Origin of the sequence: Amycolatopsis coloradensis (genome assembly GCF_001953865.1) — a bacterium.
GTDB lineage: Bacteria > Actinomycetota > Actinomycetes > Mycobacteriales > Pseudonocardiaceae > Amycolatopsis > Amycolatopsis coloradensis.
Window position 1 is genome coordinate 110,340 of sequence record NZ_MQUQ01000010.1, and the last position, 54,795, is coordinate 165,134.

Sequence of the window (54,795 nt, forward strand, 5' to 3'; positions counted from 1 at the left end):
ACGACATCGAGTCCCGCCACGGCGGCCTCAAGGCCCGTCTGGTCAAGGAAGAGAAGCTGCACCGCTTCGTCAACGTCTACGTCAACGACGAGGACGTCCGCTTCTCCGGTGGTCTCGAGGCCGAGGTCAAGGACGGCGACACGCTGACCATCCTGCCCGCCGTGGCCGGAGGCTGATCCATGGCTCGCTTCGAGTCGCTGCTCGACACGCTCGGCGGGACCCCGCTGGTCGGCCTGCCCCGGCTTTCGCCCACGCACGACGTGCGGTTGTGGGCGAAGCTGGAGGATCGCAACCCGACCGGTTCGATCAAGGATCGCCCGGCGCTGGCGATGATCGAGGCCGCCGAGCGTGAGGGCACCCTCCGGCGCGGCTCCACGATCCTGGAGCCGACGTCGGGCAACACCGGGATTTCGCTCGCCATGGCCGCGAAGCTCAAGGGCTACGGCCTGGTGTGCGTCATGCCGGAGAACACCTCCACCGAACGTAAGCAGCTGCTCCAGGCGTACGGCGCGCGGATCGTCTTCTCGCCGGCGGCGGGCGGGTCCAACGAGGCGGTGCGCCGGGCGAAGGAGCTGGCCGAGGCGAACCCGGACTGGGTGATGCTCTACCAGTACGGCAACCCGGCCAACGCCGAAGCGCACTACCGCGGCACCGGGCCCGAACTGCTCAAGGACCTGCCGACGCTGACGCATTTCGTCGGCGGCCTCGGCACCACCGGCACGCTGGTCGGGGTCGGGCGCTACCTGCACGAGGTGAAGCCGGACGTGCAGATCATCGCGGCCGAGCCGCGCTACGGCGAGCTGGTGTACGGCCTGCGGAACCTGGACGAGGGCTTCGTCCCGGAGCTTTACGACGCGAGTGTGCTCAACGGCCGCTTCTCCGTCGGGGCGTACGACGCGCTTCGCCGGACACGTGAGCTGCTGGAGCACGAAGGCATCTTCGCGGGGATCTCGACCGGTGCGGTGCTGCACGCGGCGCTGGCCGTCGCCGAGAAGGCCGCCGCTACGGGTAAGCCCGCCGACGTGGCCTTCGTGGTCGCGGACGCTGGGTGGAAGTACCTCTCTACGGGCGCTTACTCCGGCTCGCTCGACGAAGCGGCCGAAAGGCTCGATGGGCAGCTCTGGGCCTGACCTACGTGTTATGAACGGACCTTTCATAACAGAATTTGTTATGAAAGGTCCGTTCATAACAAGGGCGCTGGCATGATGGCGGGCGTGAAGACCATCGGGTTGCTGGGCGGGATGAGCTGGGAATCGTCGGCCGAGTACTACCGGCTGGTCAACGAGCGCGTCCGTGAGCTGCGCGGCGGGTACCACTCCGCGCGTACCGTGCTCTACTCCGTGGACTTCGCCGACTTCGAAGCGATGCAGGCCGAAGGCCGCTGGGACGACGCGGGCCGGGAACTGAACCGTGCTGCTCGCGGCCTCGAAGCGGCCGGAGCGGACGTCGTCGTCTTGTGCACCAACACGATGCACAAGGTCGCCGATCAGCTCACCGACGGCCTCGGCATTCCGTTGCTGCACATCGCCGACACCACGGCCGCCGCGATCAAGGCCGGGCACCTCGAACGCGTCGGGCTCCTGGGCACCGGCTTCACCATGACCCAGCCGTTCTACCGCGAACGCCTCGCCGCGCACGGGCTCGACGTGCTCGTGCCGGACGAAGCCGATCGCGAGACGGTGCACCGGGTCATCTACGACGAACTCATCCACGGCGTCGTCACCGAGGACTCCCGTGCGCGGTACCGCGAAGTCATCGCGCGGCTCGTAGAGGCGGGTGCCAACGGCGTGATCTACGGTTGCACCGAGATCGGACTGCTCGTCGGCCCCGAAGACAGCCCCGTGCCGACCTTCCCCACCGCCAGGCTGCACGCCGAAGCGGCCGTGAACTACGCGCTCGGCGAGATCTCACTCCCTCCAGCCACGTGACGCTCGTGCTGGGAGACGGCCTGCCGCCACAGCCTGTCCTGTTCTTCACCGGTGAAACCGCCGCGCGGCACGCCGAAAACGTCCTCGATCGCCGTCCACCACAGGGCGGGTGACTCCAGCACCGTCTTGTCGCCCGGCAGCCTGCTCAAAGTCAGCGCGCGCAGTGAGTCGACGCCCTCGGCGTCCCGGCGTTGCAGCACGAGCGTGCGGACGAACCCGGAGTCCGCGGCCGTGGACAGCTCGACGTGCTTGTCGGCGAAGTCCGCCATCACGGCCGTCTCCGGCGCGAAGTCCATCCCGACGAAGCTGCCCTGCGGATCGTGGTCAAACCGCCAGCCACCCGGCGTGACCTCCGAGGCCCGCATGCCGAACACCAGCGGCCCCTGTTTGTACTCGCCTTCGAGCAGCGGGAGCGGCTCGTGGATGCCGTCGCCGAGCCCCACGTCGGCGAACCAGCTCATTTCCGGTGTCTCCGCCAGGCCGGACACGGTCAGCGGCAGGTGGTTGAGGTGGATCCCGGCCGGGTCGCCGGGCAGCTGCGCCCCACCCGGATGCCTCGTGACCCGGTAGCCGAGTGCGCCCAGCAGCGCGGAGAACGCGCCGTTGAGGTGATAGCAGTAGCCGCCGCGACCGGCGGCGATCCGGCCGAACGACACCGCCGGATCCAGCGAGGTCACCCGGCCCAGCTGAACTTCGAAGTCTTCGTACGGCACCCGTTCCACGTGTGCCGCGTGCAGCCGGAAGAGCGCGCCGAGGGACGGCGGCTCGTGCTCGAGGCCGAGTCGCGCGAGGTAGGCAGGCACGTCGACGTGCTCGGAAGAAGAAGTCCCCATGCCGACGACCGTAGCGCCGCCCACCGACAATTCAGGGTTCTCACGGAGGCGATCCCGCCGTTCCCCGTCGTAGCCTGGGGAGGTGACCACCATGCCTTCCCAGCCGGTCCCGGCGAGCGAGTCGTCCGGTACGGATCCGGCCAAACGCGTCCTGCCGCCGAACCCGAAGGCCGCCGTGCTCGTGGCGCTGGCCTTCACCGTGCTGCTCTACCTGGTCGAGCTGGTCGACGTGGTGCTGCCCGCCGACCTCGACCAGGGCGGCATCCTCGCCCGCGATGTCTCTGGCCTCGACGGCGTGCTCTGGGCGCCGTTGCTGCACGCGGGCTGGGGGCATCTGTTCTCCAACACCGTCCCGGTCCTGGTGTTCGCCTTCCTCGCGATGGCCGCGGGTATCGGCCGGTGGGTGCTGGTCACCGCCATCATCTGGGTGCTCTCCGGGCTCGGTGTCTGGCTGATCGCGCCAGACAACACGGTGACCGTCGGCGCATCCGGCGTCGCCTTCGGCTGGCTCGCGTTCCTGCTGGTCAGGGGTATTTTCAACCGGGCCGTCGGGCAGATCCTGGTGGCCGTGGTGCTGCTGGGCATCTGGAGCGGGATGCTCTGGGGACTGCTTCCGGGTGATCCGGGCGTCTCGTGGCAGGGCCATCTGTTCGGCGCGCTGTCCGGGGTCTTCGCGGCCTGGGTGGTGGCGCGGATGGGCAAGACCCAAGCCCGGAAAGTGACCTCCGCCGGTCCGGGTAGCCTCGCCGGGTGACCAAGCCGAGCGCCGACGCCCCCATCGGCGTCTTCGATTCCGGAGTGGGCGGACTCACCGTCGCCAGGGCGATCCTGGAGCAGCTGCCCGGTGAGCAGCTGCGCTACGTCGGCGACACCGCCCGTAACCCGTACGGTCCGCTGCCCATCGCGACGGCGCGCGAGTACGCGCTCGCGGCGTTGGACGACATCGTCGAGGGTGGGGTGAAGGCGCTGGTCATCGCCTGCAACACCGCCTCCGCCGCTTGTCTTCGCGACGCGAGGGAGCGCTACGACGTCCCCGTGGTCGAGGTGGTGCTCCCGGCCGCGCGCCGGGCCGTCTCGGCCACGCGCTCCGGCCGGATCGGCGTGATCGGCACCGAGGGCACCGTCCGGTCCCGCGCTTACGACGACGCCTTCAACGCCGCCACGGACGTCGAGATCACCAGTGTCGCGTGCCCGCGGTTCGTGGACTTCGTCGAACGCGGGATCACCACCGGCCGCCAGGTGCTCGGCCTCGCACAGGGATATCTGGAGCCCTTGCTGGACGCGCAGGTCGACACGCTGGTCATGGGCTGCACGCATTACCCGTTGCTGTCCGGCGTGCTGCAGATCGTCATGGGCCAGGACGTCACGCTGGTGTCCAGCGCCGAGGAAACCGCGCGTGACCTCGTGCGAGTCCTCACCGAGAACGATCTCCTCGCCGAACGCGACACCCCGCCGCGGCACGAGTTCGTCGCCACTGGATCCGCCGAGCCGTTCACCCGGCTCGCACAGCGGTTCATGGGTTTCGCTCCGGGTGTGCTGGCTCCCACCCGAGCGTAAATCGCCGATTCCACGCTTAAGGTGTCACAGTGCGTCTCACGATCCTCGGCTGCTGCGGCAGCATTCCCGGGCCCAACGCCGCCGCGTCCGGCTACCTGATCGAGGCGGACGGGTTCGTCCTGGGGCTCGAGCTCGGCAACGGGACGCTCGCCGGATTGCAGGCCCTGCGCGACCCGTTCGATCTGGACGCGCTGATCCTTTCGCACCTCCACCCGGATCACTGTGCCGACGTCAGCGCGCTGACCGTGCTGCGGCGCTACCACCCCGCGCTGCCGTATCCGGCGAGGCCGCGGCGGCTGCCGGTGTACGGGCCGTCGGACGTGCACGAGCGGCTCGCCTACGCCTACGCGGCGAACGAGGAGGAGCGGGCGACCACCGATCTCTCCGACGTCTTCGCCTTCGACGTCCTGCGGGCGGAGCCCATGGAGATCGGGCCGTTCGGGATCACCGCGGTCCCTGTCGACCATCCGACCCCGGCGTTCGGCCTGCGGATCGCCCACGGCGGCAAGACACTCGCCTACACCGGCGACACCGGCGTCTGCGACACCTTGACCGACCTCGCCGCGGGCGCCGACGTCCTGCTGTCGGAGGCGTCGTGGACCGACTCGCCCGAGCGGCCCGCCGGCGTCCACTTGTCCGGCAAGGAAGCGGGCGAACTGGGGCGCAAGGCCGGGGTGGGGCGGCTGCTGCTCACCCACGTCGCGCCCTGGACCGACCGCGACGCCGTGCTCGCCGAGGCGGCCGTCGCGTTCCCCGCCGCCGAGCTGGTCGAGCAGGGCGCTGTCTACGACCTCTGACGCGGGGTTCTAGAGTGACGGCCGTGGCGAGAAAAGACGGCAGGAACGACGACCAGCTTCGCGACATCAAGATCACCCGCGGCTTCCAGCGGTGGCCGGCGGGCTCGGTGTTGATCGAGTTCGGCGACACCCGGGTGCTGTGCGCGGCGAGCGTCACCGAAGGCGTCCCCCGCTGGCGGGCCGGTTCCGGTCTCGGCTGGGTCACCGCCGAGTACGCGATGCTGCCGTCGTCGACCAACACCCGCAGCGACCGCGAATCCATCAAAGGCCGCGTCGGCGGCCGCACGCACGAGATCTCCCGGCTGATCGGCCGGTCCCTGCGCGCCTGCATCGACCTGGCGGCGCTGGGGGAGAACACGATCGTCATCGACTGCGACGTCATCCAGGCCGACGGCGGCACCCGCACGGCCGCGGTGACCGGCGGCTACGTCGCGCTCGCCGACGCCGTCACCTGGCTCGGCGCGGCGGGCCGCCTCGCCGACCCGCAGCCGCTTTCGTCCTCGGTGGCGGCGGTGAGCGTGGGCGTCGTCGACGGCCGCGTGCGGCTCGACCTGCCCTACGAGGAGGACTCGCGCGCGGAGGTCGACATGAACGTCGTCGCCACCGACGCGGGCACCATGATCGAGGTCCAGGGCACCGGCGAAGGCGCCACCTTCGCCCGGTCCACTTTGGACACCATGCTGGACATGGCGCTCGAGGGCTGCGCGGAGCTGACCCGCTTGCAGACCGAGGCGCTCGCGCTGCCGTACCCCGGCGAACTGCCCGAGCCGCGCACGGACAAGAAGAAGGGCGCGAAGTGACCAAGCTGCTCCTTGCCACCCGCAACGCGAAGAAGCTCGGCGAACTCCGGCGCATCCTGGTGGCGGAAGGGATCGAAGGCGTCGAGGTCATCGGCCTCGCCGACGTCTCCGAGTTCCCCGAAGCACCCGAAACCGCTCCGGACTTCGAGGGCAACGCGCTCGCGAAGGCGCGGGACGCGGCCGCCGCGACCGGCCTCCCGTCCATCGCGGACGACTCCGGTATCGCCGTCGACGCGCTCAACGGCATGCCGGGCGTGCTCTCGGCCCGCTGGTCGGGCAAGCACGGCGACGACGAGGCGAACCTCGACCTCGTGCTGGCGCAGCTGTCCGACACTCCCGACGAGCGGATGGGCGCGGCCTTCGTCTGCGCGGCGGCGCTGGTCGTCCCCGGCGGCGACGAGACCGTGGTGCGCGGCGAATGGCGAGGCTCGCTGATCCGGGAACGCCGTGGCGCCAACGGATTCGGCTACGACCCGATCTTCGTGCCCGAAGGTGGGACGCGGTCGTCCGCTGAGCTGGAACCGTCCGAAAAGGACGCTTCTTCGCACCGAGGGCTGGCGTTGCGGGCGTTGGTGGGAGAACTCCGGAAACTGGCGGGCTGAGTCTCGTGACCCACCGCGTTTCGTCCTCTAGTTGTGGTCGTTGCGTGTGCAACTACCGCAACTAGAGGACGAAACGCTCAGGACGCCAGCGAGAGGTCCCGCAGCAGCTTCGCGACGTGCCCGGTGGCGCGCACGTTGTACTGTGCCACCGCGATCTTGCCGTCCGCGTCGACGACGAAAGTCGAGCGGATGACGCCTTCGTAGACCTTGCCGTAGTTCTTCTTCTCGCCGAAGGCGCTGTACGCCTTGAGAACGGTCTTCTCCGTGTCGGACAGCAGCGGAAAGGTCAGCCCCTCCGCCTCGGCGAACTTCGCGAGCTTCGCGGGCTTGTCCGGGGAGATGCCGAGCACCTGGTAGCCGGCGTCGTTGAGTTGCGCGAGGCTGTCCCGGAAGTCGCAGGCCTGTTTCGTGCAGCCCGGCGTGCCGGCGCTCGGGTAGAAGTAGACGACGACCGACTTGCCGCGGAAGTCGCTGAGCTTGACGTCGTTGCCCTCGCTGTCGGGGAGGGTGAAGTCGGGTGCTTTGTCGCCGGGGGAGAGTCGCTGCTCGGTCATGACGCACACGGTAGCGAAACCGGCGGCGTCAGACCTTCCCGCAGTACTTCGCGGCGACGGGTTCCGCGGGGCTCGGCCGCACCTGGAGGCGCAGCTTCACCGGCTTGTCCGGAACGGCGAACGCCAGGTTCAGGTGGACGGACCGGCCGGGCGCCACGTCCTTGCCCGCGTCCGCGATGCCGTTGTAGCCCTGCACGGCGTCGACGACCTGTTTGACGGAGGAGCTTTCGCCGTCGACCTCGCCCGTCACAGACAGGCCGGAGAGCCGGTAGGTCCCGTCGCCCGCGTTGGTCACCTCGATGCCGAAGGCCACCGCGCGCGGGCTCTGCGGGTACGCCGACGTGCTGGGGCGGAACGACTTCGGCGCGGACACGGAGATCGTGACGCCGGTCGCGAACCGGTGCGGGGCGCCGAACGCGAGGTCGCCTTCCGCGTGGGTGGCGGCCAGCCCTTGCGCCGGGGCGTCCGCGGCGAGGGCGGCGGCCCCCTTCTCCGGTGCCTGGACCCCGCACGCGGCCGCCAGCATCAGTGAGCAGGCGGTGAGCAAGAGCTTCGGGGTGCGCGGGGGCGCCATGTGCGGTTACTCCAGTCGGCGGTGCGGGTGGGCCGTTCGAGGTAGTCATTACTGCCGAAGAGTCCAGAGTGACGGTCTTCTGCTGCTGAGAGGAGCGGCGCGGCCGGGTTGAGGCGCACCTGGTGTACAGCCGTGGCCGATCCGTGATCGGAAGGGTACGGCTAGTGACAGTCGTCACCTCGGTGGCACACCGATCAGGGTCAGACGGCGATGGCGAAGAACAGGATGAAGATCGCCAGACCGGACACCCAGGCCACGATCAGCCAGCCGAAATCACGCATCGGGTCGACCGCGCGGCTCTCCTCGCCCGGGACGTAGACGCCGCGCTCTTCGAACCAGTCCACCCACCGTGTCATCCAGCGAAAGGGGCTCCGAGACGCCATGGTCGTCACAGTACGGGCACGGGTGAGCCGGGTCAGTCAGGGAGGGGCCGCCCGAAAGGGCGAACTGGATGTCCTATTAATCGCCCACTAGGCCCTTTTGTCCAACTCGTTCGGCCGTCAGGCTGTAATGATGGCGCTGGGAATAGATGTCTACAGCCGCTTCCAATCCGTTACCAACTGGCAATCCGTGAAGAACCACGGCGTTTCCTACGTTTTCGTGAAACTCACCGACGGTGGGGGCCTGCCGAACGGCGGCCGCAACACCGGAGACGCTTTGGTGGCCGGAGCGAGATCCGTGGGAATCCCGGTGGGGGGCTACCACTTCGCTCAGGCGAGTCCTTCACCTGAGGCACAGGCGGATGTGTTCATCGCCGAGGTCCGACGGCTCGGGGCGACCGGCTGCGCCCCGATGCTCGACCTCGAGGACAACCCGCAGGGTTCGGGGGCACCCAACATCCCCGACGGGCGTAAGCGGGACTTCTCGATCAGGTTCTGCAACCGCGTGGCGGGACACGGGTTCCGGCCGGGCGTGTACATGAACAACTCACTCGCGAAGATGCTGCGCCCCGACCGGTTCGGCGTGCCGGACCTGGTGATCTGGATCGCGCGTTACGGCGCCAAACCCGACGCCGCCGCGGGCCGCTACGACGTGCACCAGTACTCGGACGCCGGTCAGGTCCCCGGTATCCGCGCGAGCAGTGTCGACCTCAACGAGTCCTACACGAACGCCCACTTGACCGGCGGCGGCGCCGCCCCGAAGCGGAAGGCGACGACAGAACTCATGGAACGCAGGACCATTTCGGCCAGCCCGTCCACCACGTCCGTGCGGCTGCTGCTCTCCGGCAGTGAGACGGCCGCGATCATCGTCCGTCCGCGGGTCGACGGCGACGGCATCACCGACGCGCCCGTATGGCAGGGAAACATCTACGCCTGGGGCAGCGACAAGGTCGGCGTCGGCGGGAATCCCTTGCAGACGCCCGGATTCAACCCGAAGACGGTTTCGCACCGGCGGTACGCCCTGCCGGGCGCGGTGTGGGCCGACTTCGAATACAGCTCGAACGTGGAGTTCGAGATCGACATCGTCGGTTGACCCCGGACCCGACCCGGCACAGGGGCTTCAGGTACTTCACCGGCCCGGCGCCGCGTCCCGGATGGCGTCCACGATGAACTGGTAACCCGTGCACCGGCACAGGTTTCCCGAGATCCCCTGCCGGATCTCGGCGTCCGTCGGAGCGGGGTTCTCCTTCAGCAACTCGAGCGCCGTCGCCAGCATCCCGGGCGTGCAGAAACCGCATTGCAGGCCGTGGTGCTTCCGGAACGATTCCTGGAGCGGATGCAACTCGCCGCCCGAGGCGAGGCCCTCGACGGTGACGATTTCCGCGCCGTCCACCTGCGCCGCCAGCAGACAGCATGAACGAGCGCTCGCGCCGTCGAGGGTGATCGTGCACGAGCCGCAGACGCCGTGTTCGCAGCCGACGTGCACCCCGGTGAAACCCAGGTCGTGGCGCAGGAAGTCGGCCAGCGTCCGGCGCGGTTCGCAGTCGGCGCGGTAGGTCCGTCCGTTCACCGTCAGGGTGACCGTGATCATGCGCCCTCCTTCGCTCGCGTGATCGCCCGCCTGGTGAGGACCGCGGCCATCTCGCGCCGGTAGCCGGACGGGGCGTGGAGGTCGCCGGGCGGGTCGGTCGCGGCGGCGGCGAGATCGGCCGCGGCGGCGATCACACCGTCCGTCAGGGGCCGGCCGGTGAGCGACGCTTCGGCGGCGATGGCCCGGATCGGCGTGGGGCCCGCGCCCGCGACGGCGATCCGCGCGGTTTCGCAGACGCCGCCGGACATCGTCACGGTGGCGAAGACGGCGACCAGCGCGAGGTCACGGCTGCGACGGCTCAGTTCCTCGACGGCGCAGCCGCCGGGAAGCACCGGCACCGAAATCCGGGTCAGGAGTTCACCGGCCCCCAACGCGGTCCGATACGGGCCGAGGAAGAAGTCCCGTGCGGCGATCGTCCGTTCGCCGTCCGGCCCGTGGACGGCGAATTCGGCGTCGAGCGCGACCATCACCGCGGGCAGCTCCGCGGCCGGGTCGGCGTGCGCGAGGCTGCCGCCGATCGTGCCCCGGTTCCGGATCGCCACATGCCCCACGTGACCGAGCGCTTCGGCGAGCAGTGGAACGTCCGACCGGACGACGTCGGACGTCTCGGCGACCCGGTGCCGGGTGAGCGCGCCGATTTCCAGGCGCCCGTTCTCCTTGCGCAGAAAGGAAAGCTCGTCGACACGGTTGATGTCGACCACCAGCGACGGCCGAGCGTGGCGCAGGTTCAGCAACGGCACCAGACTCTGCCCGCCTGCCAGTGCCAGCGAGTCCGGTGTGCCCAGAGCCCGGACGGCCTCCTCGACCGACGACGCCCGGAGATAGTCGAACGGCGCGGCCTTCATCGGTGGGTCCCCCGCTTCATCGCGGCCAGCAGCCGGGGCGGCGTGATCGGCAGCGAAGTGATTTCGACGCCGTAGTCGCGCAGCGCGTCCTCGACAGCGTGCGCGATCGCCGCGCCACCGCCGATCACCCCCGCTTCCCCCATCCCCTTGAACCCGCCGGGGACATGCTCGGCCGGCGTCGCCATATGGGACACGGAAAACGGCGGGATCTCGGTCGCGGTCGGCAGCAGGTAGCCGGTGAACGAAGTGGTCTCCATCCGCCCGTCGGCACCGTAGACCAGCTCCTCGTACAGCGCGCCGCCGATCGCTTGCGCCGCACCGCCGTGCAACTGCCCGTCCACGATCGTCGGGTTGATCACCGTGCCGCAGTCGTGCGCGATCAGGTAGTCCAGCAGCGTCACCACGCCGGTCTCACGGTCGACTTGGGCGAGCACGGCGGTGCAGCCGAACGCCGTCGCGACGTTGATCGGGTCGTAGACTTCCCGCTCCTCCAGGGTCGGCGTTTCGTCTTCCGGCCAGACACCGTTCAGCCGCCGGTATGCCGCGTCGCCGATCGCGGCCAGCGTGACCTCCTTGCCCGGCACGCCTTTCACCGACACGACACCGTCCTCAAGGGACAGATCGTCGGGGGAGGCCTCCAGGATGTGCCCGGCCACCCGCAGGATTTTCGCCCGCAGCCGGGTCGACGCGTTCAGCACGGCGGCGCCACCGACGGCCGCTCCTCGGCTCGCCGCCGTGCCGTAGCCGGTGTACGGGCAGCTGTCGGTGTCCCCGGACAGCACGGTGACGTGGTCGAGCGGGACGCCGAGCGTGTGCGCGGCCACCTGCGCCAGCGTCGTGTGGATGCCCTGGCCGATCGCGGACAGTCCGGTGTAGACGGTGACGTGGCCGGTCGAGTCGACTCGCACGACCTCCTCGTCGAAACCGGAATGCCCCAGGCCGGAAAGGTTGATGATCCGGCTCGGCCCGAAGCCGGTCAGTTCGTTGTGGAACGAATACCCGATGCCGACACCGTTTCCGCGGCGTTCCGCCCAGCCCGCGTCTTCGACCGCCTTCAGACAGAGATCCAGGCACTCTTCGTAGCGGCCGCTGTCGTAGACGAACACCGGACTCTGGTAGGGAAAGGCTTCCGGCGGAATGAAGTTCTTGCGCCGCACCGCGTGCGCGTTGAGGCCGAGGCGTTTCGCCAGTTGTTCCACCAGATGTTCGTGCACGAAGTTCGCCTTCGGCAGCCCGTACCCGCGGAACGACCCGTACGGCGAGCGGTTCGTCATCACGGCGACGAGGCTCAGTTCCACGTTCGGGATGGCGTACGGCCCGGTCAGCAGCGCGGTCGTCGTCCAGCACGGGCTGGGGCCGACCGTCCCGAGCACGCCACCGAGGACGCCGTACACCGTGGCGCGCAGACCGGTGATCGTGCCGTCGTTCTTGGCCGCGAGTTCGACGTCGATCTTCTGCTCGCGCGAGTGCGCGTTGGCGACGAAGCTTTCCGCCCGGTCCTCGATGAGCTTGACCGGCTTCTCAGTGCGTCGCGAGAGGATCGCCGCGAGGACCTCTTCGGCGTAGAAGTCGAACTTGTTCCCGAAGCCGCCGCCGACGTCGGGAGTGCGCACGCGGATCCGGTCCATCGAGAGCCCGAAGACCTCACCGAACAGTTCCCGCGCCAGATTGGGTGCCTGCGTCGCGAGCCAGACGTCGAGCCGGTCGGTGAACGGATCCCAGGTCGCCACCACGCCGCGTGTTTCGATCGGCGTGCCCATCTGGCGTGCGAAGCGGAACGATTCGGTGAGCACGACGTCGGCCTCGGCGAACGCGGCGCGCACGTCACCCATCGGGATGGTGCCGGTGCCGGCGATGTTGTCCGGCCAGTCTTCGTAAAGCTTCGGCGCGCCGTCCGCCAGCGCTTGTTCGAGCGTGCTGACGGCCGGGAGTTCCTCGTACTCGACCTCGATCAGCTCCAGCGCGTCTTCTGCGGTCGCCCGGTCCTTCGCCGCGACAGCCGCGACGCCCTGCCCGGGATACCGCACCTTGCCGACGGCCAGCGCGTGGCTCTCGGACACCCGCATGTCCGGCAGGTTCGCCCAGATCACCGGCTGCGGTGCCTTGGTGCTCGCCAGCACGTCCTCGCCGGTGATCACGGCGAACACGCCGGGATGGGCGTTCGCGGCGGTGACGTCGACGCGCACGATCCGCGCGTGCGGCAGGGGACTGCGGAGGATCGCGGCCTCGAGCATCCCCGGCAAGCGGACGTCGTCGATGTACCGCGCCCGGCCGGTGAGCAGGCGGACGTCCTCCTGCCGGGTCACCCTCGCGCCGATCAGCCCCTCGCCCATACGTCCACTTTTCCGTACCGGCGGGCCTTCGCGCATCGTGCACATGGGTCAGAGGATCCTGGCGACCCGGTACGCGATCCCGTCCTCGACCAGGTAGCCCGAGCCCGCGCAGACGACGTCGTTCAGCCAGGAGTAGCGCTCGGAACCGGTCTCGAACAGCGGATTCGTCCGGAAGTAGTACCGGGCCGGATCGACCAGATGCCGGGTCGCGGGGTCGGCGACTTCGGCGCGGAGCCCGGCCGGGATCCGCCAGCGACCGCCGTAGGTCATGTGCAGCAGCGCGTCGTCCTGGGTGCGCAGGGTCAGCCGGACGTCGAGCGTCATCGTCCCGTCGGGACGGAACACGGCCCAGTCGCCGCCGATCGGAAGCACCTCGCCGCGCAGGTCCGGGCCCTCGAACGCGCCACCTGCGGCGCCGAAGAACACCCGGCCGCCGCCGATGTCCAGCCGCGGGTGCAGGTCGACGACGAGGTCGAAGAGCAGCTCCGTGCGGAGTTCTCCGACGTCCTTCACGCGCGTGATCACGAGCCGAAAACCTTTCGCCGGACGGCGTCGGTCGAGACGCCGGACTGGGCGCAGAGCGCCGAGAGGTCGAAGAAGAACCGTTCGGACGCGATGAGGCCGTCCGCGAAGGTGAACTGGATGAACACGGGGAGTTCGGCGCGCCCGCCGTGGGGCACGACGCCGAACCGGTCGCCGGTCATGGTCATCCGCGCGGTGCCCCAGCAGACGAGCGTCGCGCCGTCGCTCACGTGGCCGTCGAGGGTGACGTCGTAGTCGGGAAAGGTGGCGAAGAAGCGCTTGAGCGCCTTCTCGTTCTCGGCTCGGCCCTTCGCTGTCGTGCCGAAGGCGGGGGTTTCAAGGGTCATGTCCGGATGGAGCAGGTCCAGTGCGGCGGGGACGTCCTGTCTGCTCTTGGCGACGGCCAGGGCTTGGACGAGTTCGAAGGTCACCAACCAAACGTACGATCGTTCGTATAGTTAGGCAAGTGGGTGCTCGAGTCCTCAGCCCTGGGCGCCCATCGCCGCCCGGTCCGCCACCGGCAACCACTGCCGATCCGCGTCGAACGGCCGGTACCCGGTCCGGACGTGCTCGATCAGCAGAGGCAGCGTGGGGTGCCGGTTTTCGTGCCGCCACAGCAGGGAGAACGGGTACACCGGAGTCGGGTCGACGAGCGGGATCCGGACGACGTCCGGATGCCACGGCACGTGCATCTTCGCGCCGACGAAGCCGAGGCGGTCCTTCGATCCGCTGAGTACCTCGATGTGGTGTTCCAGCCCGAAGTTCGGGCCGTCGGTGTCGACGAGGATGCCGAACGCCGGGCACAGTTCCTGCCAGAATTCCGCCCACTCGCTGGCCCGCGCGTTGTAGGGCATCCAGGCCGTGAGGCCGTCGAGTTCCGCCATCTCGACCCGCCGCCGTCGCGCGAGCGGGTGCCGCCGTCCGACCAGCAGGTGGGCCGGCTCCAGATAGGCGGGTGTGCGGCCGATCGCGGGGTCCGTCACGGTGCTGACCCGGGCGAAAGCGGCATCGACCGACTCGGGCGGCATCGGACGGCGCACCGCGCCCAGTCCGGGCGTGACGAGTTCCAGTTCGTCGTCGTGATCGGCGTGGAAGGCGCGGATCACTTCCATGGTCGCCAAGCGCGTGCCGAGGACGTCGACGCGCAGTGGGCGGCGCCTTCCGTGAAGGCGCTCGACGGCCTGGTCCGCGAGGCTGATCAGCGCGCGAGCGTGCTTGAGGAACTCCTCGCCGTGCTCGGTCGGCTCGGCCCCGCCGCGTGTCCGCGACAGCAGTCGCACGCCGAGGTCCGCTTCGAGTTTCGCGACCCGTTTGGAGATCGCCTGCTGGCTCATCTCCAACCGGATCGCCGCCTCGCTGAAGTACCGGTCCTCGGCCACCGCGACGAAAGCGCGCACCGCGCCGAGGTCGAGTTCCACCGTGTCCTCCTCGTACAACCCAGGGTTGTCGCCTGCCGCGTGTCGCTTGTCGGACAACGCCTGTGCGCCTTGGGTCCAATCGCCGCGACAGGCCGGAATCGTACAACCGTGGGGAGTGGCCGATAGACTCCTCGATCTTTCCGCCGCGGAAGACGAGGAACCGCCCTTGACCCTGCACGCGACCGCCGAGCGGCTGACCGAGGACGCCGTCCTCGAACTGAAGCGGACTTTGCTGGCGCATCAAGGGGATACGCCGGTCCGGGTGAAGCTCGCCGGGAGGTCGTACGCGCTCGACGACTACCCCGTCGCCGTCAGCCCGATGCTTTGGGGCGAGCGGATCGCAGCAACCTGAGCTGCCCGATCTCGGACACGTTCTTCATCAGCTCGGAGTTCACCCAGGCGACCGTGTGCGCGAAGGTGAGTCCGGCTTCCTCGCCCCACGGGTAGCCGGAGGACACGTCCAAGTCGTCGTCGGTCAAGCGTTCCAGCACGACCAGCCATTCCTCGCGCAGTCCGCGCAACCAGGCGATGGCGGAGTCCTCACCCGGCCAAGTGATCTCCTCGCGCTCACGTGGGGTGCGTCGGTTCGCGTGATCGAGGGCGACGCTCCACCACCAGCCGATATGCCAGGTGAGCCAGGCGATCGTGGGGACCGGGACGGGTTCGGGTTCGGTATCGGCCCAGTCGGGAGTGCCGTCCGGGCGCACCGTCCAGCACAGGGCGGCGGGCTCCCAGAGGAAGTCTTCCGGCGCCGGCGCGGCGAGGTGGTGGTCGAACAACGACCAGGTCAGGTCGAACTGCCAGCGCAGCAGTTCGGAACGCGATACGGACACCGGCGGATCTTTCCCGCGCGGCCGGAGCGGCCGCAACCGGATTACCGTGCGGACATGAGTTCTCCTGTCGCGCAGCGGAACGGCCGGACGGCGACCGCCGAAGACCTGGCGCCGCTCGCCTTCGCCGGTTTCGCCCACTTCACGGCCATGCAGGTGCGTGACGGCCGGATCCGCGGTCTCGACCTGCATCTGGACCGGCTCCGGACCGCCTCGCTGGAGCTGTTCGGTGACGCCCTCCCCGACGACCGGATCCGGTCCTGTCTGCGCAAGGCGCTGGAGTCCGGTCCCGCCGACGTCTCCCTGACCGTGACGATCCATCTGCCGGATGAACTCGAAGTCCTGGTGCGCACCCGGCCCCCGGCGTCCGGCCCGGCGGGTCCGCTGGCGCTGGCGGTCGTCGAGCACGAGCGCTTCCTCCCCGCCATCAAGCACACGGGCGAGACGGCGAAGACGCACTTCCAGCGGCAGGCCGTCGGCGAAGGGTTCGACGACGCGGCGTTCGTGGACCGTGAGGGCAGATTGAGTGAGGCGACGATCTGGAACCTCGCCTTCTGGGATCGCGATACGGTGGTGTGGCCCGAAGCCGGTCTGCTGCGGGGAACGACGATGGGCATCGTCCAGCGGCGTCTGGAGGGGCTCGGTGTGCCGCAACGGGTCCAGGAGATCACCCGCGCGGACCTGCCGGGGCTCGGCGGCGCGGTGGTCATGAACTCGTGGACGCCGGGGATCGCGGTGCGCCGGATCGGCACCACGCCGCTGCCGGAAGCGCCGTCGTTCATCGAAGCGCTGCACCGGGCTTACCAAGCGGAACCCCTCACCCGCCCCTGAAAGGAACACGCCGATGAAGATCCTCGTGGTCGGTGCCACCGGGACGATCGGAGCCGCGGTCTCCGAAGCGCTCACCGCGCGCGGGCACACCGTGCTCCCCGCGTCCCGCTCCGGCGACTTCAAGGTGGACGTCGAGCAGCCCGCCACCCTCGACGCGCTCTTCGCCACCGAGCCGGGTATCGAGCATGTCGTGTGCTGCGCGGGGAGTGGCTCGCTGGTGCCGGTCGACGGCGGCACCGACGAAGAGTTCACCCAGGGCCTGCGAGGGAAACTGCTCGGCCAGGTGTTCCTGCTGCGGCACGCCGTCCCGCATCTGCCGGACGGCGGTTCGGTCACGCTGACCGCGGGCCGGATCCCGGAGACGTTGCGTGGCGGCGCGTTCGGCATCCTGACCAACGCCGGTCTCGAAGCGTTCGTCGCCGCCGCGGCCCGCGAACTGCCCCGCGGCCTGCGCGTCAACGCCGTCAGCCCCGGCTGGGTGAGCGAAACGCTCGCCGCGCTCGGCGAACCGGACGGCGGCACCCCGGCGGCGGACGTCGCGCGGAGCTACGTCGAGGCGGTCGAGACCGCGGGCCTCACGGGGCGGACGCTGACACCTTAAAAGGATTGACCGCGCTGCCACAGTGGACAGCCGTGACCACTCATGACAAGGACAGACAGGAATTCCTCCGCCTGGCCGGGCTGGCGACGCCGATGGCGCTGCGGGTCGCCGTCACCCTCGGCCTGCCGGACCGGTTGTCCGGCGAAGGCGCGGCCGCCGGTGAACTGGCGGCGGAACTCGGCCAATCCCCGCTCGCGCTCGACCTGCTGCTGGGGCATCTCGTGACCCTCGGCGTCGTGGAGCCTGCTCCGGCCGGTTACCGCACCACCGAGTACGGGGCGAAACTCCGTGCCGACGCCGGAAACGGCCTCGCCGGACTTCTGGACATCAACGCCGCCGGAGGACGAGGCGAACTGGCGTTCGTCGAACTCGCGCACAGCGTCGCCACCGGGCAGGCGGGCTACATCCGCCGCTACGGCCAGGACTTCTGGGCCGATCTCGCCGAGCATCCGCGCCTCCGGGAGACGTTCGACCGGCAGATGACCCAGCGGTTCAGCGCGCAGATCCCGGGGCTCGTCGCCGGTTTCGACTGGTCCCGCTTCGGGACGATAGTCGACGTCGGCGGCGGTCACGGCAGCCTGCTCGCCGCGATCCTGATGGCCAATCCCGCGGTGCGCGGCCATCTTGTCGATCTCGCGCCCACCGCGGCCGGCGCCGAGAAAGCCTTCGGTGAGCAGGGGCTCGAAGACCGGACCGAAGTGACCGCGGGCAGCTTCTTCGACCCGCTCCCGGCCGGCGCGGACGCCTATCTGCTGTCCGACATCCTTCACGACTGGGACGACGAGCACGCCCACCGCATCCTGGCCCGCTGTGCCGAAGCGGCCCGTCCCGGAGGCCGGGTCCTCGTCATCGAAGCGGTCGGCGGGCTGGGGGCCCAAACCGAGTGGGACCTGGTGATGCTCGTGCTCTACGGCGGCCGCGAGCGACGTCTGGACGAACTTCGTGACCTCGCCGCCGCGCACGGCCTGGTCTTCGAGTCCGTCACCACGCTGACCGGCGAGCGGAGCCTGCTGGAGTTCAGGGTCCGAGACATTCCTTGAACGCGTCCTGGTCACAGCAGCGCGAGCGTCATCAGGCCCTGCTCGCGGATGACGGTGGCGGGCAGCGGCTGTTCATCGACGGCCTGCCCGCGTCGAAATGGACGCTGACGTACCAGGAGGCCGACGGGCTGGGGGAAGATGGGCGCTGGTCTGCGACCGCGTGCGCTGATGGCTCGAAAGTAGGTGATTATCACCGACGCGACGCCGGCGGCTCCCGCGCGATCGTGGTGACATGACACGCGAAACGAAGCCCCCGGCATCAGGTCCGCTGACCAGGCGGACGATTCTGCGTTCGAGCGCCCTCGCGGCGGGTATGGCCACGGTCGGCGCCTTGTCACCGGCCGTGGCCGAAGCGGCGGAACCGCGCACCACGCCGACCGACGGGACCGAACTCGTCCTGCTGGGGACCGGGGCGGGCCCCACGCCTTCGCGCGGACGGTTCGGCATTTCGAGCGCGCTCGTCGTCCGCGGCGACGTCTACCTGATCGACTGCGGGCTCGGCGCGGTGTCGCAGTACGTGCGTTCGGGCCTGGACCCCGCGCGGTTGAAGGGCATCTTCATCACTCACCTCCACGCGGATCACATCGCCGATTACTTCACCTTCGCGACGTTCATGGCACCCCTGATCATGTCCAAGACCGGTCGGGTGCCGACCGTCGACGTGTACGGGCCGCCCAGCGCCGGGGCGCTGCCCGCCCGCCCCGGAGCGAAGTGGGTCGCGCCTCATCACCCGACTCCCGGCCTCGCCGATCTGACGAGGCTCTCCAACGAGGCCTTCGCCTACTCCAGCAACACGTTCATCGCCGAAGGGATCGGCTTCGACCCGGCCACCACTCTTCGCGTGCACGAGATCGAGGTGCCGGACGTGGGCGCGTCGCCGATCGGCGACACGGCGCCTGCGATGAAGCCCTTCCCCGTGATGCGTGACGGAAACATCGAGGTGACGGCGATCCTGGTGTCGCACGGCGCCGTCTTCCCCAGCCTGGCGTACCGGTTCGAGACCGAGCACGGCTCCGTGGTCTTCTCCGGGGACACCACCCTGACCCCGAACATCCCCACCTTGGCCGCCGACGCGGACCTGCTCGTGCACGAAGCCAATGATCCGCAGTGGTGGCACGACCACGGTGCCTCGGAGGAGTTCGTCGAGCACATGCGGGAGACCCATACGGATGTGCTGGACCTGGGCACGGTGGCCCGTCAGTCGGGCGTCGGTTCCCTCGTGCTCAGCCATATCGGCGACTTCCAGTCGACGGCGGACTGGCGGCGGCGCGCGCACCTCGGCGCCCGCAAGGGGGGCTATCGCGGGAAGGTGACCGTGGGGGAAGACCTCATGCGCCTGACCACGCCCGGTCGCCGCTGAGCAAGGGGCCCGCGTGCTGGGAGCAGCGTCGGCCAGACGACCTCGCCAGGTGCCGATTCCATCGTTGCCGGCTCGGACGGCTCAGGTTGCCAGTCGTCCGGTGCGATACCGGGAATTCAGTCGAGGAGGGAAGCGAAGATCGAGGGTCTGGGATTTCTTCCGCGATGATCGCCCAGGTATGCCTTGTGGCCGTCGTCAGCGCGGACGAGAGCTTCGATGCGATGGTGCTGGAACTCGGCCACCGCGAGTTTTCCTGTGGTGAGCGATAGGGCGATCTGGTGGTTTCGCCTTCCAAGGCGGGACGCCGGTTCTCGCTCTTCTCGATCAGTTCACCGATCTCGCGGATCACGCCTTTGGGCCGGGAGGCCGCCGCACTGACCGGCGTCAGTATTCGACCGGGGTAGCCGCCTCAGGCAGGTATGGAGAGCGCGTGGCGAAGAGGCATGGGAACGAGTGAATCCGTCGGGTTGTCGTCAGGCCGGGCGCTGGCGACAGCTACCTCATAGACAATCCGTGATACCCTCTCTTCGTGGAGAGAACCGCAGGGGCCATGCTCCGCGAGGCTCGGTGCCGAGCCAGGCTGTCGCAGACTGACCTGGCGCGCCGTGCGGGAGTGGCGCAGTCGGTGATCAGCGCTTATGAATCTGACAAGCGCGAACCGGGAATTCGCACTCTCGTCAAGTTGATCGAAGCGACAGGTCATGGGCTCTCGGTCGAACTCACCCCTATGCCGCGCAATCTGCTGGGCCTCCCCGACACCCATCTCGGCCTGCGGCTACGACGGCATCGACGTGCCGTGATCGCACTGGCTGAGCAACGGGGCGCGCACAACGTCCGGGTGTTCGGCAGCGTCGCACGAGGCGAGGACACCGCAACCAGCGACATCGATCTCCTGGTCGATCTCGACGACAACGTCGGTCTGTTCGCGCTGGCCGGTCTGCGCAGGGAACTCGGCGAACTCCTTGGCGTGGATGTCGACGTCGTGCCGGCCTCGACGCTGAAGCCGGCGATCCGAGAAAACGTCCGAGCAGAGGCGATCGCGCTGTGAGCCGCTACAACGACCAGCGCCTCGCGGACATCCTGGCCGCCGCGGCGGCGATCACCGACCACATGGGCCGTGGCGGACTCGATGACGGGCTTGTGTTCGACGCGGTGCGAGTCCGTCTCATCGAGATCGGTGAAGCGGTCAAAGCCATCGACTCCGAAGTGCTCGCACGAGAGCCGAGCATCCCCTGGATGGACGTCGCCGGGATGCGCAACCATCTCGCGCATCGCTACTTCGATACCGCCCACTCGATCGTGCAAGCCACCGTCTCGGCTGACCTGCCACCGCTCGTGGCCGCCGTCCAGCGGCTCCTCGACAACCTGCCGGATCGCCCCTTGGCTTGAATGAGCCGTGCGTGATGACGGTCACCCCCACGCTCGACGGGGACGTCCTAGCCGACCATGACGGCATCTTCACGACAGGGCAGCTTCAGTGTCTTCTGGCGAGGCACTCGGAGAAGGGATTCGCAAGGTGCTACGGCTCCTGGCGAAGCCGACAGGGTCGGGAACGCCTTCGCGTACCGGCTCAACCGTGAGCATCTCGCGGCAGAGCACCTCATCGGGCTCTCCCAAATCCGGAAAACGCTCCTGGAACGCATCGAAGACCGTCTGGAGTCTTGGGAGATCTCGCCGGTCTATGCCGCGGTGTTCGGCGCGCGGCGGGATGACGGAGGACAGCGATGTGGACCTCCTGCTGATCCGGCCGGACGAGGCCGACGACGACCGGTGGGAAACGCAGGTCCACGAATTGGCGATCGAGGTGACCCGCTGGGTCGGCAACGACACTCGTCCTTTGGAGTTCACGGAAGCCGAACTCGCCGACCGGGCGTACGACGAGGCCGTTTGCGTGATGTGGCACGAGACGGGCTCACCGTGGCCGGGAGCAAGGCATGGCTGGTCGGCCGCTTGTGAAAGAGAAAGGGCTGACGTGCGAACCGGGCGGTGCGACGAGGGTGTCCGGCGAAGGCGCATGTACAAGGCGGGCCAGTTCATCGAGGCGGCGGACATGGTCCGTGAACTCGCCGACGAGCACGAGGACGTGGCCGACGCAGACGTGACCTTGTGTGTCCACGCCGGAATCGCGGCATCCGACGTCATCTGCCGTGCCAGGTTGGGTGAACACGCGCAGGGCGAGAACCATGATGAAGATCTACAGCCACCCTCCGGCTACGGCGGATGAGTTCAAGCGCGCGGGCCGGGCGCTCAGACCCTGGCCGAGACGGCTCGCCGGGCGGCCACCCCCCGCTGAGTGACTTGCCGCGCGGGCTCGTGAGTCACGATCTGGGGTGGGCCCGGAGAGACTCGAACTCTCACTGGCACGGACCTAAACCGTGTGCCTCTGCCAATTGGGCTACGGGCCCCAGTACCGCCCTCGAATCGTAGCGTGCGACACGTTCGGCGTTTCTCGGCGTGGCCGGTGCCGCCGGAGAGGGTGGTGTCCTCTAACGTGGGCCCCCTGCAAGTCCGTCGCGGCGAGGAGGACACGTGGCTCGCGATCCCGAGACCATCGAGCGTGAGATCAAGCAGGCCAGGAACGCACTGGTCGCCACGCTCGACCAGCTGGGCACGAAGGCGAACCCCGCGAAGCTGGTGGATTCCGCGAAGACCGGCCTGCGCGCGAAGCTGGACGAGCCCAAGGTGAAGTACCCGCTCATCGGCGGGGCGGTGCTGATCGGCGTACTGCTGATCCGCAAACTCCTGAAGTAGGTCTCAGGAGGTCTGGGCCGCCTTGGCGGGGGTCTTGGCGGGCTCGGCCTTCTCTTCCGGCGCCTTCGCTTCGTCGACGGCCTTCGGGAGTTCCTTGCCCTGGGGCACCGGCGGCTTGGCGTCGATCTTCTCCTTCGCCTTGCCGTTCGCCGGGGGAGGAACCTCGAGAGGTTCGATCTCCGGGAGCGTCAGCCGCGCCGTCATGTAGGCGGCGGTGAACTCCAGCGCACTGCCGTTGAGCAGGTGCACCACGGTCGACCGCTCCGGCGGGGACAGCTTCTCGACCAGTTGGTCGGCCCTGTCCCGTGCCGCGATGATGCCCGGTGCGCGACCGGTCAGTTCCTTACCGGAGCCGCTGACCGTGACCTTCCAGTCGTCGTCCTCTTGGACGTACGACGCGGTGATCGGTTCGGTCATCCGCCTCACCCCTCTCCCTCACGAGCATGCGTCACTCTGTGGACCGGGACACGCCGCCGCCATGACGCCACTTTCGAGTGGTGGCGCCCCCTCCTGGCGGAGGCTGTGAAGGTCCATCAGAGTTTCTACAGTGTCATCGATACAGTAGGACAACTCTGTGTCACAAGACACTGGCGGCACTGTGCTCTGCGTGACGACCAAATGGCCTAAGGCACGCGCATCTTCAAAGTCGTTTCAGCAGGCCCTCGCGGACAGGCCTGACCAGAGGACGTCCATCGCGTATTCGGTCGCCAGTTCGGGGCTGACGTCCTCGTGTCGCTCGCACCAGATCGCGAGCCGCTCGCACGCGCCGACGACGAACTCCGCGGACGCCTCGGCGCGGAGGTCGTCTCCCGAGGTGAAGTAGCCGCTCATCAGAGCGGCGATCAGGTCGGTCTGCTGGCGCCGGATCTGCTCGATCTCGTCGGCGGCCGGCGTGCCGATGAGTGCCATTTCGTGCCGGAGGAGCGACCAGGCTTGTCGCCGTTCCCTGATGAAGACGAAGAAGGCGAGCAGTCCTCGTCGTAAGGCCTCCTCGGCGGTGGTGGCGCCGACGGTCGCCCGTTCGGTGACCTCGCGCAGTGCCGCCCGCGACTGCTGGATGCAAGCCAGCAGCAGCCCCTCTTTCGAGTTGAAGTACTCGTAGAGCATCGGCTTCGAGACGCCCACGCGTTCGGCGATCTCGTCCATCGACGCCGCGCCGTAGCCGCGTTCGGAGAAAACCTCCTCGGCGATCTCGATCATCTGCCGCATCCGCTCCGCGCGGGGCACGCGTTTGCGCTTCGCCGTCGTCACCACAACACTCTACCGAAGGTAACCTACTTCAAGTAAGGTGAACTCCCGGTAACAGGTAATGCGCACGAGAGGGCGGGGTCATGGGCAACCGCACCGAAACCGGTGTCGTCATCGTCGGGACCGGCTTCTCCGGTCTGGGCATGGCCATCCAGCTGCGAAAAGAGGGCCGCGAAGACTTCGTCATCCTGGAGAAGGCCGACGACGTGGGCGGCACCTGGCGGGACAACACCTACCCCGGCTGCGCCTGCGACATCCCCTCGCATATGTACTCGTTCTCGTTCGAGCAGAACCCCGGCTGGTCCCGGGCATACTCGCCGCAGCCGGAGATCTGGCGTTACATGCGCGACGTCGCCGCGAAGTACGACCTCCACCGCTTCATCCGCTTCGGCCAGGAGATGACCGGCGCCCGCTGGGACGCCGACGAGAACCGCTGGCACGTCGCGTCGAAGTCGGGCGAGGAGTTCGTAGCGCCCGCGCTGGTCGCCGGGGTCGGCGCGCTCCACCTGCCGCAGATCCCGGAGCTGCCGGGTATCGAGAACTTCCAGGGCCGGGCGTTCCACTCCGCGCGGTGGGAGCACGACTACGACCTCGCCGGAAAGCGGGTCGCCGTGGTCGGCACCGGCGCGAGCGCGATCCAGTTCGTCCCGCGAATCGCGAAGGACGTCGCCGAGCTGACGCTCTTCCAGCGGACGCCGCCGTGGATCATGCCGAAGCCGGACCGCGAGATACCGCCCGCGCTCAAGAAGGCCTTCGGGTCGGTGCCCTTGCTGCAACGCGCCTTCCGCGACGTCCTCTACTGGGGCCTCGAAGCCCGCGCGATCGGCTTCAACGGGCAGCCGTGGGTGATGAAGATCGGCCAGCGCATCGCGAAGCGCAACATCTTCAAGAGCGTCAAGGACCCTGAGTTGCGCCGGAAGTTGACGCCGGACTACACCATGGGCTGCAAGCGGGTCCTGGTTTCCAACGACTACTACCCGGCACTCGCGCGGGACAACGTCGACGTCGTCACCGCGGGGGTCACCGAGGTGCGCGAGCACAGCGTCGTCGATGGCGCCGGGGTGGAGCACGAGATCGACGCGATCATCTACGGCACCGGGTTCCACGTCACCGACGCCTTCGACGACCTGGAGATCATCGGCCGGGACGGGCGCAATCTCGGCAAGGAGTGGGCGGCCGAGGGGATGCGGACCTACCAGGGCATCACCGTGTCCGGCTTCCCGAACCTGTTCTTCCTGCTCGGCCCGAACACCGGGCTGGGGCACAACTCCGTGGTGTTCATGATCGAGGCGCAGATCTCCTACGTCGCGCAGGCGCTGCGGCTCGCGCGCGGCAAGGCGCTCGACCCGCGCCCGGCGGCGCAGGAACGGTTCAACACCCACATCCAGCGCAAACTCGCCAAGGGCATCTGGACACAGGGCGGCTGCAAGAGCTGGTACCTGGACGCGAAGGGCGTCAACCGGACGATCTGGCCGGGCTTCACCTGGCGGTACTGGCTGGACACGCGCAAGGTCCGCCGCGAGGACTACGAACTCCTCGGCTGAGGAAAGAGGGAGGGTCCGTGAAAGCCAAGATGGGGGGCATGGCCTTCACGGACCGGAGAACGCCGCGCTCATGAGGGGTTGAGCCGGCGAAGCCTTCCGATGAGATCGACGGTGGGGATGCCGCACAGTTCGGCCATCCGTTCCAGCGCCGCGAAGTCGAGGTTGACCTCGGCGCTCCCGGCGTCACCCGACCGCTTGAGCCGGTCGTCCGCCCACCGTCGCAGGGGGAGCAGTTCTTCCTGGTCGTCCTTGACCACCAGGCGCAGATCGATCCGGACGCGGCCCGGTTCGTCCACGAACACCCGGCGATGCACCTTGGCCAGCAGATCCTGTGGCAGCTCGTCCATCGCGACGCACAGCTCGACCAGTCGCACCACGGAACAGTGCCGGGTGCCCAGCTCGTAGGTGGCCAGCGTCTGGAGCGAAATCTCGCTCTGGAGATGCTGGTTCAGTTCCTTGCGTGTCCAGCCACGTTTGCGGCGGAGCTTGCGGAGCTCGTCTCCGAGTATCCGCTGATAGCTCTCAGCGTCGATCAGCACTCCCCATCCCCTGCCTTGCCAACCTTCTCCACCGCTCACCCATGTGACTGAATCCGGGACGAGCGCCCTCACGTGTATGAAAGTCGGCAGGTCGCCCGCTCTTACGCGATTTCGGGGGTGCTTTTCCTCCTGATTTTGACCTGCTGGGCCGAATGGGTGAAGGAATGCTGGTTCTGCGAGGTGTCCGGGTGGGTGTCGTGGAGCACCGGCGGTGCTCGCCCTCGGTGCGATCGTGTCGCGAAAGCCACTTTTGGGACGTCTAACGTCGCGAAAGTGGCTTTCGCGACACGCGCGGGAGGAGGTGCTGCGCCGAGGTGCCGCGGCGGCGGAAGGGCGTCAGTTGACGCAGGGCACGCCTTCGGCGGTGATCGGCTTCTCGTCGGACTGCTCGGGCGGCGGGGCCGCGGCCGACGAACCGGCGGCGTTCTGCGACGAACCGGAGCTTTCGGCGCCGCTCGGCGACTTGAAGTCCGAACCGAGGAAGACCATCACGCGCCCGGCTTCGACGCTCTTGTCCTCCTGGACGGTCGGATCGCCGCCGAGTTCGTCGGCGACCGCCTGGCCCGCCGCCTTCTGGCCCTTGGCGACCCAGACCACCGTCTTCCTGCGTGCGCTGGCGGTCGCCGTGTCGCCCGCGGTGAAGCCCTTGTCGACGAGCTGCTTCAGCACCGTCGAGGCCAGTCCGTCCCGGGTGGTGGAGTTGCGGACGTCGACCGTGGTCGCCTTGTTGGGCGACTCGGCGGACGACGGCGGCTGCTCGCCCGCCTGCGGGCCCGCGAGCCCCTGCACGAAGTTCTTGACCTGCTTCGGGTCGACCTGGATGGCGACGCCGTCGTTCGGGGTCTTGTACTCGATGTTGACGATCGGGATCGTCCGGAATTCGAGCTGGCCGCCGGTCAGGCTCTTCATCTGCTGCGCGAAGCCGAAGATGTCCCAATTCTGGTTGAGCACGACCGACTTCTTGATGGCCGTGACCAGGTCGTTGAGCTTGCCGGGGTTCGCGAGCGTGCCCGCCGAGAGCACCTTGCGCGCCATCCCGGCCATGAACACCTGCTGGCGGACGACCCGGTCGAGGTCGCCGCGCGGCAGCCCGTGGCGTTGCCGGACGAAGCCGAGCGCCTCGACCCCGGAGATGGTGTGCGGGCCCTTGGTGAACTTCGCGCCGGAGAACTGGTCGTTGACGTCGTCGTTGAGGCAGACGTCGACCCCGCCGATGGCCTGGGTGATCTCGCTGAAGCCGAGCAGGTTGATCGCGGCGTAGTTGTCGATGGTCGAGCCGGTCAGCTGCTCGACCGTCTTGATCAGTGTCTTCGCCCCGGCCTCGTTGGCCTTCCGGTCGATTTCCTTCGGGTCGGAGACGCCGTTCTCCTGCTGCTTCTTGCGCTCGTCGAGCATCGCGCGGGCATAGGCGGAGTTGATCTTGTGCTTTCCGTGGCCGCCGGGAATGTCGACGTAGGAGTCGCGGGGCAGTGAGATCGCGACTGCCTTGGAGCCGTCGTTCGGGATGTGCACGAAGATCAGGGAGTCGGTGTTCAGTTCGCCGTCGGCCTGTCCCGCGCGCAGCTGGGCGAGAACTTCCTTCGACAGCGGATTGCCCTGCGCGTCCGTGCGGCTGTCGAGGCCGACGAGCAGGATGTCGCGGGCACCGTCGGCGGGTTTGTCGCCCTCGTCGGCGCCGATGCCGACGTTCGCGAACGTCAGGCCGTCCATCGCCGCCCACGCGTAACCGGTCAGGCCTATCACCAGGAGCGAGACCAGGCCCAGGGCGATCTTGGGCCCGCGGAACGACCGTCGTCGCGGGGCAGGGCGACGGGGCGGCGCGCCGGCGGCCTGGCGGACGGGTGCCTGCCGGTCTCCACGGGGCGGGGCCGGGCGGGAAGGAACGCGTCCGGGCGCGTCCTGCCTAGGCCGGGCGGGACGTCGGTCCCCATGCCCATTCCGAGGCGGGTACTCCACGCGGTCTGCTCCTTCTCTTCGTCACCGGTTCGACGGTCTCTTCAAGGGACGCATGGTGCCTGTTGCGGGTTGTCGCAGGATTACACATCCCCCCGGAGATGTGGCACGCACCACCGGTTCCCGGTCAATAATACGGAGAAGGCCAGGTCAGCGCCGTGTGGCTCAGGGCAGTACGCGGCGGGCCGCGCGGGCGGGGACCAGCGTGGCGGCGGCCGCGAGCATCGCGACGACGATCGTCGCGACGGGCAGCGCGACGGAGGCGGCGCTCACCTGCTTGCCGTCGAGGGCGCTCATCAGCGGCGGCGCGCACGCGACCGCACAGACCAGCCAGGGCCCGGTCATCCGGCTGGTGCCGTTTCGCACGGTGTGCAGCAGGTACACCCCGAGTAGCAGGTTGACCAGGCTCTGGACCGGCCCGAGCCGGAGCCCGAGGAGGTCCGCGTCGGCCGAGGCGCCGCCGAAGCGGGTCAGCGCGAAGCCGAACACGCCGAGCATCGCGTACGCCATCCCGACCGTCGCCGCGGCACGGCAGAAGATCGCGGCACGCAGACCCGGCTCGTCGACCGCCTGCTGCTGAGGCCCCGAATGCCGCTCGAACCACCAGAAGACGAGAACCGCGGGAACGGCCAGCAGAGCGAGTGCGAGCAGGACCCTCGGCCTGGCCAGCCAGCTGAGCCCGTCCACGAACGGTCCCGGCAGGTAGACGACCGCCACGAGCAGCAGCATCGCCGACAGGAAGCCGAGGTACAGGCTCATCGGGGCACGGAGGACGAGGCGAGCGGTGACGGCGACCGCGGGACGTTCGCCGAGGCCGGCCAGCGGCCGGGCGAGCAGGCCGAGGAGCGCGAGCTGGACCAGGCCGAGCAGGAGCACGCCCCACGGCGGGCCCGACAAGGCGGCCGGGGCGCCGGGACCGCCGAGCAGCATCGGCCCCTCGCCGCGGACGGCGACCGCGAGGCCCAGCCCCGCGGCCCCGGTGAACGCCGTCATCAAGAGCGCGGCACGCGGCAGGCGGACGCCGTCGGCGTGGGCGAACGCCAGTTGCTGGACGAACAGAGCGAGGAACAACGTCTCCGCGATGCGCGGGACGGCCGAGCCCGACCACTGCGCCGCCGCCTCGCTCGCCAAGGTCAACGCCAGCAGCCCGGCGACCGACGCGGTCCGCGTCCGGCGGTACAGCATCAGCAGCGCCGGCGCGAGCACGACGGCCAGCAGGAAGACGCCGAGCAGCCAGAGCGGATGCAGTGCGATCCGCATGACGGTGGCGTTCGTGCCGGTCGGGATGCCCAGCACCTCCAACGCGAGCGGGACGACCAGCGCGACGACCGCGAAGATCAGCGCCGGGCGCAGGAGCGGGCTCGCGCGGTCGGCGAGGTACTGCGGATAGCGGCCGCTTCTCGCGCGGATCGATCGCCAGCCCGCCTCGTTGATCCGGCCCACCGCGAAGTAGATCAGCGGGCAGAGCTGGGCGAGCCAGGTGAACGGCCACAGCGACCGCTCCGGCGCCCCCGCCCAATGCGCGAGCGCGACGGCGGATTCGCCGAGCAGCATCAGCACGACACCGGCGACACCGAGCAGCGCCCACCGGCCGACCGGGAGCACCGGCTGCGGCTCGCGGGGGAGGGTGACGGCGGTCCGGCGGGTGCGGACCCAGCCGCGGAGGCGGAACACCAGCAGCGCGCCGATCACCAGCACCCCGACGATCATCGGGCCGAGCGGGTCGCCGACCGGCGGACCCCAGCGCTGGTGCCAGGAGTTGAGCACGAGACCGGCGGTGTAGGCGGAGGCGACGACCTCGCAGGTTCCGCGCGAGTCCATCGGGTTGATGACGCAGGCATGGTGCATGTCGGCGGAAAGCCGGTCGTCGAGCGCGGACCTGGCCTCCTGGCCGAGCGGGTGCCCCTTGCGCTCGGCGTAGCGGAGGATGTCGTAACCGAGGTCATGGGCCTTGCAGGGGACGGCGTAGTCCCATTTGGTGTTGTCGTCGCCCCAGGGCGCCGAGCAGCCGCCGTCGGTGTGGACGGCGCGCACGGTGCCGTCCCGCGCGGTCATCACGCCGGGGGTGATCCCGCTGACCGCGGTGAAGTCGGCGGGCAGTTCCGCGATGACGTTCTCGACAGGGCCCGGCCGCACCAGCGCGTCGACGGCGTTCTGGGCGGCGAGGAGGTCACCTGTCGGTGGTCCCTGGTCCGGCGGCGAGGCGGGTCGCGAAGCGATCAGGCCGAACCCGAAAACCAGCACCGTGACCAGCAGTAACCAGCCCGAGGTCGACCATGGCCGCCGGATCCGGGCAGACGCTCGGTCGGCTTCGGCTGTCACTGGCATGCCGTTCAGGGTGCCATCCACCGATCGGGGCCGACATCCGGATAACCCCCGGGATCACCCACCGGGTGCCCTGATGGCGGGTGACCAGTGGGACTGCTGGGGCGGGAGTGAGCAGTCCTTTTGACGGACTCGGGGATTGGCCCACCGCGTTCAGTCCTCTGGTTGTGTTCGTTCAGGTCTCGGCGGTGGGAGGTGGAGGGGCGGGCCGGTCCACGTCCTGGGCGAATCGCACTTGGTTCCGGCCGTTCTCCTTCGCCACGTAGACGGCGGCGTCGGCGGCGTGCAGGAGTTCTTCCAGGGAATCACCGTGACGAGGGAACAGAGCCGCCCCGATCGAGGCGGTACGGCCCGAGATGGTGACGCGACTGCCCCGTTTGTCGGTAGTCACTATATGCAGTTCGGCGATAGCGCTGCGCACTCGATCGGCGGCGAGTTTCGCCGAGGTTTCGTCGATATCCGGCAAAAGTACGAGGAATTCCTCGCCGCCGAACCGGCCGATGACGTCGGCGGGCCGGGTGACCTCGTCCAATTTCTGCGCCACATCGCGGAGGACGTCGTCGCCCGCGGGGTGTCCATATGTGTCGTTAATCCACTTGAAGTGGTCGAGATCAATCATCAGAAGCGCCAGGCTGTCGTCCGATCGGGCAGTCCTCCCGAGTGCCCGATCGGCCGACTCCGACCATCCGCGCATGTTGAGAACACCGGTTTTCGGGTCCGTCCGCGCGTCGTTTTGCAGTTGGTCGATCTCGGCGAGACGGTTGAACACCACCGTCACCACGGCCATCACGATCACCATCGGTGGCATGATCAACAGGAGCACCGCGGTGACCGCGCCGAGGCCGATCGTGATGGCCTCCAGCAGGTTGTCCGCGGTATTGCCGAGCACGGTCGACATCGACGGCCGCTTCGGTGAGCCGATCGCGAGGATGCCGCCGATGTAGGCGATCTGCACCGCCTCGAAGACCATCCCGGTGACGATCAGGACTCCGAACTCGCCGAGTGTGCCCCAGTCGGGAATCCTTCCCCATTCATGCGGGCCGAACGCGGCGAAAGTGAGCGACGCCAAGGTCACCGAAACGCCGTGGGTGACCGACGAGAACACGAAGTTGTGCGCGGGCCGCCGGGCGATGAACCAATGCTGGATCCGGACGAGCGCGATGATGGAAAGCGTCAGCGAAAGCGGCAGGATGACCGCGGCCGGAAATGTCCAGACGGCGGTGAGGTCGATGAGAACGGTGCGGCTGCGGTCACGCCGTCTTTCTTCTTGCCGCTGGGTGAACTGAATATGCGCCGTTGCGCCGACGGCGAGAATCGCGAAACGAACCCAGTCGATTCTTTCGGGGGTCGTGGAATTCATTGTCGCGACGACCATGATCGCGATTCCGATCGCCTCCATGGCGAAAAGGAACGCGATGAAACGCTTCGGCCGCTGCCACAGCGCCCATGCCCTCGGATCGTAGGGATGGCGCCGCGGCGGTTCGGCCCGGTCACCTTCCGGGCTTGATCGCCCGCGTTCGGTCACCGGTACGCCGCTCTCGGCGGCGGCCGCCGCCGCTCGCTCGTCAAGGTCGCCGGTGCCGTCGCCGTGCTGGCGGCGGTCGCCGGACTCGGCTGGCAATTGCTACCTCTTTTCCGCGCGGACGGCACGGCTGAGTAATCTCACCGGTACCGACTGAGACACCGTTCGTATTCCACGGCCGGTATCATCCCATCGCATCAGTTGTTCGACACCGGCGAGGGTGCCCCCGAACATGGACCGGAGGTGGCAATCGTGTCCCGTGATTTCTGATCTTGGTGGCTGAATGTTTTTCGAGATGCGACGAGGAAGGGGTGACGGACAGTGTCCAGCCGTGACTTCTGAGCCCGGTCGAGGTAATAGTTCGCAGCAACGAGGTGGCCGGGAGGTGGATGACCGTGTCGAGCCGTGACTTCTGATCCAGAGTCGTTTCTTTTTACCTTCGTCGAGATTTCCGAGTACGAACCCGCCGGGCGGCCATGCCGCACCAGGGGTCGTGCGGGGTGGATTCGTCATGACAACAGCGGTTCCGGACTGGATCCGTTGATTCGCCTCCAGCTGAGCGCGACCAGTACGGCCAGCAGCAGGCCCACCACGCCTGCCAGCGCGATGGCCGAGGTCGCGGCCCCGAGCCGATCGGCGGCGAGCCCGCCGAGTCCCGCCCCTATTCCTTGAGCGACCCGCAGTCCCGTGCGGTACACCCCGCCCGCACCGCCCCGTAGCTCGTTCGGGACCCAGGTGATGAACGTGGCGCTCACCGTGATCAGGTACGCCCCCGCGGCACCCGCCGCCGCCAGCAGGAGCAACGCCGGAATCAGCCCCGGCTTGAGCGCGAAGGCGATCAGGGCGACCATCGGCAGTGCCGCCAGCACACCCAGCAGTTTCCGCCGTTGTTCCGCGGAGACGAACCGGGACAGCAGGAACGCGCCGACCACGAAGCCGAGCGGATCGGCGGCCAGCAGCCAGCCGACGGCCTGTTTCCCGACCCCCATCTCCGCGGCGAGCGGCGCGGCGAGCCCCTCGGGGATCACGGCGAGGCCGACCAGCCACGAGAACCAGACCAGCACCCGCAGGTGACGGTTGCCGAACACCTGCTTGACCGCGCCGAACCAGCTTCCGCCGCCGTCGGACGCCGCCGTCCGCCGGGACACCGAGAAGCGGACCACGGCCGCGCTCAGCAGGAACGTCGCCGCGTCCAGCGCCAGCGCCCAGCTCGCTCCGACCTGTGACACCAGCAGGCCGCCGCCCGCGAGGCCCAGCAGCATGGCGGTGTTGGTGGAGATGCCGCGGATGTCCTGGCTTTTGAGATAGAGGTCGTCGTCGGTGAAAACCTCGCGGGCCAGCGCGTTCTGCGCCGCGTTGCCCGGCGCGTTCGCGAGCCGCGCCAGCACCACCAGCCCGCACAGCAGGGCGAGCGGGGTGCCGGGGATCGCCATGATCGCGATCAGCACCGCCTGGATCAGCGACGAGAAGACGAGGACGGTGCGCCTCGGGTAGCGGTCGGCCAGCTGGGAGAGGCCGAGGCCGCCGGCCAGCGCGGGCAGGAAGGTCAGCGAATAGACCACCGCTGAGAGCAGTGCGGAACCGGTTCGGTCGTAGACGAGGATCGCCAGCGCGACGATGGTGAGCTGGTCCCCGATCAAGGATTGCACCTCGGCGAGCCAGAGTGCGCGGAACTCGCGGTTCGCCAGGGCGGCGGTCATCCGCGGCGTCGCGTTCGTCTTCACTGCGTGACCACCTCCCCCGATCGGGTGAACTTAGCTTTCTCGCATTCTTGCCTGCCCTGTTACGAGGCCGTCGAGGGAGTCACAGTTCATGACCCGCCGTTCAACGTTCAGTATGCCTTCGGCTACAGGGAGACGAACAGAAGACCAGCCGATCCTTCGCCGGTTAGGCCGATCGAGCTACACCGTCTGACCAGTGGGTGACGCCGGGCTGACTCGTTCGCGGGTATCCACGCGCCTATCGCCCCGCATTCGCTCGGCGCAGCCCGCCCGCCGCTCGCCGCCGCCGCGGTTCGGACTGGGCCGAATGGGCCAACACTGAGGGGAGACCGGTCTGGAGGTGGAGGCCGGCCGGGCAAAAGGGGTGAAGGCGATGAACGGGTTGCTCGACGACAAAGCCGTCGTCGTGACCGGGGCGGGCCGGGGGCTCGGCGAGGCGTTCGCGGTGCACGTCGCGCGGGCGGGCGGGGCCGTCGTGGTCAACGACATCGACGCCCCGCTGGCCGAGCGGACGGCGGAGAACATCCGGCGGTTCGGCGGACGGGCCGTCGCCAGCGGGCACAGTGTCGCTGATCCGAAGCAGGCGCAGGAGATCGTCGACCTCTGTCTCGCCGAGTTCGGCGCGCTCGACGGGCTGGTCAGCAACGCCGGACTGAACTACGAGGCGCTGCCGTGGGAGGACGACGTCGAGCAGGCCAGGGAACTGGTCGAAGTGAACGTCCTCGGCGTCATGTACACCGGACTCGCCGCGATCAAGGCGATGGTCGCGCGCGGCACACCGGGCTCGATCGTCAACATCTCGTCCGGTGCGTCGCTGGGGCAGCGTAAACTCGGGGTGTACGCCGCCAGCAAGGGCGCCGTCGCTTCGCTGACCTACTCCTGGGCGCTGGACCTGGAGGAGAGCGGGATCCGGGTGAACGCGGTCTGTCCGCTCGCGCACACCCGGATGGTGTGGAAGTCCGAACGGTCGCTGCGCGCCTGCCCGCCGGACCGGACGCCGTCGCGGATCGCGCCGATCGTGCTCTTCCTGCTCGGTGCCGGCTCCGACGGGATCACCGGGCAAATGATCCGCTGCAACGGGCCGCAACTGCACATCATGGGGCAGCCGTACCTGAAACAGCCCATCCTCGAGCGGCCGGTGTGGGACACCGAGACCGTGCAGCGCGCTTTCGACGAGGTCTTCAGCGCGCACCTGGAGAACTACGGTCTCGAAAAGCGTGTCCCACCCCGGCTGCGCAAGTGGACGGAGTCGACCCGGACCGCTTAGCCGACGACGAACGGCAGCTTCGCGGCCAGGTCGCCCAGTTCGGCCGTCTCCTCGTCGGTCGGCTCGCGGCGGCCGGTGCCGACCAGCAACGCGTCCGTGTCGGAGAACGACGCCGGGAACTTCTCCCCGGTGCGCTGCTCCAGGATCTGCCGGGTCTTCGCGAGGCTGTCCGCGGCCGGGCCATCGAGGTGCGGCAGGTGCGCTACGAGGTCGAGGTGGTGCAGCGTCCATTCGAGGACGTACGCGGACAGGAAGTCGCCCGCGCTGAGCACGACGTCGCGGGTGGCGACCCGCATCCCCGGGTCGGCGAGGTCGGCGGCCCGGCCGGCGGCGGAACCGACGTCGTCGAGATGGAACTTGAGGAGCCGGGGCTCCTGGTACGCGGCGGCGAGACGCACGATCAGCGCGTCGAGGTCGTCTTCGCCGGTGGGTGGCTTGTCGGAGAGCTCCCAGTAGGTGACCGCGTTGCGCGTCGGTTCCGTTTCGGCTGGCGTGGAGAGGGTGATCAGGACGTCCTGGGCGTCGATCACCAGATGGCACACCAGGTCCTGCACCAGCCAGCCGGCGCAGCCGGACGGTTTGGCGAAGTCTTCGTCGGGGGTTTCGGCGACGGCGGCGAGGAGCGCCGCCCAAGAGCGGGAGAAGAGATCCACGGCGGCAAGTTAGCAGCGGCGGTGCCCTGGTGGCGACCCTTTTCCGGAACGTCTCGACGTCGCGTCGGGTAGTCGGCCCGTGAAGGCGTCCTTGAGGGACCCAGAGTCCCTCAAGGACGCCTTTATGTACTCGGAGAACGCGTACGCCGTGTGCTCGCTCAGGAACCGGCGGCGGGAGCGGGAGCGGCCGCCACGTAGAGATCCGCGATCGCGGGCGCGTACCGGTCGTTGATGATCCGCCGCTTCAGTTTCAGCGTCGGGGTCACCTCGCCGCTTTCCGGCGTCCACGCCTTCGGGATCACGTGGTATCGCTTGATCTGCTCGATCCGCGCCAGCCGCGCGTTCGCGGCCTCGACGGCCTTGTCGATCTCCGCGCGCACCTGCGCGTTGTCGGCGAGCGATTCGCCTTCGGTGAGCTGGATGCCGTTCGCGGTGGCCCAGCCGGGGGCGATCTCGTCGTCGACGACGATCAGCGCGGTGACGTACGGTCGCCTCTCGCCGATCGCGACGGCCTGGCCGATCAGCGGATGCTCCTTGAGCAGTCCTTCGATCTTCGTCGGGGCGATGTTCTTGCCGCTGGAGGTGATGATCAGTTCCTTCTTGCGGTCGGTGATCGTGACGAAGCCGCGTTCGTCGATCGTCCCGATGTCGCCGGTGGCGAGCCAGCCGTCGGCGTCGACGTCCGGTTTGATCGAGCCGTCTTCCTGGAGGTACCCGAGGAAGACGATCGCGCCGCGGACGAGGAGTTCGCCGTCCTCGGCGATCTTGACCTCGATGCCTTCCAGCGGCTTCCCGACCGAGCCCGCCTTGAACGCCGACGGCGTGTTGGACGTGACGGCGCCGGTGGTTTCGGACAGGCCCCAGACCTCCTGGATTTCGACGCCGAGCCCGGCGATGAAGTACAGGATCTCGACCGGCAGCGCGGCGGCACCGCTGGAGGCGACCTCGACCTGGTCGAGGCCCAGCATGGCCCGCACCGGCGCGAGCGCGGCGGCGTCGGTCCGCGCGATCTCTTCCGCCAGTTCCGGCGGGACCTCCTTGCCGTCGCTGCGCAGTTTGTAGCCCTGTTGCAGCAGTTCGTTGGCGCCGATCAGCCCGTTCCGCTTGTCCTCCGGCAGCGAGCCGAGCAGGTTCTTCAGGCCCGCGACCATTTTTTCCCACACCCGCGGGACACCGAAGAAGCTCTTCGGGTGCACCTGCCCCAGCGCGCCGACGACGGCGGTCGGGTCGCCGACGGTGTGCACGTGCCCGGCCCACACGATCGGCATGTAGATCGACAGTTCGCGTTCGGCGATGTGCGCGAGCGGCAGGTACGCGATGTTCGTGGCGTGCATCGGGGAGTCGTGCAGTTTCCGGACCGCGGCGGCCTGGTGGATCGCGTTGCGGTGGGACAGCACGACCCCCTTGGGGTCGCCCGTGGTGCCGGAGGTGTAGATCATCGACAGCGGGTCGTCCTGGCCGATCGCGGACCACGCCGTCTCGAACGCCCGCGGATCGGCGGCGTGTGCTTCCGCGCCCGCGGCTCGCAGGTCGGCGAACGACAGGAAACGCTTGTCGTCCGGGGGGATCACGGACGCGTCGAGCAGGACGACGTGCCGCAGCGCCGGCAGGTCGTCGAGAACCTGGGACCAGCGGCCGAGTTCGTCGGCACCGGCGAGCACGACGACGCCGGCGGCGCTGTGCCGGGCGACGAACCCGACCTGCTCCGGGCTGAGTGTCGCGTACGCGGTGCACGGGATCGCGCCGAGATGGGCCGCGGCGAGGTCGGCGATCAGGTGTTCGGGACTGCTCGGCGCCATGATCAGCATCCGGTCGCGGGAGCCGAGCCCGAGCCCGGCGAGCCCGCGCGACACCTCCGCGATGGCGGTGTGGAATTCACGCCAGGTCAGGGTCGGCTTGCCCTCGATGTCGAGTGACGTCACCGCGGGCAGTTCACCGAACTCCTGGGCGTTGCGGTGAAGCAGGGCGGGGATGGTCTGGCCTTCGATCTGCTCGGCGACGGTCGGCTGGGTGGTCAACGCTGGCCTCCTCGATGCTGCCTGATCAAGCCCACTGTAAGTGCTGTCGTCAGCGGTGGATAGAGAATCGCGGCCACGGTCGCGCTACGCGAAATGTCCACCTTTTCCGTTTTCATCGCGTCAGCCGTGGACTTCCGGGGCGCTCTCACCGACGATGACCACTGTGACTGACCTGGTAGCCGAAGCCGCCGCGCTGGACGCGGCCGATCCCTTGGCGCACAAGCGAAACGAGTTCGATCTCGACCCTGGGATCGCGTACTTCGACGGCAACTCGCTGGGCGCGCCGCCGAAGCACGTGGCGGATCGGGTCGCCGCGGTCGTCCGCGAGGAATGGGGCGGGCGGCTCATCCGATCCTGGTCGGAGGGCTGGTGGGAAGCGCCGGTGCGGGTCGGCGAGCGGATCGCACCGCTCGTGGGGGCGGCGCCGGGGCAGGTCGTCGTCGCGGATTCGACCAGTGTGAACCTGTTCAAGGCACTGGTCGCCGCGACCAGGCTCAACCCCGGCCGTGACGAGATCCTCGTCGACGCGGACACGTTCCCCACCGACGGCTACCTCGCCGACGAAGCCGCCCGGTTGACCGGGCGCACGGTGCGCCGGGTCGTCGCCGAGGGCATGCCGGACGAGGTGAGCGACCGGACGGCCGTCGCGCTGATCAACCACGTCGACTACGTCACCGGGCGCGTCCACGACCTGGCCGCGCTGACGGAAGCGTTGCACCGCAAGGGGACACTGGCGCTGTGGGACCTTTGCCACAGCGTCGGCGCGCTCCCGGTCGAACTGGACGCGGCGGGGGTGGACCTCGCCGTCGGCTGCACCTACAAATTCCTGAACGGCGGCCCGGGTGCGCCTGCTTTCCTTTACGTGGCAACGAAATGGCTGGACCGGTTCGAACAGCCGCTGGCGGGCTGGGCAGGTGATCGCGACCCGTTCGCGATGCGCGGCGCGTACGAGCCGCACGCCGGGATGGCGCGAGGCCGCGCGGGCACTCCCGACATCCTTTCGCTGCTCGCGCTGGACGCGGCCCTCGACGTCTGGGACGGCTTGGATCTTGGGCTGCTGCGGGAAAAGGGGCTCGCGCTCGGCGATTTCTTCTTCCGGTGCACGGACGAACTCCTCGACGGCGCGAGGATCCCGACCCCGCGCGGCGACGACCGCGGACACCAGATCTCGATCGTCGACGACGACGCGGCCAAGACGATGGCGGCCTTGATCGAACGCGGGGTGATCGGCGACCACCGGCCGCCCAATGTGCTGAGGTTCGGCTTGGCGCCGCTTTACACCACCTTCGGCGAGGTGCTTCGCGCTGTCACGACGCTGGGGGAACTAAGGCTTCGGGAACTCCGGAGCTGAGTACGGGGCGGGCGGCGTGCGCGAGGCTCTCGCGCACCTCGCCGGCGTCTTCGAGATAGCCGCCGACCATGGCGCCGTCGCGCAGCAGGGTCAACTCCCGCGCGGCGGCCCCGGGATCGGGGTGCCCCGTCGCGGCGACGATCTCCGCGATCGAGTCGCGGAACCACGTCCGGTGTTCGCGGACGACCTTCCGCACGGGGTGTTCCGGATCCGGGTACTCGGCGGCCGCGTTGATGAACGGGCAGCCGCGGAAGCCCGGCGCGCGGATCTCCTCACCGATGCCGAGGACGAGGATTTCGAGCATCTTCGAAGGGTCGGGTTTCTCTTCCGCCGCGGCGGCGACGAGACCGCGGATCCGGTCGTGCTCGGCTTCGAGGTAGGCGCGGACGAGGTCCTCCTTGCCGGGGAAGTGGCGGTAGAAGGTCGCCCGGCTGACCTCGGCCGCGACGATGACGTCGTCCACCGGCACGGAGTGGATCCCCCGCGTGTAGAAGATCTTCGCCGCCGTCTCCAGGAGGCGGTCCCTCGCCGCGGAGCGGCGCGTGGTCGTGGCTGCCATGGTTCCACGATATAGAACGTTCTGTCTTGCCGCAGACGGACGAAATCGCCTTCGAGGAGGCGTCGCGACAGTCGCGCGAATGGTGAAGCTCATTCGGGAATCGGTGCGAAAAGTTGATCGCGTCGCCCCGTCGGGGGAGACGAGGCGATGTTCGGCGAATCCGCTGTTAGTCTCGATACTCGCTCTCGCCGCGCGTGTGACGTGGATCCTTCCCCTGGGGCGCAAGGAAAACTCGCGTCACCCGGCTCAGCGACGAGGCGGGGGCCACGACGCCTGGAGAAGGAGGGGATTGTGTCGCTCACCTATACCGCCGTCGCCGTGTTCGGTGTCGCTTCCGGTTTCCTGCTCAACGAATTCGGCTCGCGCTATCCGGTCGAGACGGTGCTCGTCGTGATCCTGGTCTGCGGGGTGGCGACCTTGTGCTGGGCGGGCGTCCGGATGCTCCGCGACGCTTCCACGAGAGTCGACACGCTCCTTGACGAGGAGCTGGGCCGCACCGGTGAAGATCATTTCGCCGATTCGCGGGCGATAGGCGCAGGTAATTCTCGATTCCGTGGATCGAACGGTCTTACGGCCGCCTTCCTCCGGGGTGAAGTCGTTCGCAAACCGAACGGTATGTGAAGCCCTCATCCGAAAGCGTGAGCGAGGTCACGACACGTAGTTTTCTTGGACTTTTTCGTCCGGACGCGAGTGTCACCGGGTGTTACTTGATCGAGTCCGATGAGCGTCGATCTAGCCGCTGACTGCGGTAAACCGCCAGGTGATCTACTGGCGGGTCACTTGGCGGGGTGCCCGTGTCCACGTGGTGGACTTTCGAGGTCCGGCGGCCCTTCGTCACCTGGTCACGGCTGTATGTGACTACCCTTCGCGTCCGGACTTGACTCGCCCGTTTGGGTCTCCTAGCGTCTTCGCGGGCGGAGCGGACCACGCTGTGTTGATCCGGCTATCGGATCCCGCGGGTATGAGATCCCCGGTGACCCGAAACCAATAACTGCCGGAAGGAAAACGGACCACGGTGAAGCAGAATTCCCTTCGACGGGGCCGCGGCTCTTCGATTCGTTCGCGCGTTCTGACGATCGCGCTCATTCCCAGCATCGCGCTGATGCTCGTCGGTCTCGCGATCGGCGGGTACCTGATCTCCGGCGCGGTCAATGGCCGTGACTACGCGCAGCGGATCCGTGACTCGGAAGCCCCTTCCGTCCCGTTCTTCGCCCAGATCCAGGAGGAGCGCCGCCTGACGCTGCGCGAGCTCGCGGGCGACCGTTCGCAGCACGCGACCCTCGTGGAGCAGCGCGCCAAGACCGACGCCGCGACACAGGGCGTCGTCACGCACCTCCAGAAGTTCATCGGCGACTCGCCTGACAGCGTGCAGCGCAACATCGCCACGGTGAACGGGCTGTTCCAGAAGATGCCGCAGATCCGGCAGTCGGCCGACTCCGGCCAGCTGCCCCTGCTGGACGCCTTCACCTTCTACAACCAGATCCTCGACCAGTTCGTCGAAGGACTGACGGGTCTCGCGCAGGACGCGCCGAACGCGGAGAACGCCTACCAGCGCATCACCGCGGTGCCGCTGTTCACCGCGATCGACCAGTTGCAGCGCGCGAACTCCCTCGCCGCCGCGGCGGTCGCGGGCGGTGGCTTCACCGACGAGACCTACCGCGCCTACGTCAGCCAGGTCGGTTCGTACCGCTCGCTGCTCGAGTCGTCCGTCTCGCGGATGCGCCCCGACGTCAAGGCGAAGTTCGACCAGCTCGTCGCGAGCGACCCGTGGAAGGCCGTCAACACGGTCGAGAACACGTTCCTCCAGAACAGCAAGGCCACGCTCCCGGTGCCCGAGCAGGTGTGGCTCCAGTCGGCGCGCGGCGTCGGTGACGCCATGATGCGCGGCTTCGTCGAACAGAGTGGTGCCGCCACCACCGAGGCCATCGACGAGGCCGACCGGACGCTGATCACCTCGGCCATCGCCGCGGCCATCGCCCTGCTCGTGGCCATCGGCGTGTTCGTCATCGCCCTGCGGCTGTCCAACCGGCTCATCGGCAGGCTGGCCCGGCTGCGCGAGGACACCCTCGACGTCGCCGAGATCCGGCTGCCCGAACTGGTGGACCGGGTCCGGGCGGGCGAGTCCGTCGACCTCGACGACAAGGGGCACTTCCTCGACCACGGCGACGACGAGATCGGCCAGGTCGCCGAGGCTTTCAACAAGGCGCAGCAGACCGCCATCGCGGCCGCCGTCGAAGAGGCCAGGACCCGTGAAGGCACCAAGGCGGTGTTCCTCAACATCGCGCACCGCAGCCAGGTCATCGTGCACCGTCAGCTCAAGGTGCTCGACCAGGCCGAACGCAAGCAGGAGGACCCGGAGCAGCTGGAAACCCTGTTCCAGCTGGACCACCTCTCCACCCGTGCCCGCCGCAACGCGGAAAACCTGATCATCCTCGGCGGCGGACAGCCGGGCCGTCAGTGGCGCAAGCCGGTCACGCTCGCCGAGCTGACCCGTGGTGCCTCGGCCGAGACCGAGGACTTCGCCAGGGTGAAGACGGCGAAGATGCCCGCGATCGCGGTACAGGGCCCGGTCGTCGGCGACCTCGTGCACCTGCTCGCGGAGCTGATCGACAACGCGACCTCGTTCTCCCCGCCGCAGTCGCGGGTCGAGCTGCGCGGCAACGTGGTCGGCAAGGGCGTCGTGATCGAGGTCGAGGACCAGGGGCTCGGGATCGAGCCGGAGCAGGCGGCCGAGCTGAACGCGATGTTGGCCGATCCGCCGGACTTCGGCATCATGGCGTTGTCAGCCGAGCCACGACTGGGCCTGTTCGTGGTCGCGCGGCTCGCCGCGCGTCACGGGATCTCCGTGCACCTGCGCGAGTCCGCGTACGGCGGCACCAGGGCCATCGTGCTCGTCCGCACCGACCTGCTCGCGCCGGTCCCGTCTGATCAGCCGGAGGACGAGGTGGACCCCGAGAGCACCGAGGTGCCGGACGCCGCACCGCTGCTCCCGGGCCGTCGTGCCCGCCACCGCACCGAGCTCCCCGCGGAGCGGCCGGAACTCCCGGTGCCGATGCCGGTGACTCCCCAGGAACAGCCGCAGCAGAGCACGGAGCAGCCCGGCACCGCGTTGCCGCCGCTGCCCCCGCGCCGTCCGCGAGTGCCCCGGCTCGACACACCCAGGCCCGAGCCGATCCGCCCGGAGCCCGCGCGTGCCGAGGCCCGGCCGCAGCCCGCGCAGCCGCCGGCGTGGCCACCGGCCGCCGATTCGCGGCCGCAGGACAGCCGTCCGCCGCAGACCCGGCGACCCGGCCCCGAGGCGCCCGGCAGGCCACCGCTGCCGCAGCGCCGCCGTCAGGCGAACCTGGTCCCCCAGCTGATGGAGGACCGGCCCGCCGCCCAGCGCGAGGAGGTCCGCGAGGACACCCCCGAGCTGGCAAGGAACCGCCTCGCGGCCTTCCAGCAGGGCACGCGTCGCGGCCGGGACACCGAACCCACCGACGACTACACCGACCTCGACATGTACGGAGATCGTGACTAGATGGCCAACGCGGGAGTCAGTGAACTCGACTGGTTGCTGGACGACCTGGTCAAGCGGGTCAGCGGTGCCGACCGGGCGGTGGTCCTGTCGGCCGACGGTCTGCTCATCGGAAAGTCCGGCAACCTGTCCGAGCAGGACGGCGAACACCTGTCGGCGGTGGCGTCGGCGTTCCAGAGCCTCGCGCGGGGCACGGGACGGCACTTCGGCGGCGGCAACGTCCGCCAGACCATGGTGGAGATGGACCACGCCTTCCTGTTCGTCACCGCGGCGGGCCGCGGTGCTTGCCTCGCGCTGCTGGCCAAGGAGGACGCGGACATGGGTCTCGTGGCCTACGAGATGAACCTGATGGTCAAGCGGGTCGGTGCGGTGCTCACTTCGGCGCCCCGCGCCGCGACTCCCCTCTCGCCATGAGCGGGCGGCACGAGTCGTGGTTCGAGGACGAGGCCGGTCCGCTGGTCCGGTCGTACGCGGTCACGGGCGGGCGCACCCGCTCGGACACGATCGGCCTCGACCTGATCACCCTGGTGGTCGCCATGCGCACGGCGCACGAGGTCGCCGGCTTCGAGCCGGAGTACGGGCGGATCCTCAACCTGTGCCAGAGACCGACCTCCGTCGCGGAGGTCGCCGCGCGCATCGATCTGCCGCTGCCGGTGGTGAAGGTGCTGCTGAGCGACCTCATCGAACAGAACCTCGTGCTGTTCCGCACCGCGACCCCGGTCACCGACACTCCCAACAAACACGTACTCCAGGCGGTTCTTGATGGCATCCGGAAACTCTGAGCCCCGGCGATCCCTGACCGCGAACGCGGTCAAGGTCCTCATCGCCGGCGGGTTCGGGGTCGGTAAGACCACGATGGTCGGTTCGGTCAGCGAGGTGCCCCCGCTGCGCACCGAGGAGGTCATCACCGCGGCGTCCGAGGGCGTCGACGACCTCACCGGTGTCGAGAAGAAGACGACCACCACGGTGGCCCTCGACTTCGGCCGGATCACCATCAACCCCGAGCTGATCCTGTACCTGTTCGGTACGCCGGGACAGGACCGGTTCTGGTTCATGTGGGACGAACTGGCCGAAGGCGCGCTCGGCGCCGTCGTGCTGGCCGACACCCGGCGCCTCGACAGTTGCTTCGCGGCCGTCGACTTCTTCGAGCGCCGCGGACTGCCGTTCGTCGTCGCCGTGAACTGCTTCGACAACGCCTATCGCTATGGCACCGAGGAGGTCCGGCAGGCACTCGACGTCAGCATGGACGTCCCGCTGCTGCTGTGCGACGCGCGGGAACGCGATTCGACGAAGCAGGTGCTGACCGTGCTGATGGAGCACGTGCTCGCGCTGTCCGACCTGGCGGCGGCGCTGCCGCAGGGCCGCTGACGCCTCTCTGAACCCACGCAAGTAGTCGACTACTTGCGGGCTGGACGAACGCCGGGTGGCGTGCACCCAATGCGGCATTGGGTGCACCCAGCGGACCCAATGCCACCTTGGGAGCGCCCAAACCCACGCAAGTAGTCGACTACTTGCGTGGGGGTCTGGGTCTGAGGTCCACGCGGCAATGAGGCTCAGCCGCGACGGCGACGCCGCAGGGTGTCGAGCGCGTAGGTGCCCGGGCCCACCACCGCGAACAGCAGGAAGATCCACGAGTACAAAGCGGCCGCCTCGCCTTTGTTCTGCAGTGGCAGCAGCGCGTCCGGCTGGTGGACGACGAAGTACGCGTAGGCCATCGTGCCCGAAAGCAGGACCGCGACCGGGCGGGTGAACAGGCCGGCCAGGATCAGCAGCGAACCGACCACCTCGATCACTCCGGCGTACCAGCCCGGCCAGGTGCCGAACGGGACGGCGGGCTTGTCGAAGAAGCCCATCTTCTGCAGGCCGTGGCAGAGGAACAGGAACGAGACCACTACACGGACGACGGAGAGGGTCAGGCCTTGCCACTTGGCGGGGGTCTGGCCGAGTTCGGCACTCGTGGCGGCGGCTGTCTGGGTCATGACGCATCCTTCCGGCTCAAGGTGGTCTAAACCATTGATGTGCATGAGGATGCCGGATACCCCCATCGGTAGGGAACTTTCTTTCGGGGGGTAATCACGTGGTATGCCCTGATTTGACAACGTCGTAATGGACGGAAGCGCGATAAAGGCCTCTTTCCTGGAATCATTCCAGGAAAGAGGCCTCGGCGATTCCGATCAGCGACGGCGGCGCAAGGTGTCGAGAGCGAAGGTGCCGGGGCCGATCGCGGCGATCAGCAGGAAGATCCAGCAGTAGAGGGTGGACAGCTCGCCCATGTTCAGCAGCGGCAGCAGGCCTTCCGGTGCGTGGACGGTGAAGTAGGCGTAAGCCATCACGCCGGAGAGGAGCACCGCGATCGGCCTGGTGAACAAGCCCACCAGCACGAACGCGGCGCCGGCGACCTCGATGACGCTGCCGTACCAGCCGGGCCAGGAGCCGAGTTCGACGGAGCCACCGGCACCGTCGACACCGCCGAAGAATCCGAATCCCTGCAAACCATGGCAGAGGAAGAGGAACGAGACGACGATCCGGACGGCCGACTGGATGGCGCCCTGGAGCTTCGCGGTACGCGGGGTGGCGGCGGTGGCCTTGGCGGGGGTGAGGGTCTGCGTCATGGTTCCGGTCCTTCCGGGAGGGTCCGCGGGGCGGCTTCTGACAACGCGTCGGACGGGCTCGACGCGAATCGACAACTCGCCGGAAAGTTTTTCGCGGGCCGGGCACGTCACTCGATCGGAGCAGCGGCAGACTGGACGCCATGGCGGGTAAGACGAGTGCCGGAATCCTGCTCTTCCGCAGGTCGGGCGAGGTGACCGAGGTGCTGCTCGGGCATATGGGCGGGCCTTTCTGGGCGAAGAAGGACGCGGGCGGCTGGTCGGTGCCCAAGGGCGAGTACGAGCCGGACGAGACGCCGGAGGCGGCCGCGAGGCGAGAGTTCACCGAGGAACTGGGGCTGCCGGCGCCGGCGGGGGAGTACCTCCCGCTGGGCGAGGTGAAGCAGTCCGGCGGCAAGGTCGTCACCGTCTGGGCGGTGGAAGGCGACCTCGACCCGGCTCAGGTCGTGCCGGGCACCTTCGAGATGGAGTGGCCGCCGCGCTCGGGCCGGACGCAGGAGTTCCCCGAGGTCGACAGGGCCGCCTGGTTCGGGCTCGCCGAAGCGGAGGAGAAGCTCCTCAAGGGCCAGCGCCCATTCCTCACCCGGCTGGGTGAGCTGCTCGACGGCTGAGCAACGCGCTCCGCCCTCCAGGCCACCGAATTCATGTGATCAGACGGAGAACTCACGTGATCAGAGGGACGACACGCGTGATCGGGCGGACGACACGCGCGTGCCGCGTGTCGTCTACCCCTCAAGCAACGCGCTGAGTGGTTTGTCGGCCAGCGATCCCAGTACGAGATCGGCGTGGTCGAAGTTCAGCACCGCGGTGATCGGGTTCGGCACCGCGACGCACGCGAGTCCCGCGGCCTTCGCCGCGGTGACGCCGTGCGGTGAATCCTCGAACGCGATCGCCTCGGACGCCGGCAGATCCAGCGCCGCGAGCGCGGCGAGGTAGAGGTCCGGGCTCGGCTTCGCCTCGTGGAGGTCGCCGGTGAGGACGGCCTCGAACGAAGCGGCGAGGCCGAGCCGGTTCAGATGCGTGGTGACCCAGTCGCCGGTCGAACTCGACGCGATGGCCAGCCGGATGCCCAATTCCTTCGCGTCGTCGAGGTAGTCCTGGACGCCGGGACGCGGTCCCTCGGATTCCAGCAGCTCGGTGACCCTGGCGCGGACGCCGGTGCGGATCGCGAGCGTGTCGAGTTCTTCGCCGTCCTTCGCCAGCAGTTCGAACATCGCGGTGGCGGTGTGCTGCGTGCCGATCACGGTGTGCCAGACGTCCAGCGGGAGTTCGCCACCGCGCTGCCGGAAAGTCTCTTGCCAGGCCACGAGGACGGCGGCTTCCGTGTCGACCAGCGTTCCGTCGAAGTCGAAGATCAAGGCGCCGGTCATGGGACGAGTCTATGTCTTGACTCGCTGAGTGGCACGGATTACCGTACGCATTCGTTAGGAAACTTACCAAACGAACAAACGCCGCGCACCTGTCCCTCTCAACCCGCCGCCACGGATTCCCGGGGAGATCGATGTGAAGGCCCGAACCCGACTACTACCACTCGGCGCGGCGATGATCCTGTTGCCGACGCTGCTCAGCGGCCACGCGCAGGCCGCCGACGTCCTTTTGTCCCAAGGTAAACCCGTCCTCGTCTCCTCGATCGAGTCCGCCGAATACGGTGGCCCGCTGGCCGTCGACGGGAAGACCGGCACCCGCTGGGCGAGCGCTGAAGGCGCGGACCCGCAGTTCATCCGCGTCGACCTCGGTGGCCCCTCGGCCGTCAACCGGGTCAAGCTGAACTGGGAAGCGGCGTACGCCACCGCGTACAAGCTGGAAGTCTCCAACGACGGCTCGGCGTGGACCTCGGTCAAGTCCGTCACCAACGGCAACGGCGGCACCGACGACCTCACCGGTCTGTCCGCCCGCGGCCGCTACCTGCGCCTGGTCGCGACGAAGCGCGCCACCAGCTACGGCTACTCCCTTTGGGAGATGCAGGTTTACGGGACGTCGGACTCCTCCGGCGACACCCAGGCCCCCACCGCGCCCACCAACCTGAAGACCGGTTCCGTCACTTCGTCCACTGTGGACCTGACGTGGACGGCGTCGACGGACAACGTCGGTGTCAGCGCGTACGAGGTCCTCCGGAACGGCCAGGTCGTCGGTACTTCGGAAAGCGCTTCCTACACCGACTCCGGGCTGAGCGCGGCGACCGCGTACACCTACACCGTCCGGGCCAGGGACGCCGCGGGCAACACTTCGGGCGCCAGCAACCAGATCCAGGCGACCACGCAAGCGGGCGGTGGCTCGTCGTTCGTGCTGGCCGCCTCCGGCGACATCGCCGAACAGTGCACCGCGTCCTCGTCTTCGTGCATCCACCCGAAGACCGCCAACCTGGTCGGGCAGATGAACCCGGCCGCGGTGATCACCATGGGCGACAACCAGTACGACGACGCCCACATCGAGGACTTCACGAACTACTTCGACAAGACCTGGGGCAAGTACAAGAACATCATGCACCCGATCCCCGGCAACCACGAGACCTACGACCACACCCCGCTGGGCGCCTACAAGAAGTACTTCGGCAAGATCGCGACGCCGAACGGGAAGACCTACTACAGCTGGGAAATGGGCAACTGGCACTTCGTGGCCATCGACAGCACGGAGTTCTCTCCCGGGCTGGCCGCGAACGCCGTCAGCGACGAGCAGCTGAATTGGATCAAGCAGGACCTGGCGAAGAACACCAAGCCCTGCGTCGCCGCGTACTACCACCACCCGCGCTACACCTCGGGGGACCACGGCGACAACCCGAAGATGGCCACGCTCTGGCAGACCATGGTCCAGAACAAGGTGGACCTGGTGCTCAACGGGCACGACCACCACTACGAGCGATTCTTCCCGCAGAACGCCGGCGGGGCCAAGGATCCGAACGGGCCGGTGCAGATCATCGGCGGTGGCGGCGGGGCGTCCCTGTACCCCGTCAAGACGGAGCACCCGGCGACGGCGAAGGCGATCTCGACCTACGGCGTGCTCAAGCTGAACATGTCGGACAACGCGTTCTCGACGCAGTTGATCGGCCTCGACGGCAAGGCCATCGATTCCTCGCCCACCTACACCTGCCACTGATCCACGCGATTCGGCACCTGGTCGCGGNNTCGCGGCATCCGGCGCGCGTGAAGGAGGTTTCGGATGTACATCGCCACCGCCAGGGGAGCGGACACCGCGGCGGAGGTCCCGAAGAGCGGTATCAAACGGGCCGTCACCGGGAACGTCGTCGCGCTGGGCCTGGTCAGCCTGGTCACCGACATCTCGTCGGAGATGGTGACCGCGGTACTCCCGCTCTATCTCGTCCTCGGTCTCGGCCTGAGCCCGTTGCAGTTCGGTGTGCTCGACGGCCTCTATTCCGGCGTCACCGCCGTAGTCCGGCTCCTCGGCGGGCATCTCGCCGACCGGTGGCAGCGGCTGAAGGCGGTCGCCTGCTTCGGTTACGGCCTTTCCGCGCTGGGCAAGATCGGCCTGATGCTGGCCGGTTCGTCCACCGTCGCGATCGGGGCGGTGCTCGCGGCCGACCGCACCGGGAAGGGCGTCCGGACCGCGCCCCGGGACGCCCTTATCACCTTGAGCAGCGACCCCGAACACCTCGGGCGCGCGTTCGGCGTGCACCGGGCGATGGACACCTTCGGCGCGTTTCTCGGCCCGCTGGTCGCGATGGCCGTGCTGTGGCTGAGCCTCGGCAGTTACGACTCGGTGTTCTTCACCAGCTTCTGCGTCGCCGCGATCGGCGTGATCATCCTGGTGGTGCTGGTCAAGGACCATCAGCCGACGCCGAGAGCCGGGCGGCACAAGGTGTCGTTGCGGGAGACCGCGGGATTGATCCGGCAGGCGCCGTTCCGCCGCATCTGCGTCTGGGCCGCGTTGCTGGGCCTGGTCACCCTCAGCGACTCGTTCCTGTACCTCGTCCTGCAACGCCGATGGGAACTCGGCGCCGTCTTCTTTCCCTTGCTGCCCTTGGGAACCGCCGGTGTGTACCTGCTGCTCGCCGTTCCGCTCGGCAGGCTCTCGGACCGCGTCGGCCGTTGGAAGGTCTTCCTCGGCGGGCATATCGCGCTGGTCGCCGCGCTGCTGGCGCTGCTCGGTCCGGTGGACGGCGGCGTGCTCGCGGTGCTGGCGCTGATCCTGCACGGTGTCTTCTACGCCGCGACCGACGGTGTCCTGATGGCCGCCGCCGGGCCGCTGCTGCCCGAACATCAGCGGGCGAGCGGGCTGGCACTGGTGCAGACCGGACAGGCGACGACGCGGATGTTCGCGTCCGTCCTTTTCGGACTCGCGTGGACGGCATGGGACCTGCACGCGGCTGTCCTGGTCGCCGCCGGAACGCTGGCGGTGGTGGTCGTCGCGGCGGCCGTCGTCCGTCCATTGAGGACACAAGCATGAAGACGCGGATTCTGGGTGTGGTGGCGGCGGTCGTCGTCCTGATCGCGGCGGCCGTCGGGTACGGGATCCTTTCGCGGGATCGCGGGCCGGGTGTCAACGCCGTCGCCGTGGTGTCCGGGCAGCCGGTCACCGTGGAGTCTCCCGGGCAGTTGTTGTTCCGCAACACCGCGGAGGGCCCCGATTTCGGTCACCTGGCCACCGTGCCCGCCGACCGGCCCGAAGAGGTGCGGAAGGTGGCGGGACTCAGCTGCGACCGGTTCGCCGCCTCGGCGGGGACGGCGCTGTGCCTGGCCGCGCAGCCGGGCGTGCTGCCGCCGATGACCGACGTCATCGTGCTGGACAAGGACCTGAACGAGATCCGCCGCGTCGAACTGCCGGGCACGCCCAGCCGGGGCCGGGTCTCGCCCGATGGCAAGCTCGTCTACTGGACGTTGTTCGTCAACGGTGATTCCTATGCCGAGACCGGGTTTTCCACCAGGGCCGGGATCCTCGACCTGTCGAGCGGGCAGTTGCTGAAGAGCATCGAGGAGATGGCGCTGTTCCTCGACGGCAAGCAGTACTACTCGTCCGACGTGAACTACTGGGGCATCACCTTCGCCCCCGGCGGCAAGCGGTTCTACGCGACCGTCGGGACCAAGGGGAAGACCTATCTCGTCGAGGCGGACTACGAGAAGTACAGCGCGAACATGATCCGGGAGAACGTCGAGTGCCCGTCACTCTCGCCGGACGGGAAGCGGATCGCTTTCAAGAAGCGGGTTTCCGCCGACCTCACCGCGCCGTGGCGGCTGGCCGTGCTCGAGCTGGCGTCCGGCAAGGAGACTTTGCTGGCCGAGACGCGCAGCGTGGACGACCAGGCCGCCTGGCTCGATGACCGGACCGTGGCTTACGGGCTGGAGTCGGGGATCTGGGCGGTTCCGGCGGACGGGAGCGGGGCGGCGCGGGAACTGGTCGCGCGGGGCTCCTCACCGGCAAGGGTGTAGGCGGGTCTCGTGAGTGAGCGTCTCAGGTATCTACGGGATTCCGGGTGCGGTTGATCCCGGGTCCGGTCTGTGGAGGACCTCCTCGCGACTGGCCGCTGGTCGTGTCGCGAAAGCCACTTTCGGGACGTCTGACGCCCGGAAAGTGGCTTTCGCGACACCCGGGCCAAACAGCGCGGCCCCTGGGTCCCTCAAGGTTCCTCTTACCCACTCCGGACCAGCACCCCTGGCCTCAGCAGCATCACCAGGCACAACGGCGGCGAGCTTCAGGTACTTCACACGGAGAGGAGCGCGGGCCGCGTTCACACGCCCAGCGCGTCTGCCTGCTCCCGGAACACGTCGTAGGCGGCCCTCCCGAACAGCACGAACCGCACCAGCTCCACCGAACTGGCCCCGGCCGACAGTGTGTTCACCACCGTCTCGAGGGCGATCTCCGCGGCCGACTCGATCGGCCACCGGTAGATCCCGGTCGAGATCGCGGGGAACGCCACGGTGTGCGCGCCGAGGTCGGCCGCCACATGCAGCGAGTTCCGGTGGCAGGCCGCCAGCAGCGGGGAGCGGTCTTCGGAGCCGGACCACACGGGCCCGACGGTGTGCACCACCCAGCGCGCCGGAAGGCGGCCCGCCGTGGTGGCGACCGCCTCTCCGGTCTTCAGTCCCTTGCCGTAGTGCCCCGCGCGCAGTGCCCGGCATTCGGTGAGGATCTCCGGTCCGCCGCGGCGGTGGATCGCGCCGTCCACCCCGCCGCCGCCGAGCAGGGACGAGTTCGCGGCGTTGACCACGACGTCGACCTGCTGTTCGGTGATGTCGCCTTCGACCAGTTCGATCCTCATGAGCGCTCCGTCAGCCGTTGAAGTACTCGATCAGTACCGGGGCCACCGCTTTCGGTTTGAGCATATGCGTCTGGCCCTCGATCGTGCGGTGCTCGGCGCCGGGGACGGCCTTCGCCAGCGCGGCGACCCCGTTGCGGATCCACGCGGGGCTCTTGCCGCCGTCCATGACCAGCGTCGGCACGGAAACGCTCGCCCAGCGGCCCTCGGGCAGCGGGGTGCCGTCGTGCAGGCCGTCGAACAACGCGGCGTCGTAGCGCAGGGTCGGCGCGACCGTCTTCATCTTCGGCCAGGCGGGCATGAGCCGCATCATGAACACGACCGGCGCCGGGACACGGACGCCTTCGCGCATGAAAGTCTTGATCGCGGTGCCGGGCCGTCCGGTGGCGATGGCCTTCTCCAGCCGTTCGGCGTAGTCGGCCGGGACCGGCGGGCGGGTGTCGTCGACGACCAGCGGGAATTCGTAGACCGCCAGTTTCGTGATGGGCAGCCCGGCCTTCGCGGCTTCGAGGGCGAGTGCGGCGCCGGACGAGATCCCGTACACGTGGGCGGTTCCGCCCGCTTCTTTGATCAGCGCCGCGATGTCCTCGACTTCGCGGGCGACGGAGAACGGCTCGGTGTCGCCGCTTTCGCCGCGGCCACGGCGGTCGTAGGTGTAGACGGTGAACCGCGAGGCCAGCTCGGCGGCCAGCGGCTTGGCCGGGCCGAATTCGCGGTGGCACATGGCGCCGTCGACGAGGATGACGGCGGGGCCGGAGCCGGTGCGGGTGTAGGCGATGGTGGTGCCGTCTTGCGAGGTCACGGTGCTCATGACGGGGATTCTCCTCGATCGGTCCAGCGACTTCAGCGGGCTGTGCGGACGACGACGGCGGTGACCCAGCCCCAGGCCAGCAGCACGGTGGCCCAGAAGGCGAGCATCACGACGGCGTTCGCGTTGCCGGAACTGATCCCGGCGAACGAGACGAAGAACGCGATGCCGGTGGCACGGGAGTAGACGGCCCAGCCGCGGTGCCCCTGACGAGAGAACCGGCTCGCGAACACGAATGTCGCGACGATCAGCGAGAGGAAACCGACCGAACCGGCGGCCATGTGCAGGACGCCCGCGGTGCTGATGCTCGCCTGGCCGGTGCCCGCCGGGAAGCCGTTGCCGGAGTCGGCCTTGAAGACCGCCGCGAACAGCAGGCTGACACCGAAGACGCCCAGCAGTCGTGGACCCCAGACGCTGCCTCTGCCGGGCTCCAGCGTCCGGCCCACCCCGATCGCTCCCGCGATCATCAGGACGCCGGACACCAGGAAGTTCGCGACCTGGATCCAGCCGGCGTCGCCGTTGCTCAGCATGCTCGCCGGATGCTTCGTCATGTCGAAGCCGTCGCGGAGAGCGGCCTGGATGAACGAAGTCAGGAAGTACAGCGGGCCGGAGACGGCGCCGCAGGCGAGCAGGGCGCGGGCTGGGATCGCGACGGGGGTTCGGGTGGCGGTGATGGTCATCGTCTCGGCCTTTCGGAACGGGGTGCGTTGGGCACAACTCTCGCTCCGAACTCTCAAGTTGTCAAGACAAAAAAAGTTGTCGGTGATGGATGTCGCGGCTCCCGAAGGCGTCGCAACTAGAGGACTACTTGCTGTTTCGCAAGGTCAGGAGGGTGATTTCGCTCGGCGCGAAGACGCGCAACGGCGGTCCCCAGAAGCCGGTGCCGCGGCTCGTGTACAGCTGCGTGCGCTCGCCGTGGCGCGAAAGTCCGGCCAGTACGGGCTGGTCGAGCCGCACCAGGAGGTGGAACGGCCAGATCTGACCGCCGTGGGTGTGCCCGGAGATCTGGAGGTCGATACCCGCCTCGGCGGCCTGCTCGACCTGCTTCGGCTGGTGGGCGAGCAGGACGACCGGAGTGCTCGAGGCGACGCCGTCGAGCGCGGCCGGGAGGTCGGGGCCGTGACCGGGGAGGCCCGAGGCGGCGCCGGTCGGGTCGTCGATTCCGGCGAAGACGAGGGTGTCCCCGTTCTGCCGTACCGGCACGTGCCGGTTGTGCAGCGGTTCCCAGCCGAGGTCGCGCATGTGGTCGAGCCAGGCCTGCGCCTCGCCGAAGTACTCGTGGTTGCCGGTGATGTAGAACTTGCCGAACTTCGCGCGCACCTTCCCGAGCGGCGCGACCTGATCCTCGCGTTTGGCGACCGAACCGTCGGCGAGGTCGCCGGCGTGGGCCACGACGTCGGCGTTGAGTTCGTTCACCACCTCGACGACCTTCTCCGACCACTTCGTCCGGTTCAGCGGGCCGAAGTGCGTGTCGGTGATGATCGCGAACCGGAGCCCGTCGAGTCCGGCGCCGAGCCGGGGGAGGACGACGTCGAGTTCCTTGAGGCGCGGGACACGCCGGGCTTCGGCCATCCCGTACGCCGCCAGTGCCGCGAAGGCCACGACGACGACGCCGGACACGATCCCCGCCGCACTGTCCACTCCGGACACCGAGAGGACGAGTCTCAGCACGTTTCCGAGTATCGACAAGGAGAACAGCAGCCAGATCAGCCCGAGGGAGAGGTCGCCGATCTTCGCCGCGAGGTCGCGCTGCCCCGGCCCGTGGCCGAGGACCATGCACGCGGGCATGGCGAGCGCCGCGGCGGCGAACACGATCGTGCCGAGGACCTCGAGCGCGGCCGGGAGTTCGGGGGAGCCGACGATCGTCCACCACGGCACGCCGAACAGGAGGGCGAGAACGGCGATCAGGGCGGTGACGCGGACAAGGATGCGAGACATGATGCGGCCCAGGCTAACAGACCATTGGTCTTTACCGCGGTACTCGCTGAGGGGCGTCTCGACTACGTCACCGGACGTACGCTAGATGTCGCTTCACGGGTGACGCTTTTCCCAGCGCTCGGGAAGACACTCGTCGGCATGATTCGGACGATCGAGCGCGTCGCCTACGTGACCGGTGTGCTCCTGTTCCTCAGCGGCGTGGTGCACACGATCGTGTTGATCGCCTCCGGCGATTCGTGGACCGGGCCGCTGTCGATGCGCAAGGCGGTGACGTTCGGCCTGTCGTTCGGCCTGACGCTGATCACCGTCGCCTGGGCGACGTCGTACGTCACGGTGCGGCCGCGTGTGCGGAACGTGCTGCTCGGCGTGTTCACCTGGGCGAGTGTCGTCGAGACGGTGCTGGTGAGCACGCAGGCCTGGCGCGGGGTGCCGTCGCACTTCAACTTCGAGACGGGTTTCGACACCGCGGTGTCGACGACGCTCGCGGCGGGTGGCGGCGTCATCATCCTGACGGCGGTCTCGTTCACGGCCGCGGCGATACGCGGCGACGGGGAAACCACGCCGAGCATGCGGCTCGCGGTGCGCTTCGGGCTGGTCACGCTGCTGGTGGCGCTCGGCGCGGGCGCGGCGATGATCGCGAGCGGCGTCGTCGAGGCGCGGGGCGGGAACCCGCACGCCGCCTACACCACGGCCGGCGCGCTGAAGCCGCTGCACGCGGTGGCGATGCACGCGATCCTCATCGTGCCGGGGCTGGCGTGGCTGCTGCGGTTCGCGGACTGGACCGAGCGGCGGCGCGTGCGGCTGGTGTGGGTGGCGATCGGTGCGTACGCCGTGCTGACCGCGGTGGTAGGGGTCGAATCGATGACCG

The 54,795-nt window shown here is 68.6% G+C and carries 60 protein-coding genes and 1 tRNA gene (2 of these 61 running past the window's edge); 32 read left to right on the forward strand and 29 right to left on the reverse strand.

The window, feature by feature from the left end; translation table 11 throughout:
* From BS329_RS18735 to BS329_RS18745, 3 genes are all read left to right on the forward strand, one after another.
* On the forward strand, positions 1 to 176 hold the 3' portion of the coding sequence (locus BS329_RS18735) for a MoaD/ThiS family protein (protein ID WP_005165659.1). The gene continues 97 nt to the left of window position 1, outside the view; 176 of the gene's 273 nt are visible here — the last part of the coding sequence; the start codon falls outside the window, past its left edge; its stop codon occupies positions 174 to 176.
* A gap of 3 nt (positions 177 to 179) precedes the next feature.
* On the forward strand, positions 180 to 1,130 hold the full coding sequence (locus BS329_RS18740; RefSeq protein ID WP_076162516.1) for a PLP-dependent cysteine synthase family protein: 951 nt from the start codon (positions 180 to 182) through the stop codon (positions 1,128 to 1,130).
* Positions 1,131 to 1,214: 84 nt separating this feature from the next.
* Positions 1,215 to 1,928 carry an aspartate/glutamate racemase family protein gene (locus BS329_RS18745; protein WP_076162809.1) on the forward strand — a complete coding sequence of 238 codons (714 nt, stop codon included), beginning with the start codon at positions 1,215 to 1,217 and terminating at the stop codon, positions 1,926 to 1,928.
* Here BS329_RS18745 and BS329_RS18750 read toward each other — a convergent pair.
* Positions 1,889 to 2,761 carry an arylamine N-acetyltransferase family protein gene (locus tag BS329_RS18750; RefSeq protein ID WP_076162810.1) on the reverse strand — a complete coding sequence of 291 codons (873 nt, stop codon included), beginning with the start codon at positions 2,759 to 2,761 and terminating at the stop codon, positions 1,889 to 1,891. The genes BS329_RS18745 and BS329_RS18750 overlap by 40 nt on opposite strands.
* Positions 2,762 to 2,852: 91 nt before the next feature.
* On the opposite strand from BS329_RS18750, the gene BS329_RS18755 reads away from it, so the two are divergent.
* The 5 genes from BS329_RS18755 to rdgB are packed head-to-tail and all read left to right on the forward strand — an operon-like array spanning position 2,853 to position 6,517.
* The gene (locus tag BS329_RS18755; RefSeq protein WP_076162518.1) at positions 2,853 to 3,515 is read left to right on the forward strand and encodes a rhomboid family intramembrane serine protease; all 663 of its coding nucleotides are present in this window, start codon (positions 2,853 to 2,855) and stop codon (positions 3,513 to 3,515) included.
* The gene (gene murI / locus BS329_RS18760) at positions 3,512 to 4,318 is read left to right on the forward strand and encodes a glutamate racemase (RefSeq protein ID WP_076162520.1); all 807 of its coding nucleotides are present in this window, start codon (positions 3,512 to 3,514) and stop codon (positions 4,316 to 4,318) included. The genes BS329_RS18755 and murI overlap by 4 nt, the downstream gene beginning before the upstream one ends.
* A gap of 29 nt (positions 4,319 to 4,347) precedes the next feature.
* Positions 4,348 to 5,115, forward strand: coding sequence for an MBL fold metallo-hydrolase (locus BS329_RS18765; protein WP_076162522.1), 768 nt, complete (start codon positions 4,348 to 4,350; stop codon positions 5,113 to 5,115).
* A gap of 23 nt (positions 5,116 to 5,138) precedes the next feature.
* Entirely contained in the window at positions 5,139 to 5,915 is a 777-nt protein-coding gene (rph, locus tag BS329_RS18770; protein ID WP_076162811.1) for a ribonuclease PH, read from the forward strand.
* Positions 5,912 to 6,517 (forward strand): RdgB/HAM1 family non-canonical purine NTP pyrophosphatase, encoded by a 606-nt coding sequence (gene rdgB, locus BS329_RS18775; protein ID WP_076162524.1) that lies wholly within the window; start codon positions 5,912 to 5,914, stop codon positions 6,515 to 6,517. Before rph ends, rdgB begins: the two co-directional genes overlap by 4 nt.
* 77 nt (positions 6,518 to 6,594) lie before the next feature.
* Here the strand turns inward: rdgB and bcp are convergent, their stop codons facing one another.
* The 3 genes from bcp to BS329_RS18790 all read right to left on the reverse strand — a co-directional run bounded on the left by bcp (position 6,595) and on the right by BS329_RS18790 (position 8,028).
* The gene (gene bcp / locus BS329_RS18780) at positions 6,595 to 7,071 is read right to left on the reverse strand and encodes a thioredoxin-dependent thiol peroxidase (protein WP_076162526.1); all 477 of its coding nucleotides are present in this window, start codon (positions 7,069 to 7,071) and stop codon (positions 6,595 to 6,597) included.
* 28 nt (positions 7,072 to 7,099) lie between these two features.
* Positions 7,100 to 7,645, reverse strand: coding sequence for a hypothetical protein (locus BS329_RS18785; RefSeq protein WP_076162528.1), 546 nt, complete (start codon positions 7,643 to 7,645; stop codon positions 7,100 to 7,102).
* 200 nt (positions 7,646 to 7,845) lie between these two features.
* Positions 7,846 to 8,028 (reverse strand): hypothetical protein, encoded by a 183-nt coding sequence (locus BS329_RS18790; RefSeq protein ID WP_076162529.1) that lies wholly within the window; start codon positions 8,026 to 8,028, stop codon positions 7,846 to 7,848.
* 130 nt (positions 8,029 to 8,158) lie between these two features.
* On the opposite strand from BS329_RS18790, the gene BS329_RS18795 reads away from it, so the two are divergent.
* On the forward strand, positions 8,159 to 9,118 hold the full coding sequence (locus BS329_RS18795; RefSeq protein WP_279628162.1) for a glycoside hydrolase family 25 protein: 960 nt from the start codon (positions 8,159 to 8,161) through the stop codon (positions 9,116 to 9,118).
* A gap of 36 nt (positions 9,119 to 9,154) precedes the next feature.
* Here BS329_RS18795 and BS329_RS18800 read toward each other — a convergent pair whose 3' ends face one another.
* From BS329_RS18800 to BS329_RS18825, 6 genes are read right to left on the reverse strand one after another with little or no spacing between them, the layout of a single operon-like run.
* Entirely contained in the window at positions 9,155 to 9,616 is a 462-nt protein-coding gene (locus tag BS329_RS18800; RefSeq protein ID WP_076162530.1) for a (2Fe-2S)-binding protein, read from the reverse strand.
* Positions 9,613 to 10,461, reverse strand: a complete 849-nt coding sequence (locus tag BS329_RS18805; protein WP_076162531.1) for an FAD binding domain-containing protein — start codon at positions 10,459 to 10,461, stop codon at positions 9,613 to 9,615. Before BS329_RS18805 ends, BS329_RS18800 begins: the two co-directional genes overlap by 4 nt.
* Positions 10,458 to 12,794: a xanthine dehydrogenase family protein molybdopterin-binding subunit gene (locus BS329_RS18810; RefSeq protein WP_076162532.1), complete on the reverse strand. Its 2,337-nt coding sequence runs from the start codon at positions 12,792 to 12,794 to the stop codon at positions 10,458 to 10,460. The genes BS329_RS18805 and BS329_RS18810 overlap by 4 nt, the downstream gene beginning before the upstream one ends.
* Positions 12,795 to 12,842: 48 nt before the next feature.
* Positions 12,843 to 13,319, reverse strand: a complete 477-nt coding sequence (locus BS329_RS18815) for a DUF3237 domain-containing protein (protein ID WP_076162533.1) — start codon at positions 13,317 to 13,319, stop codon at positions 12,843 to 12,845.
* Positions 13,316 to 13,747 (reverse strand): ester cyclase, encoded by a 432-nt coding sequence (locus BS329_RS18820; RefSeq protein WP_084749922.1) that lies wholly within the window; start codon positions 13,745 to 13,747, stop codon positions 13,316 to 13,318. Before BS329_RS18820 ends, BS329_RS18815 begins: the two co-directional genes overlap by 4 nt.
* Positions 13,748 to 13,798: 51 nt before the next feature.
* Positions 13,799 to 14,734 (reverse strand): LysR family transcriptional regulator, encoded by a 936-nt coding sequence (locus BS329_RS18825; protein ID WP_076162813.1) that lies wholly within the window; start codon positions 14,732 to 14,734, stop codon positions 13,799 to 13,801.
* A gap of 115 nt (positions 14,735 to 14,849) precedes the next feature.
* Here BS329_RS18825 and BS329_RS18830 point away from each other — a divergent pair, with 115 nt between their 5' ends.
* A complete protein-coding gene (locus tag BS329_RS18830; protein ID WP_425266369.1) occupies positions 14,850 to 15,086 on the forward strand; it encodes a hypothetical protein in 237 nt (78 codons plus the stop codon).
* Here BS329_RS18830 and BS329_RS18835 read toward each other — a convergent pair.
* Positions 15,046 to 15,567: a DinB family protein gene (locus tag BS329_RS18835; RefSeq protein WP_076162535.1), complete on the reverse strand. Its 522-nt coding sequence runs from the start codon at positions 15,565 to 15,567 to the stop codon at positions 15,046 to 15,048. The two genes, BS329_RS18830 and BS329_RS18835, sit on opposite strands and share 41 nt — an antisense overlap.
* Before the next feature lie 54 nt (positions 15,568 to 15,621).
* Here BS329_RS18835 and BS329_RS18840 point away from each other — a divergent pair, with 54 nt between their 5' ends.
* The 8 genes from BS329_RS18840 (at position 15,622) to BS329_RS44635 (ending at position 21,620) form a co-directional block, all read left to right on the forward strand.
* Entirely contained in the window at positions 15,622 to 16,395 is a 774-nt protein-coding gene (locus BS329_RS18840) for an aminotransferase class IV family protein (RefSeq protein WP_076162536.1), read from the forward strand.
* A 13-nt stretch (positions 16,396 to 16,408) separates the two neighbouring features.
* Entirely contained in the window at positions 16,409 to 16,996 is a 588-nt protein-coding gene (locus BS329_RS18845) for a short chain dehydrogenase (RefSeq protein ID WP_076162537.1), read from the forward strand.
* 32 nt (positions 16,997 to 17,028) lie between these two features.
* The gene (locus tag BS329_RS18850) at positions 17,029 to 18,036 is read left to right on the forward strand and encodes a methyltransferase (RefSeq protein WP_076162538.1); all 1,008 of its coding nucleotides are present in this window, start codon (positions 17,029 to 17,031) and stop codon (positions 18,034 to 18,036) included.
* Positions 18,033 to 18,272 (forward strand): hypothetical protein, encoded by a 240-nt coding sequence (locus BS329_RS18855; protein WP_076162539.1) that lies wholly within the window; start codon positions 18,033 to 18,035, stop codon positions 18,270 to 18,272. The genes BS329_RS18850 and BS329_RS18855 overlap by 4 nt, the downstream gene beginning before the upstream one ends.
* Positions 18,269 to 19,396, forward strand: a complete 1,128-nt coding sequence (locus tag BS329_RS18860) for an MBL fold metallo-hydrolase (protein ID WP_076162540.1) — start codon at positions 18,269 to 18,271, stop codon at positions 19,394 to 19,396. Before BS329_RS18855 ends, BS329_RS18860 begins: the two co-directional genes overlap by 4 nt.
* Positions 19,397 to 19,946: 550 nt before the next feature.
* Complete coding sequence (locus BS329_RS18865) at positions 19,947 to 20,444, forward strand: helix-turn-helix domain-containing protein (protein WP_076162541.1); 498 nt, start codon at positions 19,947 to 19,949, stop codon at positions 20,442 to 20,444.
* Positions 20,441 to 20,785: a HepT-like ribonuclease domain-containing protein gene (locus tag BS329_RS18870; RefSeq protein WP_076162542.1), complete on the forward strand. Its 345-nt coding sequence runs from the start codon at positions 20,441 to 20,443 to the stop codon at positions 20,783 to 20,785. The genes BS329_RS18865 and BS329_RS18870 overlap by 4 nt, the downstream gene beginning before the upstream one ends.
* A 319-nt stretch (positions 20,786 to 21,104) precedes the next feature.
* Positions 21,105 to 21,620, forward strand: coding sequence for a hypothetical protein (locus BS329_RS44635; protein WP_244197215.1), 516 nt, complete (start codon positions 21,105 to 21,107; stop codon positions 21,618 to 21,620).
* Positions 21,621 to 21,727: 107 nt separating this feature from the next.
* On the opposite strand, the gene BS329_RS18885 is transcribed toward BS329_RS44635, so the two are convergent.
* Positions 21,728 to 21,801, reverse strand: a tRNA-Leu gene (locus BS329_RS18885).
* Between the two features lie 124 nt (positions 21,802 to 21,925).
* Here BS329_RS18885 and BS329_RS18890 point away from each other — a divergent pair.
* The gene (locus BS329_RS18890) at positions 21,926 to 22,147 is read left to right on the forward strand and encodes a DUF3618 domain-containing protein (RefSeq protein ID WP_076162544.1); all 222 of its coding nucleotides are present in this window, start codon (positions 21,926 to 21,928) and stop codon (positions 22,145 to 22,147) included.
* A 3-nt stretch (positions 22,148 to 22,150) separates the two neighbouring features.
* Here BS329_RS18890 and BS329_RS18895 read toward each other — a convergent pair whose 3' ends face one another.
* Both BS329_RS18895 and BS329_RS18900 read right to left on the reverse strand, forming a co-directional pair.
* On the reverse strand, positions 22,151 to 22,564 hold the full coding sequence (locus BS329_RS18895) for a hypothetical protein (RefSeq protein WP_208619230.1): 414 nt from the start codon (positions 22,562 to 22,564) through the stop codon (positions 22,151 to 22,153).
* Between the two features lie 234 nt (positions 22,565 to 22,798).
* A complete protein-coding gene (locus BS329_RS18900; protein WP_076162814.1) occupies positions 22,799 to 23,356 on the reverse strand; it encodes a TetR/AcrR family transcriptional regulator in 558 nt (185 codons plus the stop codon).
* Positions 23,357 to 23,478: 122 nt separating this feature from the next.
* Between BS329_RS18900 and BS329_RS18905 the strand changes: the two genes are divergently transcribed.
* A complete protein-coding gene (locus BS329_RS18905; protein WP_076162546.1) occupies positions 23,479 to 24,939 on the forward strand; it encodes a flavin-containing monooxygenase in 1,461 nt (486 codons plus the stop codon).
* A gap of 68 nt (positions 24,940 to 25,007) precedes the next feature.
* Here BS329_RS18905 and BS329_RS18910 read toward each other — a convergent pair whose 3' ends face one another.
* The 5 genes from BS329_RS18910 to BS329_RS18935 form a co-directional block, all read right to left on the reverse strand.
* Positions 25,008 to 25,478 (reverse strand): helix-turn-helix domain-containing protein, encoded by a 471-nt coding sequence (locus BS329_RS18910; protein ID WP_076162547.1) that lies wholly within the window; start codon positions 25,476 to 25,478, stop codon positions 25,008 to 25,010.
* Between the two features lie 336 nt (positions 25,479 to 25,814).
* Positions 25,815 to 27,434 (reverse strand): LCP family protein, encoded by a 1,620-nt coding sequence (locus BS329_RS18915; protein WP_076162548.1) that lies wholly within the window; start codon positions 27,432 to 27,434, stop codon positions 25,815 to 25,817.
* Positions 27,435 to 27,596: 162 nt separating this feature from the next.
* Complete coding sequence (locus BS329_RS18920; RefSeq protein WP_076162815.1) at positions 27,597 to 29,759, reverse strand: phospholipase A2; 2,163 nt, start codon at positions 29,757 to 29,759, stop codon at positions 27,597 to 27,599.
* A gap of 172 nt (positions 29,760 to 29,931) precedes the next feature.
* On the reverse strand, positions 29,932 to 31,377 hold the full coding sequence (locus BS329_RS18925) for a sensor domain-containing diguanylate cyclase (protein WP_076162549.1): 1,446 nt from the start codon (positions 31,375 to 31,377) through the stop codon (positions 29,932 to 29,934).
* Between the two features lie 410 nt (positions 31,378 to 31,787).
* Positions 31,788 to 33,002 carry an MFS transporter gene (locus tag BS329_RS18935; RefSeq protein ID WP_143253111.1) on the reverse strand — a complete coding sequence of 405 codons (1,215 nt, stop codon included), beginning with the start codon at positions 33,000 to 33,002 and terminating at the stop codon, positions 31,788 to 31,790.
* Between the two features lie 370 nt (positions 33,003 to 33,372).
* Here BS329_RS18935 and BS329_RS18940 point away from each other — a divergent pair, with 370 nt between their 5' ends.
* Positions 33,373 to 34,266 (forward strand): SDR family NAD(P)-dependent oxidoreductase, encoded by an 894-nt coding sequence (locus BS329_RS18940; RefSeq protein WP_076162817.1) that lies wholly within the window; start codon positions 33,373 to 33,375, stop codon positions 34,264 to 34,266.
* Here the strand turns inward: BS329_RS18940 and BS329_RS18945 are convergent.
* Complete coding sequence (locus tag BS329_RS18945; RefSeq protein ID WP_076162551.1) at positions 34,263 to 34,919, reverse strand: maleylpyruvate isomerase N-terminal domain-containing protein; 657 nt, start codon at positions 34,917 to 34,919, stop codon at positions 34,263 to 34,265. The genes BS329_RS18940 and BS329_RS18945 overlap by 4 nt on opposite strands.
* Before the next feature lie 158 nt (positions 34,920 to 35,077).
* A complete protein-coding gene (locus BS329_RS18950) occupies positions 35,078 to 36,937 on the reverse strand; it encodes an AMP-dependent synthetase/ligase (RefSeq protein WP_076162552.1) in 1,860 nt (619 codons plus the stop codon).
* A gap of 154 nt (positions 36,938 to 37,091) precedes the next feature.
* Here BS329_RS18950 and BS329_RS18955 point away from each other — a divergent pair, with 154 nt between their 5' ends.
* Positions 37,092 to 38,288: a kynureninase gene (locus tag BS329_RS18955; protein WP_076162553.1), complete on the forward strand. Its 1,197-nt coding sequence runs from the start codon at positions 37,092 to 37,094 to the stop codon at positions 38,286 to 38,288.
* Here BS329_RS18955 and BS329_RS18960 read toward each other — a convergent pair.
* Positions 38,245 to 38,847, reverse strand: coding sequence for a TetR/AcrR family transcriptional regulator (locus BS329_RS18960; RefSeq protein WP_076162554.1), 603 nt, complete (start codon positions 38,845 to 38,847; stop codon positions 38,245 to 38,247). The two genes, BS329_RS18955 and BS329_RS18960, sit on opposite strands and share 44 nt — an antisense overlap.
* Before the next feature lie 147 nt (positions 38,848 to 38,994).
* On the opposite strand from BS329_RS18960, the gene BS329_RS18965 reads away from it, so the two are divergent.
* The 5 genes from BS329_RS18965 to BS329_RS18985 all read left to right on the forward strand — a co-directional run bounded on the left by BS329_RS18965 (position 38,995) and on the right by BS329_RS18985 (position 43,732).
* Positions 38,995 to 39,468 (forward strand): hypothetical protein, encoded by a 474-nt coding sequence (locus BS329_RS18965; RefSeq protein WP_244197216.1) that lies wholly within the window; start codon positions 38,995 to 38,997, stop codon positions 39,466 to 39,468.
* Between the two features lie 394 nt (positions 39,469 to 39,862).
* Entirely contained in the window at positions 39,863 to 42,367 is a 2,505-nt protein-coding gene (locus BS329_RS18970; RefSeq protein ID WP_076162556.1) for a sensor histidine kinase, read from the forward strand.
* Positions 42,368 to 42,778: a roadblock/LC7 domain-containing protein gene (locus BS329_RS18975; protein ID WP_076162557.1), complete on the forward strand. Its 411-nt coding sequence runs from the start codon at positions 42,368 to 42,370 to the stop codon at positions 42,776 to 42,778.
* Positions 42,775 to 43,146, forward strand: coding sequence for a DUF742 domain-containing protein (locus tag BS329_RS18980; protein ID WP_037306798.1), 372 nt, complete (start codon positions 42,775 to 42,777; stop codon positions 43,144 to 43,146). The genes BS329_RS18975 and BS329_RS18980 overlap by 4 nt, the downstream gene beginning before the upstream one ends.
* Positions 43,127 to 43,732 (forward strand): GTP-binding protein, encoded by a 606-nt coding sequence (locus tag BS329_RS18985; RefSeq protein WP_076162558.1) that lies wholly within the window; start codon positions 43,127 to 43,129, stop codon positions 43,730 to 43,732. Before BS329_RS18980 ends, BS329_RS18985 begins: the two co-directional genes overlap by 20 nt.
* Positions 43,733 to 43,917: 185 nt before the next feature.
* On the opposite strand, the gene BS329_RS18990 is transcribed toward BS329_RS18985, so the two are convergent.
* Together BS329_RS18990 and BS329_RS18995 are read right to left on the reverse strand one after the other, a co-directional pair.
* Positions 43,918 to 44,343: a DoxX family protein gene (locus BS329_RS18990; RefSeq protein WP_076162559.1), complete on the reverse strand. Its 426-nt coding sequence runs from the start codon at positions 44,341 to 44,343 to the stop codon at positions 43,918 to 43,920.
* 195 nt (positions 44,344 to 44,538) lie between these two features.
* Positions 44,539 to 44,976 (reverse strand): DoxX family protein, encoded by a 438-nt coding sequence (locus BS329_RS18995; RefSeq protein WP_076162560.1) that lies wholly within the window; start codon positions 44,974 to 44,976, stop codon positions 44,539 to 44,541.
* 140 nt (positions 44,977 to 45,116) lie between these two features.
* Between BS329_RS18995 and BS329_RS19000 the strand changes: the two genes are divergently transcribed.
* Positions 45,117 to 45,584 carry an NUDIX hydrolase gene (locus BS329_RS19000; RefSeq protein WP_076162561.1) on the forward strand — a complete coding sequence of 156 codons (468 nt, stop codon included), beginning with the start codon at positions 45,117 to 45,119 and terminating at the stop codon, positions 45,582 to 45,584.
* 114 nt (positions 45,585 to 45,698) lie between these two features.
* On the opposite strand, the gene BS329_RS19005 is transcribed toward BS329_RS19000, so the two are convergent.
* A complete protein-coding gene (locus BS329_RS19005; protein ID WP_076162562.1) occupies positions 45,699 to 46,343 on the reverse strand; it encodes an HAD-IA family hydrolase in 645 nt (214 codons plus the stop codon).
* Positions 46,344 to 46,515: 172 nt separating this feature from the next.
* Here BS329_RS19005 and BS329_RS19010 point away from each other — a divergent pair, with 172 nt between their 5' ends.
* From BS329_RS19010 to BS329_RS19020, 3 genes are all read left to right on the forward strand, one after another.
* On the forward strand, positions 46,516 to 48,066 hold the full coding sequence (locus BS329_RS19010) for a discoidin domain-containing protein (RefSeq protein WP_076162563.1): 1,551 nt from the start codon (positions 46,516 to 46,518) through the stop codon (positions 48,064 to 48,066).
* A gap of 63 nt (positions 48,067 to 48,129) precedes the next feature.
* Complete coding sequence (locus BS329_RS19015) at positions 48,130 to 49,374, forward strand: MFS transporter (RefSeq protein ID WP_076162564.1); 1,245 nt, start codon at positions 48,130 to 48,132, stop codon at positions 49,372 to 49,374.
* A complete protein-coding gene (locus tag BS329_RS19020; RefSeq protein ID WP_076162565.1) occupies positions 49,371 to 50,354 on the forward strand; it encodes a TolB family protein in 984 nt (327 codons plus the stop codon). The genes BS329_RS19015 and BS329_RS19020 overlap by 4 nt, the downstream gene beginning before the upstream one ends.
* A gap of 299 nt (positions 50,355 to 50,653) precedes the next feature.
* Here the strand turns inward: BS329_RS19020 and BS329_RS19025 are convergent, their stop codons facing one another.
* The 4 genes from BS329_RS19025 to BS329_RS19040 all read right to left on the reverse strand — a co-directional run bounded on the left by BS329_RS19025 (position 50,654) and on the right by BS329_RS19040 (position 53,927).
* Positions 50,654 to 51,184 carry an O-acetyl-ADP-ribose deacetylase gene (locus BS329_RS19025; protein ID WP_076162566.1) on the reverse strand — a complete coding sequence of 177 codons (531 nt, stop codon included), beginning with the start codon at positions 51,182 to 51,184 and terminating at the stop codon, positions 50,654 to 50,656.
* Positions 51,185 to 51,194: 10 nt separating this feature from the next.
* Positions 51,195 to 51,992 carry an alpha/beta fold hydrolase gene (locus tag BS329_RS19030; protein WP_076162567.1) on the reverse strand — a complete coding sequence of 266 codons (798 nt, stop codon included), beginning with the start codon at positions 51,990 to 51,992 and terminating at the stop codon, positions 51,195 to 51,197.
* A gap of 32 nt (positions 51,993 to 52,024) precedes the next feature.
* Positions 52,025 to 52,669, reverse strand: coding sequence for a DUF998 domain-containing protein (locus BS329_RS19035; protein WP_076162568.1), 645 nt, complete (start codon positions 52,667 to 52,669; stop codon positions 52,025 to 52,027).
* A gap of 124 nt (positions 52,670 to 52,793) precedes the next feature.
* A complete protein-coding gene (locus BS329_RS19040; protein WP_076162569.1) occupies positions 52,794 to 53,927 on the reverse strand; it encodes a metallophosphoesterase in 1,134 nt (377 codons plus the stop codon).
* A gap of 138 nt (positions 53,928 to 54,065) precedes the next feature.
* On the opposite strand from BS329_RS19040, the gene BS329_RS19045 reads away from it, so the two are divergent.
* Positions 54,066 to 54,795: the 5' portion of a hypothetical protein gene (locus BS329_RS19045; RefSeq protein ID WP_076162570.1), read on the forward strand. It continues 125 nt past the right edge of the window; 730 of the gene's 855 nt are visible here — the first part of the coding sequence; the start codon lies at positions 54,066 to 54,068; its stop codon lies beyond the right edge, outside the window.

What these genes read in the sequence shown, in the direction of transcription:
- BS329_RS19010 (WP_076162563.1), top strand. Translation starts at nt 46,516, where the DNA reads ATGATCCTGTTGCCGACGCTGCTCAGCGGCCACGCGCAGGCCGCCGAC.
- BS329_RS18755 (WP_076162518.1), top strand. Translation starts at nt 2,853, where the DNA reads ATGCCTTCCCAGCCGGTCCCGGCGAGCGAGTCGTCCGGTACGGATCCG.
- BS329_RS19040 (WP_076162569.1), bottom strand. Translation starts at nt 53,927, where the DNA reads ATGTCTCGCATCCTTGTCCGCGTCACCGCCCTGATCGCCGTTCTCGCC.
- BS329_RS18920 (WP_076162815.1), bottom strand. Translation starts at nt 29,759, where the DNA reads ATGCCAGTGACAGCCGAAGCCGACCGAGCGTCTGCCCGGATCCGGCGG.
- BS329_RS18965 (WP_244197216.1), top strand. Translation starts at nt 38,995, where the DNA reads ATGTTCGGCGAATCCGCTGTTAGTCTCGATACTCGCTCTCGCCGCGCG.
- BS329_RS18805 (WP_076162531.1), bottom strand. Translation starts at nt 10,461, where the DNA reads ATGAAGGCCGCGCCGTTCGACTATCTCCGGGCGTCGTCGGTCGAGGAG.
- BS329_RS19035 (WP_076162568.1), bottom strand. Translation starts at nt 52,669, where the DNA reads ATGACCATCACCGCCACCCGAACCCCCGTCGCGATCCCAGCCCGCGCC.
- BS329_RS18975 (WP_076162557.1), top strand. Translation starts at nt 42,368, where the DNA reads ATGGCCAACGCGGGAGTCAGTGAACTCGACTGGTTGCTGGACGACCTG.
- BS329_RS18895 (WP_208619230.1), bottom strand. Translation starts at nt 22,564, where the DNA reads ATGACCGAACCGATCACCGCGTCGTACGTCCAAGAGGACGACGACTGG.
- BS329_RS18810 (WP_076162532.1), bottom strand. Translation starts at nt 12,794, where the DNA reads ATGGGCGAGGGGCTGATCGGCGCGAGGGTGACCCGGCAGGAGGACGTC.
- BS329_RS19015 (WP_076162564.1), top strand. Translation starts at nt 48,130, where the DNA reads ATGTACATCGCCACCGCCAGGGGAGCGGACACCGCGGCGGAGGTCCCG.
- BS329_RS18795 (WP_279628162.1), top strand. Translation starts at nt 8,159, where the DNA reads ATGGCGCTGGGAATAGATGTCTACAGCCGCTTCCAATCCGTTACCAAC.
- BS329_RS18960 (WP_076162554.1), bottom strand. Translation starts at nt 38,847, where the DNA reads ATGGCAGCCACGACCACGCGCCGCTCCGCGGCGAGGGACCGCCTCCTG.
- BS329_RS18985 (WP_076162558.1), top strand. Translation starts at nt 43,127, where the DNA reads ATGGCATCCGGAAACTCTGAGCCCCGGCGATCCCTGACCGCGAACGCG.
- BS329_RS44635 (WP_244197215.1), top strand. Translation starts at nt 21,105, where the DNA reads ATGACGGAGGACAGCGATGTGGACCTCCTGCTGATCCGGCCGGACGAG.
- BS329_RS18860 (WP_076162540.1), top strand. Translation starts at nt 18,269, where the DNA reads ATGACACGCGAAACGAAGCCCCCGGCATCAGGTCCGCTGACCAGGCGG.
- BS329_RS18845 (WP_076162537.1), top strand. Translation starts at nt 16,409, where the DNA reads ATGAAGATCCTCGTGGTCGGTGCCACCGGGACGATCGGAGCCGCGGTC.
- BS329_RS18940 (WP_076162817.1), top strand. Translation starts at nt 33,373, where the DNA reads ATGAACGGGTTGCTCGACGACAAAGCCGTCGTCGTGACCGGGGCGGGC.
- bcp (WP_076162526.1), bottom strand. Translation starts at nt 7,071, where the DNA reads ATGACCGAGCAGCGACTCTCCCCCGGCGACAAAGCACCCGACTTCACC.
- BS329_RS18865 (WP_076162541.1), top strand. Translation starts at nt 19,947, where the DNA reads ATGCTCCGCGAGGCTCGGTGCCGAGCCAGGCTGTCGCAGACTGACCTG.
- BS329_RS19020 (WP_076162565.1), top strand. Translation starts at nt 49,371, where the DNA reads ATGAAGACGCGGATTCTGGGTGTGGTGGCGGCGGTCGTCGTCCTGATC.
- BS329_RS18900 (WP_076162814.1), bottom strand. Translation starts at nt 23,356, where the DNA reads ATGCGGCAGATGATCGAGATCGCCGAGGAGGTTTTCTCCGAACGCGGC.
- BS329_RS18840 (WP_076162536.1), top strand. Translation starts at nt 15,622, where the DNA reads ATGAGTTCTCCTGTCGCGCAGCGGAACGGCCGGACGGCGACCGCCGAA.
- BS329_RS18800 (WP_076162530.1), bottom strand. Translation starts at nt 9,616, where the DNA reads ATGATCACGGTCACCCTGACGGTGAACGGACGGACCTACCGCGCCGAC.
- BS329_RS19030 (WP_076162567.1), bottom strand. Translation starts at nt 51,992, where the DNA reads ATGAGCACCGTGACCTCGCAAGACGGCACCACCATCGCCTACACCCGC.
- BS329_RS18785 (WP_076162528.1), bottom strand. Translation starts at nt 7,645, where the DNA reads ATGGCGCCCCCGCGCACCCCGAAGCTCTTGCTCACCGCCTGCTCACTG.
- BS329_RS18955 (WP_076162553.1), top strand. Translation starts at nt 37,092, where the DNA reads ATGACCACTGTGACTGACCTGGTAGCCGAAGCCGCCGCGCTGGACGCG.
- BS329_RS18980 (WP_037306798.1), top strand. Translation starts at nt 42,775, where the DNA reads ATGAGCGGGCGGCACGAGTCGTGGTTCGAGGACGAGGCCGGTCCGCTG.
- BS329_RS18990 (WP_076162559.1), bottom strand. Translation starts at nt 44,343, where the DNA reads ATGACCCAGACAGCCGCCGCCACGAGTGCCGAACTCGGCCAGACCCCC.
- BS329_RS18740 (WP_076162516.1), top strand. Translation starts at nt 180, where the DNA reads ATGGCTCGCTTCGAGTCGCTGCTCGACACGCTCGGCGGGACCCCGCTG.
- BS329_RS18750 (WP_076162810.1), bottom strand. Translation starts at nt 2,761, where the DNA reads ATGGGGACTTCTTCTTCCGAGCACGTCGACGTGCCTGCCTACCTCGCG.
- BS329_RS19025 (WP_076162566.1), bottom strand. Translation starts at nt 51,184, where the DNA reads ATGAGGATCGAACTGGTCGAAGGCGACATCACCGAACAGCAGGTCGAC.
- BS329_RS18905 (WP_076162546.1), top strand. Translation starts at nt 23,479, where the DNA reads ATGGGCAACCGCACCGAAACCGGTGTCGTCATCGTCGGGACCGGCTTC.
- BS329_RS19005 (WP_076162562.1), bottom strand. Translation starts at nt 46,343, where the DNA reads ATGACCGGCGCCTTGATCTTCGACTTCGACGGAACGCTGGTCGACACG.
- BS329_RS18995 (WP_076162560.1), bottom strand. Translation starts at nt 44,976, where the DNA reads ATGACGCAGACCCTCACCCCCGCCAAGGCCACCGCCGCCACCCCGCGT.
- BS329_RS19000 (WP_076162561.1), top strand. Translation starts at nt 45,117, where the DNA reads ATGGCGGGTAAGACGAGTGCCGGAATCCTGCTCTTCCGCAGGTCGGGC.
- BS329_RS18790 (WP_076162529.1), bottom strand. Translation starts at nt 8,028, where the DNA reads ATGGCGTCTCGGAGCCCCTTTCGCTGGATGACACGGTGGGTGGACTGG.